This window comes from Enterococcus avium ATCC 14025 (genome assembly GCF_000406965.1).
Taxonomy (GTDB): Bacteria; Bacillota; Bacilli; order Lactobacillales; family Enterococcaceae; genus Enterococcus_A; species Enterococcus_A avium.
Genome location: NZ_KE136357.1, coordinates 691988 through 749658 on the forward strand (window position 1 = coordinate 691988; position 57671 = coordinate 749658).

Sequence of the window (57671 nt, forward strand, 5' to 3'; positions counted from 1 at the left end):
TAATTGCTAAATCTTTTTCTTTTGAGATAGCTAAAACTCCAACTCTTCTTCTACGTTTTCTTCCTCTAAAAGTCCCGTTATCCCTTTGCGACCTTGTTCAATCGCTAATTCTTCTAATGCTGTTAACGAACTATTTGATAAGCTCAGACCCAACTCAATCACCATTGGCAAGTTCATTCCTGCCACTACTCGTACGCGCTTGTCATTTGATAGGTAATACTTGTATGCCTCGTTATAAGGTGTTCCACCTTTGATATCGGTCAAAATCAACACTTCATCCGAGGCAAACTTCGCTAACTGGTCGGTGAGACGCTCTACAAAATCTTGAATTCCCGCATCAGTCAAACTGACCGCAACTATGTTTTTATTCTCGCCTGCAATCATTTGATAACTGTCTAAGATTCCATTACAAAATTCTCCGTGACTCACTATCAATAATTTCAATGATATTTCCTCCTTCGTTTTATGTAATTACAAAATATTTTATGTAATAACTATAATTCCATAAGTAAGCGTTGTCAACTATTTTTTTAACATTGACAATTCGTTGTTTATGTTTTAACATTTGATATGTAAATACATAAAAAGGAGAGAATACCATGAAAACTTATTCTATTGATCAACTTGCACGCTTTATCGATCATACAAATCTAAAACCAAATGCTACTAAAGAAGCAATTCGTACCTTATGTAAAGAAGCTGAAGACTTTCATTTTAAAATGGTCGCTATTAATCAGGTGCAAGCTAAACTATGCAGCGAACTATTAAAAAATACTGACATTAATATTGGAGCAGCTATCAGCTTTCCATTAGGACAGACAACGATTGAAGCCAAAGTAGCCGAAACAGCTGATGCTATCAACACTGGAGCAACTGAAATTGATTACGTTGTAAATATTACTGAAGTAAAAGAAAAAAATTGGGACTATTTAAAAACTGAAATGGAAAAAATCGTCACTGTTTGCAGACAAAATAGCGTAATCTCAAAGGTTATTTTCGAAAATGCTTATCTTGAAGAGGACGAAAAAATCGCTCTGTGTAAAATTGCCAAAGAAGTAAAACCAGATTTTATCAAAACTTCTACAGGTTTCGCTCCTAGTGGTGCAACTCTCGCAGATGTTAAGTTAATGAAAAAACATGTAGGATCAGAAGTAAAAGTCAAAGCGGCTGGTGGGATTCGAGATGCCGAAACATTTAAACAAATGATTGCTTCCGGTGCAGAACGCATTGGTACAAGTTCAGGAATTGCTATTATTAATGCATTAAAAAAAGAAGCCGTCAATGGAACTATTTCGATATAGGAGACACTATGAAAAAAATTGCTATTACAGGAGCTAACGGATACTTAGCATCATTAATCCAAGTTAGCAATGAACACAAGGTTGAATTTGTTCCTGTCACTCGTAGGGATGTGGATTTTTCGCAACCTGAAGCAGTCACTCGCTTTTTCGAGAATTTAGAATTTGATGCTGTATTTCATACGGCTGCCCTTTCTCAAACGGCAGACTGTGAAGCGCATCCATTAGTTGCCCATAAGATAAATACGGAGAGCGCCATCAATATCGCAAAAATCTGCCAACAAAAAAAGGCACAATTCATTTTTTTAAGTACCGAGCAGGTTTTCAACAATCGGTCTGACCAAGAACCTTACACAGAGAATACTCCTGTCAACAGTGCATCAGTCTACGGAAAGCAAAAAATAGAAGTTGAAACCTTTCTAATTGAAAATCAAATCAACGCGATAATTCTTCGGCTTTCTTGGATGATGGGACTTTCTTATCCCGGAATTAAAAGTAGCCCGAACCTTATTAAAAATGTAATGAACGCAATGTTGTATCAAAAACCAACAAAATTTACAGTCAATGAAATTCGTGGCATTACCTATGCCAAAAACTTAGCGGAGCAATTTGATAAAATTGTGAATTTGCCAAAAGGTGTTTATCACTTTTCAAGCAAAAATGTGTTCACAACCTATGAAGCAGCCAAACACATTGGTGCAGCATTAGGCTTTGAAAAGGCTGTGATCGAGCAATTTATTTTGCCTGATCATCAGCGTTACACAGATCGCTTCCGAAATTTACGTTTAGCAACTAATAAAATCCAAGCTCAAGGTATCGAAATTTCTACTTTCGAAGAAGATATCGACAACTGCTTAACTGATTTTGACTGGAAAAAATGAAAATCAGAAAAGATCTTTCGCGAATAGCGAGATATCTTTTCTGATTTTTAATCTTCCCAAAACAAAAAACCTCGAACAGAAAAGGATTTCTCCTTTTCCATTCAAGGAATTTCTCTAATAATTTAATCTCCTCCTGCAAATATCTCTTCGCGATTGTAAATCGGATTATGATCCTTTAAATCTTCAATCGTTCCTACCTGTTTGCCTTTTGAATAATAACCATCTAATAGACCTAACGATTGGAAAATCGTTTGTTTATAAGCGATTTCTGCGTTCCACTCAGTTGTATCTAGAATCTGCAGGGCTTTATGGATCGCTTCGATGCCCGTTTCTCCTGGCGCACTGATCAAAACACCGTGGCTGTTTAGCAGCAGCATATTAGGCAGCTCAAGCTTTTCTTTTTCCATGTAGTCAGAGACTAACCCAGCTAGTTCGGGAGAACAATTCGGTTCAAAATCTAATACTGGAACGTAACCGATTTTTTGGGTCGCTTCGGTTAAATTCGGCATATCTAATCCAGCTGTTGCCCAAAACATTGAATTTGGTGCATGAGCATGTAAAACTGCTTTAATTTCTGGGTTTGTATCATACACAGCTTCATGTAAATTGATTTCACGTGTCAGTTTCCCTACACCATCAATTATCTTTCGTGTATGTGGTTCAACGACTAGAATTTGCGCTGGTGATACCTCACCTAAATAAGCTTCCGACATCATTGTCGGAGTCATAATAATGTATTCTTTTCCTGTTTGATCCGTTGTTTTGAATGAAAAATTGCCGCCTGCGACATTCGTATTCTTTCGTTCAAAAATCAATTTCACGATCCGCGCTAAATCCTCGCGCTCTCTTTCAAAAATCATTCGTCCATCTGACATATTCGAGACCACCTTTTTCTATTTTTTGAAAATTCGTCTACTCGTAATAGCTGTTTGAGCTGCATCTCTAACCTGCAAAGCTTCTTCATATCTCTTTTTCCGACGTTCGTCATATTCCTTGAAAAGAATCGGATTGCCATATTTATAAACACAGATTGCTAAACCAATAGCGATAGCGTTAAAGATCAGCTTCTGGGTCATGAAGGCCAGGATAAAACTAACGATCGCCAGAAATAATATAAGCAGCCATTTCGTCTTTTCTTTATTCTCTCTTTTAATCATACCTACCCTCCATTCATAGTCATTACCCTGTGACTTTTACACCGTTGACTTTTTTATCTGTCAATTCTTCATATCTTTGGCTCGGAACTTTTGCTTTGGACATATATTTATACAACCAAACAAACATTGCGACAAAAATAATCGTACCAACGATACCTAAAATATTTCCTTTGAAGGCTTCCGCAAATAAAATTCGAAATTCCGGTCCTTCAATGGAAGACCAGGTAATCTGCTGGCCTTTCTTAATTCCTTCAACCGCGCCAGTTTTGTCCGCTAAACCAGTTAGAATCGGTGTCAAATACGTAGCCGCGTACAGATAAATCGGCATGGAGATTACACCCATAATTAGCATTCTGACTAGGTTTCCTCCAGTTAATAGCAAACCACCCACAGCGATTGAATAATTGATAATGCCGGCCAATGGCAGTACAGCATTCCCCGGCAAGATGATTGCATAGCCAATAAAGACTGGTACTAATAAAATTGCAGTAACCCAAATTTCAGAGCGACCTGCTAGGACCGGCCAATCTAAGCCAATGTATACTTCGCGATCCTTAAAGCGCTTTTTCATCATTTCTGACATAGCATCAGCTAATGGCGAAAGCGACTGCATAAACATTTTTGAGATCATTGGGAATAAAGCCATTGCTGTGGCAATTTGAATGGCTAAGTTCAGTGAACCAGATACGCCATAGGCGGCTGCCAGTCCAAGTCCTAAACCAATGATAAAGCCCATCACAGAATTCTCAGAGAAAACACCGATTTTTTTCTTCAATGCCTTCGTATCTGCTCGTTTATTAAAGAAAGGAATCTTATCCATGATCACATTGATCGGTAACAGCAATACCGCAGAGATGTTCATTAAATGCGTAACCGTCACTAATGGAATTCCTGTCAGGTCTTCAATATGTCGTTGGAACATATCTCCCATCTTCAATTCCAAAATCACTTGAGCAATCGCCGTCGCAAATCCCGCTAACAAGCTCCCGCTGATAAAGTAAACAAGGTAGGCGGTTAATGCCTTGCCCCAAACATTCCACATATCAACGTTTAATGTTTTCGTCCAATTCAAAAGCAACATGACGAAATTCACACCAAGTACCACAGCGAAGAAAACAAACGCATAGGACCAAGACCAAGTAATACTAGCAGCACCTGTCCAGCCTAAATCTAAAGCCGGTAAATTAATCCCGGTATTTTTCGCCAACGCTTCTGAAGCCGGGCTTACCGCATTCGACATAAAGCCGATAACCATTGACATCCCAGTAAAGGCAATCCCTAAAGTGATGGCTGACATAAACGCTTTTTTGAATTTCATTCCTGCGACCAACCCTAAAATCAAGATAATCAATGGAACAAAAATGGCTGAACCCAGTCCTAAGATATAATTAATAATGTCTTGAAATATTTTCACGTTTTCCACTTCTTTCCTTAATTAATTCTATTGCTACTCGACCAACGCTTTAATATCATCATAAATTTGATCTGCACCCATACCTGTCAAAAATGGAATACCAGGAAAAACCTTCACGCCTAATTCCTCAGCCTTTTCTAAAACCTCGTCATCCGGCTGCGCAACATAGACATAAATTCCGGTAGATGGCAGCTCATTTTGAATGGACTTATAATCTACCGCTTCAACCGGAAAATCAATCCCGTCATCTTCTAATAACCCCGCGATTTTACTAGCGATCGTTTGGCTGGTTGCCACTCCGCTTCCACATGCAACAATTAGTCTTCTTTTCATCATGAATTCCTCCAGCTTCTATAATTTAATGAATTGAAACCTTATCTAAATATTTTGGGTAAACAAATGATGGATTTTTTGTTTATCCTCTTCCTGTATAAATGCTCTGACAAACTCTTCGTTCATAAATAATTCCATAAACGCTTGCAGCAGTCCGACCTGTTCTTTGGGATCTTTAATACCAAGAAAGAACAAATTTTTCACCTTCATTAACTGACTATCACCCATTTGCTTGACCCTTACTTCATTTTTCAATCGCGCAATATAAACAAATGGTTTCTCCACATACTCTGGATCTGAATGCGGTAAGGCAATATTTAAATGCTGTGTAATCAATCCTGTTGGAAATTTTTTTTCTCTGCTCGTAATTCCCTTTAGATACCCTTCATTAACAAAACCCAGATTCTTTAAATGCTCTGCGACCTGTTCAAATACCTGTTCTTCGTTTTCACCATCAATCTCTAGACCGATCAGCTGCTTGTCGAACATCTTTTTATAGTCCACAAATTTTACGCTCCTTTCAAATACAAAAACTGAAATTATTTGTTAATCTTTGTTAACATATGTTTTACAATGTAAATATACAATGCTTCATTCTGTTTGTCAACGCTTACTTAACATTTTATTTCATTCTAAAACACGTTTACGCAAATTCAATTTCATATTTTTAACAAACTTTAACACAACTGAACATTTTTCTCTTGCATTTTCCTTCTTTAAATGCTATTAATTAATGTATAAACATAACCGTGTATTTCACGGTTTATTGTAAGAGCTTACTATTAGAGGTGATTTCATGTTAAAAAAAGAGCGTCAGGAAAAAATTTTGGATTTGTTAAATAGAAACGACTACTTATCCATTCCAGAAATACCTTCAAGTTTAGACGTCTCCGATATGACGATTCGAAGAGATATCAATGAGCTTGCCGACAAATCGTTGCTAGTAAAAATTTACGGTGGCGCACAAAAACTTGAAAAAATTGAACAAGAATTGTCCACTCAAGAAAAAATCGATACCAATGTACCAGAAAAGAAATTTATCGGAAAAGTTATGAACAGTATTATTTCTGATAATGACACGATCTATATTGGTGCTGGAACGACCATGCTCCATGCACTGCCAGAAATTAAAAAAGCAAACTTATTCGTGATTACAAATAGTCTGCTAGCATTTAATTATTTGATTTATAATACAGATTATCGTGTCCTATTAACAGGAGGCGAATTTTCAAGGACAACTGAAGAATTTTATGGAGAAATCGCTGAAAAGAGCTTTGATAATCTAAATATCGATATTGCTTTTGCTGCAACGAATGGTGTCTTTGACAATAATGTCACCACCGCAAATTCTATCGAGGGTTCAATCCAACGAGTGGCCTTTGCCCACTCTCGGAAAAAATGCGTGGTGGCTGACAGCTCCAAGTTTAATCGGTCGGATGTTTATACCTTCTACTCCTTATCGGAAGTCGATTATTTAGTCACCGACAATAAATTGCCGGACACACAGTTTGACTACTACAGCTCCTATACGAAAATCATTAAGGAGGAGCAAGAATGATCCTAACAATTACGCTCAACCCCTCAATGGATTACAACTACCTTGTTTCTTCATTGAATTTGGATCAAGTAAATCGGGTCGAAAATCCCCACACGTCGATTGGCGGAAAAGGTATCAATGCTGGCCGAGTCATCGCACAATCAGGTAAAGAAGTAATTTTGACTGGCATCCTAGGTGGTCCTGTCGGAAAAATGATTTTGGATACCTTAATTGCTGAGGAGCGTTACCATCTTGAATTTTTGACTGTTGAAGGGAATTCACGAAATGCAATCACGATCATGCATGACGGAAACACTCACACTGAGCTAGTAGAAAAAGGTCTCTATCTTTCCAAAGAAAATGAGCAGCTTTTTTTCAGACATATTAGTAATCTCTTAAAAACATACGCAATCGATGTAATTTGTATTTCTGGGTCAGTCAATTCGGACGATGCCAATTTCCACTACCATTTACTTCACTTTATCCGCTCAATCGTTGGAGAGTCTTTCCCGATCTTGATGGATATCTCTGGTGAACAGTTGGAAAATTGTTTAAAACAGAAAACAGTACGACCAAGCTTTATTAAACCCAACACCCATGAATTGGAGGAACTGATTGGCAGAAAGATTCAGTCAATCAAAGAACTAATTACAATCCTGCACGATCCTATTTTTGACAATGTCGAAACCATTATGATCTCTCAAGGTGAAGATGGAGCACTTGTTAAGCATGGGACTTCTATTTATGATATTCAAATTCCCAAGGTTGCTGTCGTGAACACAACAGGTTGTGGCGACTCTACAGTTGGAGGAATGGCTTATGCTATCAGTCAAGGTTATTCCATTGAAGATTCTCTCAGATATGCAATGGCCTGTGGTATTTCTAATTCCTTGTTCGAAACAAATGGAACAATTGACAAAAATCAGGTAGATAAATTTATTGATGAAATCCAATTAACGAAAATCAAGGAACTAAGTATCAATCGATAATAGCAGAAAAGGGCACACCGATGTATATTTATGGATCGGTGTGCCCTTTGATTCGTTCGATTACTTTTCCCTCACTGCAATCCAAATTTCACTATAGCAGTTCTCCAATCCTTCATCGAAATTGGTAAAAGAGATTTCTGGCGCCTGAACTAATTCACAGTCTGAAGAGGGCAACCACTCTGAATAGATTTGTCCCCAAGTCTCCTGAAGTACTTGAGGAAATGGCCCTTTGTTAGGAAAAATCGCCCATGTTTGACTGGCAATAGACAATTGCTTTAGGTCATCAAAAGGATTTTCTTGAGTCGAAGCGAAACCAATAAAATGTGTCAGTTCCCCCTTCTCCTCCATTCGCTCTTTAGCAAAATCATAAGATGCGTTGATCACCTGCTTAGGATAAAGGTCTCCTAACTCATGCATCTCTGCCCTTTGTTTTTCTGTAATTGACTGAGCTAATTCTTGGATTGCATTATTCACTCCTGCAAACTGCAGCGGTACCTGCTTTGAAACACCAACTAAATTAAAAGCGGGTTTTTCTTCGATTTTGAAATTCATTGAAGTTCCTCCTTTAACATCAATATAAAATGAGTACCGAGGAAAAGTTTTTTGCTGGTGACTTTTAATGACTTCTGAAGGCAGGTAGCCCGACCAGTCTCGAAACGCTCGAGAAAATCCTTCAACTGATTGATAACGATACTTAAGTGCAACATCCGTTACTGTTTCACCTCGAATCAAATCTTTATTCGCTAGTGCCAGTCGACGATTTTTAATATATTCCACTAAAGAAATACCTGCAATAAAAGAAAATGTCCGTTTCAAATGATATTCAGAAATCCCAATCGTCTTTGCGGCCTCTGCCAATGAAAGCTCGTCTGTTAGCCGCTCCTCAATATAATCCATCAATCGATTCAAATCTTGAATCATTCTTATCCCCTCACTCACACATTGATCATACCTAAAAAATCAGCTCAACACTTGATACACCTCAGACCAATAATATCGAATGAACATATCAAAATAAAATCCGATCACAAAATAATGATCGGATTTGCTATCGTAAAGCTGTTAATAGAGCGGTTCTAAATCTGGCTCGCCGTTTTCTAGAATAAGCTGAAACGGCCCTTCATGAACAAATGGTCTGCGTCCGCCGCGATAGCCCTCATCAGTGAAGGTCATAAAGCTTTTTACATAACTATTCGCCGTATCGACAGTATATGAGACACACAATCCGTCTTTCTCTACCCAATCAATCGAAAAAATCCCGCCTGGATACTCTTCAATATGAATTGTCTCGACATCTGTTGCTCCTGCATCTTCCTCTCGGATAGAGGTCCAGCGTAACTGATTATCCGCCAAAAAATCAATACGAAATTGCAGCCCGGAATCAAAGAATATTTTTGCTATTCTACCCTCTAGTGGATGTTTCTTCATCAATGCACCTTCCTCGTAATATATATTTTGAAGAAACTTTCATTCCTTCAATCGCCCTTAGGGGCTATTCCTAATATGTTTAAATAAAATAACGATTACTACTTGGATACTGTAGGATATTCCTGAATAATAAGTCTTGGAAAGGACTTACGGGAAGACGCTATCACCTTCTGCAGTTTTACTGCGACAGAAAGTCTGTGACCCGAACCGTTGGTATAACCTCCAACACACTAGCTGAGTCCATTGACCTCTACCAATCCTAGTAGAGATTGGGTGGCTTAGAGGTTTAATGAATGAAACTCTATTATGCGAGGCTGTCGTTAGACAACGTGATTCTGGGATATCCCACAGTACCCAAGCAATTTCCGAATAATCAATGAAAGGAGGTCCTTCCACATGAAACTATTTGTCGGTTTAGACGTTAGTTCTGAAAAATTAGATGCTTGCTTTATGACAGACGATTCAACTTGCTCTGTTTTAAAAGAAGCATCTTATGGAAATAGTCAACTTGGCGCAAGCCAGATCAAAGAATACATTCTCGAATTTTCTCAAAAATTTGAGATAGAGAGCTTAGTGATTGGAATGGAGGCCACATCTTTATATAGCTTTCATCCAGCTATGTTTTTTAAAGAAGATCTTGAGTTAAATCAATTGAACCTTATGGTTTCAGTTGAACAACCAAATAAAATTAAAAAGTATCGTGATATTTTTGAAGAAAACAAAAACGATCAAATTGATGCTTTTTATATCGCTGACTATTTTCGCATCCAAAGGCAAGTCAACTCCATCATTAAAGAGGAAGAATACCTTGCCCTCCAACACTTAACTAGAACGCGTTATCAGCTAATTAAACAGCTGGTTCGTACAAAGCAACACTTTATCGAAAACATTTATTATAAATGCAACACGCTTTCTAAAGAACTAAAAGCAGAAGGTGGATCCGTTTTAAGTGCCACATTAGTAACTCTAATGACGGAAGATTACACAATGGACCAACTTGCCGAACTGTCATTAGAAGAGTTTGCGAACCTAATTCAAAAACTAGGGAAGTATCGTTTTAAAAATCCCGAAGGAATTGCAAAGGCAATTTCTAAAGCCATACGTAGTTCCTACCGGTTAGGAAAAGTCCATCAGGACTCTGTAGATATTGTTTTGGGTGTTCTAGCCAAAGAAATTCGTAGTCTTGAAAAGTTAATTAAAGACTTAGACAAAGCCATTGACGATTTAGTCGTTGTGCTACCTGAATATCAATGTTTAACCAGTATTCCAGGAATCGGTCCTGTTTATGCTGCGGGTATACTCGCTGAAATTGGCCCTATCAATCGCTTTTCAGATGAAAGCAAATTGGCTAAATATGCCGGTTTATATTGGCGACAGAACCAATCAGGTAACTCTGAGTATGAAAATACTCCTATGGCCAAACGAGGCAATCGTTATCTCCGTTATTATCTAGTTGAAGCCACCAACTCCGTAAGGAGATACGAGCCTGAGTACCATGCGTATTATAAGAAAAAATACGCTGAAACACCCAAGCATAAACACAAACGAGCCATCGTACTAACCGCAAGAAAATTTACGCGTCTGGTGGATACGCTACTACGTAACCATCAACTCTATATGCCACCAAGGAGCGTGATAGATAAATAACAGTATGTTATTGACGCTAATCCTTGGAAGTACCCGAAAAAATTTTTAATTTTGGTCGGGTTTAGTTCAGTGCGCTTCAAAAATTAACTACCTTTAAAAATCTTTTGAAAAATTATCTTGACTTATTACCACTAGACTATCTAAACGTTATTTTCTACTATCTCTAACATACAGGTTTTAGGAACAAATTGCACTGTTTTGTTAGAAAACAGCTTTCATTTTTTTCCATTTTTGAGATAATACATGTAAATAGACAAGAAAGGCAGGAAAAGAGATGGACTCTGCTCTGGTATTACGAATGAAAGTGGATCAGAATAAAGAAATCTCTGATCCATTCGACTATCTTGATCACTCTGACATCATTAAAAACTACGCTAAAATGACTAAGTTGAAACCATTAGGAAAAATTTTTGCTCTAATTGGCTTAGCTGAAATCCCTTATGCAGAGAAATTACCGATTACTCAAGAATTGCTTGCTTTTGTGAACCAAAACCTGTCCACATCGGAGGGCTTTTCCTTTACTGGTAAATTAGAGGAAATCGTTCCCTGTTATAACGCTATGCTTTTCGAGGCTTACTGTCGGCTGGGATTAGGAAAATCTAGCGAAGCACAAAACGCGCTTCAATGGATCAAACAATACCAAGTATTTGACCGTCAGCAGAAAACTACTTGGCCCCACAAAGGTATCTGCAAATTTGGCGGTTGTATGATGAGGGTTCCCTGTTACATCGGTATTGGAAAAACCATGCGAGCGCTACTGACTTACCAAGAAAAAGTTGATCCCCACGACGAAAAAGTCAACGCTTTGATCGAGCAAGGTGTCGATTATATGCTACAGCACAATCTCTATCAGCGATTGTCTACTGGTCACCCCATCAGCCCGCATATCACGGAGAGTATGTTCCCTCAAAGCTATGTTCTTTCCTTAACAGATTTGATGTATATTATTGAAAAAAGCCAATATACGACTGATCCGCGTGCTCATGACCTATTACAGCTAATCCACCAGAAAAAGACCAAGACTGGTGGTTGGAAAATTGATTATATCTATAAGTACGCTGGTTATTTGCCTTTCGAAAACCGCCGTAAAGATTCTGAATGGATTACCTACCTCTATTCTCCAATCGAGTAGAGGGGAAAGCCAACTGACCTTCCGCCCCTCTCACACCACCGTACGTACGGACCCGTATACGGCGGTTCAATAAGTTGAGTGTACGAACTGGTACTTCAAGGAGATGTCCTCATATCCTTGGCGGGCCAGTTCTTTGTCTGTTAATGATCGATGAAGAATATGACTTTTGGAGATTGACCAAATACCTTTTCTTGTATTTGACCATTCATACGCTTTCGCTTTATCGATCCCTAAACGAATCAGATTTTTCCTTTTGGTTCTTGGATTCTTCCATTGTTTCCAAATATATTGTCTGATTCTTCGCTTCAACCAACCGTTTAACTCCCTCATGAATTCTTTCATCTCACCAATTCCATAGTAGTTGATCCAACCAGTCATTAGTTGCTTGATTTCTTTTAAAATAAGTTGGATACTTCTTCCACGGTTTCTTTTAGTGAGTTGTTTGAGCTTGCTTTTCACACGCTGTTTTGCTTTTGCGTGAGGGCGAATTTTAATACCTTTCTTTGTTGGCAGAATGCAGAATCCAAGAAACTTTCGTTTCAATGGGCTTCCTACCGCACTCTTTTCTCGATTTACCGTCAACTTTAGTTGTTCTTCGAGAAATTGAATGGATTTCTTCATCACACGCTGTCCTGCTCGTTTGCTTCTAACATAGATATTGCAGTAAGTAGCCCAAGGGAACCTCCCCCTTAGGCCCTCTCAGAACCGGACGTGAACCTCTCAGCTCATCCGGCTCCCATTATCCAGCCGATGGTAATATTCCAATTTTCCAATGCGCGAATAAATTTCTTTCTCGCTTGGCGATTTCCCCTAACCAATGTTCCGCTTTTCTTCGTGCTTGTCGCTTTTTATATTTACGACGAACCCACTTCACGAGACATTGGTTGATGTAGCGCAGTAGACTGTACATTTCTGATTTATAGAATTTCATGTAATAGTTCATCCATCCTTGAATTTTACTATTGAACATATTCGCTAAATCCTCTAGCTTTTTGTCCGCTTTTAATTGTAATCGCCAATTCCTTACCTCTTTGCGAATCGCCTTTTTCGCTTTATCTGATACAGCCGGAAGAAAATTTGTGAAGCATTTTCCATATTTATTCTTGGCGCCTCTAGGTCTAAACGTAAAGCCCAGGAAATCGAATGTCGTTATCGGATAGTTCCCCATCCTATCACTATCTCTGCAGTAAACAATCTTTGTCTTATCAGGATGTAACTCCAAACCAAAGATTCTAAACCGTTCTTCCAATCTTTTCTTCAGATATTTCGCTTGCTTTAGGGATACACAATGAGTAATACCATCATCGGCATATCTAGCCCACTGTATATTAGGAAATTCTTTTTCCATGAAGTCATCAAACGTATAATGAAGAAACAAGTTCGCTAGAACTGGACTGATTACACCACCTTGCGGTGTCCCGGCTTTTCTCGAAACAGTCGAACCATCTTCCCTCTGGAAAGGTGCTTTTAACCATCTTTCCACATATAGGATAATCCACTTCTCTTGAGTGTACCTTTTTACCATTTCAATTAGATAGTCATGTCTGATATTGTCAAATAGTCCTTTAATATCAAATTCCAGTACCCAATCTCTTTTCCAGCATCTAACTCTTGTTTTCTCTATTGCCTGGATTGCCGACTTATTCGGCCGATAGCCATAAGAATCCTCATAAAACAATCGTTCTACTACAGGTTCAAAATACATCTTCGCTACCATCTGTGCAATCCTATCTTCAACTGTTGGAATCCCAAGTACTCTCAGCCCACCACTCTTTTTAGGAATGGATACTGCCTTTACCGGTTTTGGGAAATAACTTCCCGATGATAATCGATTCCACAGTTTGTATAGATTATCTTTCAGCTTATATTCATAAGCCTCAATTGATTCTTCATCTACTCCAAAAGTTCCTTTATTGGCTTTTACTTTTAGAAATGCTTGGTAAACTGCTTGTTTTGAAATATTGTATGACTTTGTTTCTTGCATAAGTTCCTCCTCCTTAAAGTTGACTTATCCTTGAAACTGGATAACTCAGGTTCTTCGCTCCACTCTCGTTACAAGAGCTTCTTCACTACTACAACCCAATCTGCCCCCATGACTGCATCGGTACTCTTTTCTTGCGGGGCTTCCGCTTGAAATACTCCCTTGACATCAGCCCGTGGGTTCCCACGTTCCATATAGACGCCTATGTTATGTTCATGCCACCTTTATGCCGCCCGCCGCCTGATCAGTAAACAGGTTTCCTCCAAGCTCATCCTAGGTCAACGACTATACCCAGTTTTGACGGAATTTATACGCTTTCGACACTTCTGTGGGTGGTTCGTATGGTCACTCATCTCCATAACACACACCTGACAACTCTTGGTTGCCTTTTCCTTAACGCTCAATACCATAGCTTTTGACTACAGCACCTTAAGGTGGTTTGAAACCTCCACCTGTATGGCGGTTTCGGCAGGCCGTCTGCCATCATCTATACAGCATAGCTGCTTTGAATAGTTTATCTATTCACGCACACTTTCATGGCGCACAGTCATCGGCGTATCGAACAAATTTATGTCCTAGATTTTCTAGCACTTGATCAAATTCGTTCAGGTAGATGTTACTTAACAGGGGAGAGAGATTGCCTCCTTGGGGCGTTCCTTCTTCCGTTGTTGTGATGAGTCCATTTTCCATTACACCACTCATTAAGTATTGACGGATCAGTTTTAGGACTTGTTTGTCCTTTACTTTCCGCTCAATGAAATACATCAGCTTATCGTGATTTACGGTGTCAAAGTAGGCTTTCATATCAATGTCCACCACATATCGGTAACCTTGTTCATAATAAGATTTTGCTTTCTTCACTGCGTCATGTGCGCTGCGATTTGGGCGAAACCCATAACTATTATCTGAGAATTCTGGTTCAAATAGCGGTTGTAACACTTGATTGATTGCCTGTTGAAGCATACGATCAATAACCGTGGGAATTCCTAGTTTTCTTACACCGCCGTTTGGTTTCGGTATTTCTACTCGCAAAACAGGCTGAGGTTTATAGTTCCCTTGGCGTAAATTGGATAGTAATTCCTCGCGGTGCTCTTTCAAGTAAGGAAGCAGTTGATCGACGGTCATCCCATCTGCACCAGCCGCCCCTTTATTTCTGACTACTTGAAGGTACGCTTGATTGAGATTATTCCGCTCTAGAATTCTCCCAAACAGATTTTCTACACCATCTTGTTTCCTCTGTTCACCGCAAGAAGTGCTGCGCACTTCATCATACCCTTCGTGTTCCACACTAGCTCTTTGATGATAGCCAAGTTTTCTTGTTTTCTGCGGTCGTCGCATCTTCTCACACCTCCTAAATTATTCAAGATTCTTATTGTTCAGTCCTTCGTAACAGTCAGTGTCGTTACTACTATGACCTCGGCTGACTTCTCATGATTCACCATCATGTCGCCATGATCGTTGTGCTGGTTTGTTTTCATTCAACGCCCACAACACCCTCATGAGATCTCCCCCGGTAAGAGTGAAAACTTTCCTCCCATGTAACTGCTAGATTTACTGTATAGGTTTCGGGCAGTATTGGACTTTGTCTTGTGATGAAGACTTATCCGACCTAATTCAGCCTTGTATCTAGTTTCTGTTCGTCAGTTCAGGAGTTTGCGTCCGACTTCCTTCAGCCACAGCCTCACGATTGCCGCCTTGTCTTTCGCTAACAGTTCCTACTGCCAAGCCTGTAGTGGACTTTCACCACCAAGTTTTCACCCATGCAGGGCGCACATCGAAAAAAGCTTGAGAAGTGAATAAAATGCTTCTCAAGCTTTTAATCTGCTAATACTTACTTTCAAAATAGTTGTAGATTTCTTCCCAGCTATCCATTTTCAATTCATAAGACTCATCCGCATTGTGATGTGCTGCAAAAAGAATGCCTTGTCCTTTAAATGTCTTTAAGTGCCGCGAATGATCATCAATCAAATAATCTGCAGAAATGATAGATTTGTCACCGCAAAAAACGTAGTGGGTATCTGGAATGAATGGAAAATTCACTCTTAACCACCCATACTTTGCATTAAAGGAAGTCGGAAAATCCATCGCGGCTGTGGTAATGAACAGTTCATGCTTTTCTGATAATTTTTCCAACGCTTCTTTGGCGCCTTCAATCACAGGCAAATCAGAAAAATAGTCCGCATCCAGAATCATTTCTCGAATGTTCTCCGTATGCTCAGGACGTATATCCCGCAAATTTATCCCTGCCAAATCAGATTTAGTATAACTAGCTCCGTATTTTTCATTGTACAGTTGCAAAAGCTTCGCTGTAAAATCAGCAATAACCTCATCCATATCAATTGCGATTCGAACCATTTTATATCCTCCTAGAATTATCTTTTATCAGTATATTTTCTATGCGGATCAGCCCATAATATGACTTAATAAAAGAAAATACAAAAAAATGGGATAACCACCCTCTCAATCAATATCATCTATTTTTCTTTTAGATCACACACTTCGTTTTTTTAAAAGGGTATTTTGCATGAACCATGATAAAACAAAGAAAACTGACTTCAATCGAAAAAGAGTACCCGATTAGACAATAATTCAAAGTTCCTATAGCTTATCCAAAATATCTTTAATATACTGGGGCTCCACATCCGTTCGCTCCGCCGTTTCCTCAATGGTCAAGCCAGAATCAATGAAGCGTTTGACCACCATACTAATTTTCTCAGCGACCTCAATAATATGCTTATCCAAATCATAAAAACGCACTGCTCTTTGTCCCCAGCTATGCTCAATAACAGGATGAAGATAAACGATATCCTCTCTTTTTTCCAACAAATCAAGAAAAACATCAATGTCATCGCTTTCAAAATATAACTCACTAGCATTATTCTCAAGAATAATATCTGATTCCTTCTTATAAATAAAGTCTGCCCAACTACCTGTCGTCTGTAAGGATACCCCGCCGGTCAATTGAACATGGACACCAGCATCCACCATTACTTTCAAACCAAAAACAGAAAGATAAAAATCCTTTGCCTTTTCAATATCTTTCACTGCAATCAACGTTCCTTGATAGTCCATAATCTTCCTCCTAAACCTCTTTAATAAAAAACAGTTCCATCGGCTGTTGATAATCAGGAACTGAAAGCAATAGACCGCCCGCATCTTGATAACCTATTTGGCGATAAAAGTGCTGTGCATCCTCATCCACCTGCGTCGATGTCATCAATATTTTATAACCTAACTGCTGCATTTCGTTTTCCCAAAACTCCATTAAAACCTTTCCGAACCCTAGCCCCTGATACTTCTCAGCCACATGAAGCATCGTACAAAACGGATGCTCATCCCAAAATAGATTGTATCTCAATAGCCCCGCTGGCACACCATCAACTAATAAAACATACCCTTGTTTATCTCGAATCTTTTGTACGAATTGGTTTTCCGGCAGATGACGATCCAATGTGAGCCAAAAATCTCTGTCAATCTCTTGGACATGACGAATCTGCATGAACAGCCTCCCTCTCACTTTTCTTTCAGTATAACATTTTGCCTAGTTGAGACAATGGTGAAAGCTGACACAGGTTTGATAGTTTACAAGAATTCTTTTTTTAGCAAGATGAAATTTCAATGGACGTGGAACCTTAGCAGAATTCACTACCACTATTGATAAGCGGATAGAGTCCTAGCTAATAATATTAGAACGGCTTTTCAAAAAAATACGCTTCTTTTAACTATTCTTGGAACGCTGTTTTTCTTTACTTTAGAAGCATACAAAATTATTGTATCAACTGCTATGATGGTTTCAAAGAACAGATTGATTGAAATACAATCGAATTTTTTTGTTGACCTAAAGTTAACTCGAGGTAGTATGTTAGTTTCATACGAAAATATCTGACTCTCTTTGTCTAAATCCATCAGGAAAGAGGAATAAAATGACTAATTAAAATAAATTAACCATTATTAAAGAGAAATCTAGTAATAGTATCACCACCCAATTAGTTGCTCGCTTTAAAGAGCTTATGGAAAAAGAAACGATTTCCATCCAAATGGACGTCGTCGATTATGATGAAGAAGCGATCCAGCAGTTATCTGGAGATATTCTATTATTAAGCCTCCCGCTTATGCATGAGCTTCGTTACCTAAATCGGCTAAAGACCCGCTTTTACTTTGTTTCCTTCATTGATCCCTATGCATATGCACAAATAGACGCAAGAAGATTATTGAAGCAACTGCGAATGATTCAGCAGTTTGAGAGCGAAAAAATTAGTAAATTTCATCCAAAGAGCAGCTGGACTTATGCGGATTATTTCTTCGCCATGACACAAATGAAAAAAGAAGCAACCGCAATTAAATGCTGAGTCCATTCCCTTGATAGATTCATCAGCGTCTAGCCTTTAAGAGCACCAGCTATTTGACCTTTCTTCACTTGTGCTGTCGACATCATTGTTTCTCAGCATCACACAATCCAATTAGACATCGTGCTCTATCAAATCTAATCAAGCTTTTTTCGAATAGTTATTTTCAAGTTTGGCATATTTCTTGTTGACTTAGAGTGTACTCGAAGGCATAAGCTGAATATACAAAAAGAAAAGGGGTGTATATTGTGAAATCATCTTTATCTCAATCGCCAAAAAAAGAGGATTATCTAGGCAAGACTTTTATCATTGAGCAAAATAATACTGCGAAGGAGCGGTTCCTTTCTAATAACATTGAGTTTATTTTACACTTGGCCACCATTTATCTGGTTAAGGAGGAGCAAACTACGGTCACTGATAGATTGACAGAAGCGCTCATTCGAGATCTTATGTACACTACTTTGAAGGTAAGTATCGATCAAATCAATCAATTAGAGCCAACATCCATATTAAATACGATCAGCCACCCAGACTATTCGTGGAATGCAATGAGCCTACAAGACTACTCCTCTCTTCAAAAGATGTCTAGTGAACTTAGCTACTCTTTTAATATCTCAAAAACAGCGGCATTGAGCATTGTTTGGCCAAATTGGGCCCGTATGGTTTATTGTAAGCACGTAGAACGCTTTGTATTGTTCGCTAAAAATATCCTATCTGTTGACTCTCACAGAGGAGATAAAGAAGCTGCTTTGATGGGGATTCATGAAGTTGAAGCTTTTTTTCAAACTCTTCATTTACCGACGACTTTAGAAGACTTGGGTATTACCTCTACTGATACTGCATTTGACGACCTGGCTCAAAAAAATACTAACTCAGATATTTATACGCTCCTGAAATATTTATAGGTTTCCTCAGTCTGGTAAAATATAGGAAAGGGAGTGAAAAAGATGGGCTATAAAATCAGTGATATTTCAAAAAAAACTGGACTAAGTGCCTATACATTGCGCTTTTACGATCAAAAGGGACTATTGCCCTTCGTTGCTCGCGATAAACATGGAAGGCGTCATTTTAAGGATGAGGATTTAGCGTTTCTTTCAATTATCACTTGTTTGAAAAATACCGGAATGCAATTAAATGACATCAAAAAATTTGTCGAATGGTCAATGGATGGTGATCCAACCTATGAAAAACGGCTTGATTTTTTTACTAAGCATAAAAAAGAAGTCGAAAAACAGTTGGCTCAGACGCAAGCCTATTTGGACAAAATTGATCGTAAAATTGATAAATACACCCGACAGCATGAATCAGCATCCAAAAAAAATTTTTAATAATACAAACGAGATTTCTGCTCTTTCTTTTATAAGAAGCCGAAATCTCGTTTGTCATTTGTAGTACCTTCTTTTTAACTTGCTCTTGATTCTGTCAACAGATATTTAAAAACCAATAATAATTTTTCTATTTCTTGATAGCAGAGATTATCCGATCTTCTAAAACAAATGCACCCCTTGCTCATCAATTTTCACCTGAAAACCTCATAGTGTATCAACCAACCCAAAAATCCATGATATATCCCGTACTCTCTCCCTTACAACCAGCAAGCGAATTAATCATTTTGTCTTTTCATTTGATAATTAGTTTTAAATCAGATATAATTTCCAAATAAAAACTATTCGGGGTGATTATCATGTCTGATTTAGAAACTGCGTTGATCCAGCTACAATGTGAGCTAGTCGCTGAACGAAATCTAGTCAATCCCAACGGACTTTCATGGCTGCAATACGATATTTTAAATTTGCTGCGGCAAAAAGGCCCGGCCTCCCCTTCCCAATTGTCCGAACAGCTGCACATTCGCCCGTCAAAATTTTCCAAGGTCATTAAAGAATTAAAGCAAAAAGACTATATTACACAAGCAGTCAACCAAGAAGATGGACGGGGGTTATTAACCAGCCTGACTGAAACAGGTCTGGATTTTCTTCGAACAGTTGACGCTGGTCACACGTTTCTCTACAAAACTACCGCTCAGAATTTCTCTTCAGAAGAACAGCAGCTTTTTACCCAATTAGCGAATAAACTGATCCTTGCTCTTGAAGAAGAAAGGTCGCGAAAACAATGACGACAACAATCAATATTTTAGGCGCCAGAAGCAACAACCTACAAAATGTTTCTGTTACTATCCCAAAAGGAAAAATCACAGTAGTTACAGGACTTTCTGGTTCAGGAAAATCATCTTTAGTTTTTGACACTTTAGCAGCTGAATCACAGCGATTGCTGAATGAGACTTACTCAAGCTATGTTCAGCAAATGCTCCCCACTATGTACGCCCTATCGTAGATAAAATTGAAAATCTCCCGATCTCGATCGTAATAGATCAGAAAAAAATTGGCGGAAATATCCGCTCAACTGTGGGGACCACTACTGATATTTATACTTCCCTGCGTTTACTTTATTCACGAATCGCTCAGCCTTTTATTGGTTATTCTATGATCTATTCTTTTAATCATCCAGCTGGCATGTGTCAAAGCTGTCAGGGAACGGGTGAAAGTTTAACCTTTGATTTGAATAAACTGATTGATTTTGATCGTTCCCTCGCTGAAGGCGCCATCTGCTTTCCTACTTTCCAACCAGGCGGCTGGCGCTTGACTCGGTATACCGAATCCGGTTATTTCGACAATCATAAAAAAATAAAAGACTTCTCTTCTGCTGAGTTGGAAAAGTTGCTTTACGATAAAGGCAGTAAACCGGCGAATGCGACCGATAAATTCCCTAAAACGGGCCTTTATACCGGAGTAATTAATCGTATTCAAAAGACCGTAATTGAAAAAGGCGCGAAACAATACCAAAAGGATATCGATCGAGTGACCACATCCGTAGTGTGTCCTGAGTGTCAAGGTACACGGGTGAACGCGCTTGTTCGTTCGGCGACAATCAACGATTTATCCATCGCTGATTGTGTTAACATGCCGATTCAAGATCTACTAGCTTTTTTAGACACTGTTCATGATAAGCAGGTTGCTACCATTTTAATTGATTTGAAGAACCGTCTGAAAACGATGATATCTGTTGGCTTAGACTATTTAACTCTTGGAAGAACCACCAGTACTCTTTCCGGAGGAGAATCCCAAAGGCTAAAAATGACGAAACATCTAAATAGTTCACTCGCCGATGTGTTGTATATTTTCGATGAACCCAGTGTTGGTCTGCATCCTGAAGATATTATTGGAATTAGCAAGATTTTTTCACGTTTAAAAGAAAAAGGTAATACTGTCGTTTTGGTCGACCACGATCCAGATATTATCAAAATGGCTGATTTCATCATTGATTTAGGACCCGGTGCAGGTTCAAAGGGCGGCCAAATCACCTTTCAAGGAAGTTATACCAAATTTTTAAATACTGACACGTTAACCGCACAATCGTTAAATGAACCTCATCAGTTTAAACTGCACAAGAAAGACTATTCAGAGTTTTATAGTTTGGAAGATGTCAGTGCCTTCAACATCAAGAATCAATCAGTCCAGCTTCCTAAAGGAGCACTAACGGTGGTTTCTGGTTTAGCGGGTTCTGGAAAAAGTACGTTGATTCGAAAACTTTTTATGGAAAAATATCCAGAAGCAATTGCCTTCGATCAGACACCTATCCGTGGAAGCAATCGTTCGAATTTATTGACTTATCTTGGAATGTTTGATGTTATCCGCCAAGAATATGCGAAATTTTCGGGAAAACCAGCTTCTCTATTTACTTTCAACGGCGCTGGCGCTTGCCCTGAATGTAAGGGCAAAGGCTATATCAACTATGACTTAGCTTACATGGGGGATGTTCGGCAAGAATGCGAAAAATGTCACGGAACAAGATACAACGAGGAAGCATTGTCCTATAGTTGGAAAGGCTACAATATTGACGAATTTTTTCAACTAACAGTCGCCGAAGCTAATGAACTAATTGCTATTCCTGAAATCAGAAACACGCTAGAGGTTCTAGTTGAAGCTAATTTGGCCTATATTCCCTTGGGACAAAGTCTAGATACTTTATCAGGTGGAGAACGACAACGTTTAAAAATCGCAACGATGCTACTGCAAAAGGACTCGTTAGCTTCAACAATTTTTATCTTAGATGAACCTAGTACTGGACTGCATGAAAGTGATATTAAAAGTTTACTAAAGCTTTTAGACAAGTTAAAAGAATTTGGCAAAACCCTAATCGTTTTAGAACATAATTTATCGATGATTAGTCAGGCCGATTGGGTTATTGATATGGGTCCACGTGGTGGTATGAACGGTGGAGAAATTCTGTTTCAGGGCTATTTACCAGAGCTTTTAGAGTGTAAGAAATCTTATACCGCCAAACATTTGAAGAATTTTATTGATGAATAAAGGAAGCGATGATTGAGAGCACTCAACCATCGCTTCCTTTATTTTTCTAGTGAATAGTAGGTTATTGAAATATTCTTAGTACCTTTGACTACTAATTCCTTCTGATTCTCTTCTGGATAGTAGTTCGCAGTTAGAACCCTCTCCCCATGATTGATAAATATTTCGCAGGTTGACTGGTCTACAAAAATGGAGAGTCTCATCGCTTCACTTGGAGCTACTAAACTTTCTCGGATTTCACCGAACGCGAGATTCAACGGATAGTGAGTGTTTCTGCGATCCAATTGAAGCTTCCCCTCTTCAGTATCATAGCTCAAAATCAGAGCATACATATCTGTTTTATCTGAAAATAAATGAATCTCTCCATGACTATTTTTAGGAATTATTAGCTGTAACTCATAACAATTATTAGTCGTCTTTCGTAACTGCTCTGTCGGTTCTAAAATAAAGGTTTCCTTTGTTTTTCTTAGTTGCTTCGTTTCAGCTATAGGATATTGATAGAGCTTTCCCTTTTTTAGCGTTAGCTCTTTGATCAAACTCAAACTGTGTGCCCAGCCCTCGTTAAAGGTTGGATAGTCCATTTCTGGTAATCCGATCCAGCCAACACTCAAGCAACGTCCATCCGGCGCATTGAACGCTTGCGTCGCATATAAATCAAAACCTTCGTCTAGCAACTGTTGCTGGAGTGGATGTTCTAGTCGATTTTCTTCTATTATATAATCCTCAGCCAAAATATACGTATTTGGATAAACATTTTGATATTCTAATACACTCTTGTCCATGCCTTGTGGACAAAACAGCAGTGCCACCTTGCCATCAATAAAAAGCAGATTAGGACATTCTACCATAAAACCTAAATCTTGATTGAGCGCTAATGGGCCTCGGTATGTCCAATCAATTAAATTTTGACTACGGCAAATCAGAATGTTGCCTTTTTCGTCATTCGTTTGTCCACCAATCACCATCAGATACTCATCTTCGTATTGAATGATCTGAGGGTCGCGAAAATGCGCAGTGTAGCCAAGAGGAGGAGCTGAAATCAATGGCATTTCTAGCTTAGTGACCGTTCCATTGTTATTCATCCAAGCACCTAATTGGTAACTATGACGTTCCCAGGTCTCATCTCTAACATTTCCGGTATAGGCTAAAAAAAGTTTTTCTTCTACCGGAATGGCACTTCCTGAATAAACACCATGAGAATCGTACACCGAATCCGGCTCTAACGCCGGACCTTCTACTTCCCAATGAACCAAATCTTTTGAGGTGATATGAAACCAAGATTTTAACCCATGGATGGCACCGAAGGGAAACGATTGATAAAACAAATGCCATTTCCCATTAGAATAACTAAATCCATTAGGGTCATTTAATAATCCTGTCTCTGGCTGAACATGATAGTTCAATCGCCATTTTGAAGCAGTGATCTTCCTTTTTAAATCCTTGACATATTCCTCAGACCATTCTTGATATGGGCGATAACGTGCCGCTTGTGTCCATTTCATCGTATTCACCTATGATCCTAAAATTGGTAACACATAATCCTGATTGTATTCCAATCCTGAAATGGCTTCTTTTGAATCGGTGATAATCACCATCACAGTTGCATCTTTTCCTTTAACTTCGATCTGGTTTAGATCAATCGTTCCGATTACTTGTCCTTGTTGCAGTGTTTCTCCTTCTTTAATAGTCAATGTGAAGGGTTCGCCATTTAAATCAACCGTATCGATTCCTAAATGAAGCAGCAATTCCATCCCATCATCGGCAACTATTCCGATCGCATGTTTTGTTGGTGCAATCATTTTTACTATACCCGATATAGGTGCCTTGATTGTTCCATCACTTGGTAAGACCGCAAAGCCTTCCCCCATCATTTTACTGGCGAAAACCTGATCATCCACTTCAGAAATTGGAATAATTTCACCTTCGATGGGTGAATAAACTTTCCCATTCGTCTTTTTAGCTTGTGCGTTTGAAGCAACAGCGTCCTTCTCTTTTTTAATAACAAATAAATTCGTTAACGCAAAGGCCAGAATAAAGGTACCGATGCCTACTAACACATATGTGATCACTTGGTAAGGCTCATAGATATACATCAGTGGTGATAATAGAACCGCTAATCCATAGCTGTTGGCTTGAATTCCCAATAAAGATAACACCATGCCACCGACTGCGGAGCTTCCTAACATGACTAATATCGCTTTCATTCCTGTTCGCATCACCACACCGAACAGCGCAGGTTCACTAACACCCAGCATTTGAGTAACCGTGGCCGAAATCCCAGCCGTTTTCACAGAAGTATTACGCGTTCTTAAAGCAATTGCTAAACAAACCGCCGCATTGGCAAAACCATACATCGCACAAACCGTAATCAACGGATTGAAACCGGTTGTCGCTATTAAAGAGGTTTCTATCATGATAAACATATGGTGCATCCCCGTCATGACGGCAATTGGATATAAGAAACCAATGATCAAACCGCCGATTCCTAATGGCAGATGCAGGAACATTTCAATTACTTTTACCGCCTGTCCTTCAAAGGCATGAACGATTGGGCCTAGGACGAATAAAGCAACAAAGACAGAGATTAGGATTACTAGAAATGGCGTGAAAATCAAATCCATCGCATTGGGCATGTTTTTTCGTAATTTTTTCTCTAACGTGGCGCCAATCATTCCAGTGATCAAGGCAGTCAGGATCGAGCCTTGATAGCCAACTAACGGAATTACACCGAAAGCCATAATTGGTTCAGCGGTTCCACCTGCAACTGCATAAGCATTGGGTAAAGCCGGAGAAACCAGCATCAATCCGATCAAAAAGCCAATGATCGGTAATCCGCCTAATTTTTTAAACGCAGACCAGCAGATAAAAGCGGTTAAAAAGCCAAAAGCCGTATCGGTTAAAATCGTCACTGACGCACTCAACCATTCGGGAATACTATTCGGCGTCAGTCCCATTACACGAAGAACGGTTTCATTGAAGAGTACGCCCTTTAGTCCTAAGAAGAGACCTGTCGCTCCCAGAATTGGGATGATTGGAACAAAGATATCCGCAATATTCCGAACAGCTCGCTGCAACGGCGAAGCTTCGTCTTTTGCTATTTGATCTTTCGAAACTTCATTGAAAGAGTAAGTCTTTTGTAGCGCAGCATAAACCTTATTGACAATCCCTGTACCTAAAATAATTTGATATTGTCCCGCATTATAGAAAACACCTTTGACCTCTTCCACCTGCTCTACTTGACTGTCATCGATTGCTTTACGGTCTTTTACTTGCAGGCGCAAGCGGGTCGCGCAGTGTGTAGCAGAGACGATATTATCCTCTCCTACAACTGCGACAAGTTTTTCAGCTATTTCTTGATAATTTGTTTTAGTCATGATTGCCACCCTTTCTGATTACAACGGCTTGATAAGGTTTTAAAATTTTTGCATGATTCTGTTCTGTCAATTCTGGATAATTGTTTAATAAAACTTCACCAACGGCTTCAATTATTTGTTCTTGATTGCTTAGATTGACAAAAATTTGAAGCGTCTTTTCTCCTGATCGCTCGTAACCAATAACGGCATCGGCGGTTTCCAGTGGCGTAAATTGGCCATAGATCAATGCATTACGATAGACTGAACGGTTTCGCAATTGAATCATTTGTTGATAATAGGAGTAGATTGACTCTGGTCGTTGTACCTGGTCCGCTGCGTTCACTTCGATCTGATCCCCTGTCAGCTTCAACCAAGTTTTGTTCGATTTACTAAAACCAGCATTTTCTGAAGCGTCCCATTGAAACGGCGTACGCGTATTATCTCTAGAACGATGATTTACAAAATTCATGGCCTCCTCTTCGGAAAAGCCTTCCATAATCGAACGATGATAATTATCAATACTAGAGACATCATTGAAGTCTTCAATTGATTCTCGTTGAAAATTCTTCATCCCGATTTCCTGCCCCTGATAGATAAACGGGGTTCCTCGTAAAAAGAAGAAAAGAGTCCCTAATGCTTTCGCCCCAATCTCATTTTGATACGTTTCATCGGTAATGTATTTTGATAATGAACGGGGCTGGTCATGATTTTCTAAAAAGTTCGCGCCCCATCCGCTATTTTGAATCGCTGTTTGACTTTTGAACAATAATTCCTTCAAATCCTGCGGCTCCCAATTTGTGCGACGGAACCATTCGCTGCCATTTTCTACATCAATGTCGGCATAATGGAAATCAAAGATCATATTGAAGTAGCCATCTTCACCAATATATTGATCGTATTGGTCATAAGGCACACCGGGAGCTTCCCCAACACTGACGCATTCATACTTTTGGAAAGTCTCGCGGTTCAATTCCGCTAAGAACGTTTCAATTCCGGGACGATTTCGTGTTTTGTGCTTCACACTGCTTAAGCCATCGTTGCCGTCAATCGGCGCATTTCCGTAATCCTGATCCTTCTTAATGAACGTGATCGAATCAATTCGAAAACCGGCAATCCCCTTTTCCAACCACCAGTTGATCATTTCGTAGATTTCTTGTCTCAGCTCTGGATTTTCCCAGTTCAGATCCGGCTGCTTCTTATCAAAGGTGTGGAAATAGTACATATTCTCCTCGTTTTGCACAGGCTCCCAGACGCTGCCACCGAAGATCGAGCGCCAGTTGTTTGGCGGATTTCCCGCTTCACCTGATTTGAAAATATAGTAATCACGATAAGGACTGTTGGAATCCGTTAAAGCTGTCTGGAACCATGCATGTTCATCTGAAGAATGATTCACAACTAGATCAAGAATTAACTTGATGCCTTTTATTTTTGCGGCTTCGATTAATTCCGTTAGATCCTCCATCGTACCAAATTCTACCTGTATACCTTTATAATCAGCTATATCGTAGCCATTATCAACCATTGGCGAAGTAAAAATCGGACAAATCCACAGCATGGTCACCCCAAGGTTCGATAAATAGTCTAGCTTCTGCGTAATTCCTTTGATATCACCAATCCCATCGCCGTCACTATCGTAAAAACTTTTCGGGTAAATCTGATAGACCACTTCTTCTTTCCAAAAGCTTTGTTCTTCGGATAATATCTTTTCTTTGTTCAAAACGGTTTCCATCTTACGTTGCTCCTTTTGTGGTATCGATACCATATTTATTTTAAGAAAAACCTGCTTATGCAGATTTTCGTTCGATTAATTTTAATACTAATTCAGATGTATCCACTCGATAATCTTTTTCTTCCATTCGAGCAATCAACCAATTCGTTGCTTCACGCCCCAAAGCCTCAATCGGCTGTGCGATGGTTGTCAAAGGTACCGCCAGCATCCCAGTGAATGGTTGATTATCAAAACCCATGATTGCCAAATCCTCTGGTACCTGTTTTCCCTGTTCCAAATACCGCTGCAAAATACCGCTGGCTACTTCATCACTACTGGTGAATACCGCATTAGGACGGTTTTCCTCAGGCAAAGCCAACAGCTTATCCGCCACCTGCTTACCATCTTCAATCGTGTGCACTTGCTTAAAAATCCAGTCAATTTTCATCGGTAGTTGGTGCTCATTTAAAGCCCGTTCAAATCCTTCAGTCCGAGAATTCCCATGTCCCCCGCGGGTTAATGTACCTCCCGTACAATAAGCGATTTTTTTATAGCCTTTATTAATCAAATACTCAGTCGCTTCAAAACTCGCTGCTTCTTGGTTCGTGAATACCTGAGGCAAATCAGATCCTGGTATCTCCTCATTACATAAAACAATCGGACCATATTCGCGATACGCTTCAATATTTTTTGGATCGCCTTCGATCGAGCACATAATCAAACCAGCGATCACTTGCTGTTTCAGCATTTCCAGCATATTTGTTTCAGCTTTCTTATCATCATAGGTCTGCATAACCAGAACGTTATACCCGTGTGATCGCGCACTCTTTTCGATCGAATCAACCAAGTGTGAAAAGAACGGGTTAGCAATCCGTGACACAAGGATACCAATCATTGTCCCTTTTTTTGATCTCAGTTGAGTCGCTACTGAACTAGGAGTATAATCCAATTCCGCCATCGCTGCTTGAATTCGTTTGCGTTTGTCTTCAGAAATGTAGGGATGATGATTCAAGTATCGAGAAACTGTTGACACAGATAACCCTGCTTTTTTTGCGACATCCTTAATAGTTGCCAATAACTCACCGCCTTGTGGTATCGATTTCATAATTATCATACGATGAATATTTTTGATTGTCAATAGGATTTATTAAAGAAATAATTTTATCAACCTTAGAACGATCCGTTTAAAAAGAACCGTTGAATATTTAATCAACGGTTCTTCGCGATTCGCTCAGTTAGTTCTTTCAAAAATGGTTCATAGTCAACTTTTGAAAAATCAGTCACATCAAACTCGATCAAGCTGCCTAATTGAAAATTGTTATAGTCTCGGGTTTTAATGATTTCATAGAAAGCTTCTTTTGTAATCAAATTATCTGCCTTGCTTCGATCCGCCAACTGGTCACCAAAATGATAATGCGTCATAATGTGACTCAAATGACGATCAGGCTCAATATCACGAAGCTTTCTGCGTTCCCATAATACATCAAAATCAGCAACCAATCGGATAGTGATTGGTTCATAGTTGTATTGATTGGCTAAAGCACTCAGCTGATCCTTTTGCTTCTCGCTAAAGGGATATTCGGAAACAACGATCCGTTTCCCAGCACCCATATACAAGGCCAAAGCACTGTAATAAAATGCCCAAACCTTTTTTTCTAGTTCCTTCTTCTCATCCAGATTATCAAAACCGATTTGATCCGCGAAAATTTCTTTTCCTTCATCTGGTGTGATCAGAAAAAAATCTCCTAGTGCATGCCGCATTTCATTAATTAAATAAGATTTTCCAGTTGCTGGACTTCCTGCGATCAAAATCAAATACTTCTTCATGTTATTTTTGCATCGCCAAGGGACTATCAACGTTCATGAATAGTCCGATTTTATGCTTAACGATTTCTTTGACCGCTTGATTTGCAGGAATGACGTTATGGCGCAGTGATTTGTTTACTTCGGTTTCGCCAAAGGACTCTTTTGCGACTTTTGTCCAATTAACTAGCAATTCGGTTCCTACATTGAATTTTCGGATTCCGTTATTGATTAATTCTGGATAATCTTCCTCTTTTACACCTGTACCGCCATGAATCACCAACGGAATATCAACTACTGCATGGATCTCTTTTAACAATGGAATATTGACCTCTGTTTTAGATTTAAATTGTCCATGATTGGTACCGATAGCAATTGCAAGGGCGTCGATGTCTGTTTGCTTAACAAATTCCACCGCATCTGCTGGTTTCGTATAGACCTTGTCATTTTCAGCTACAGAGATTCCTTCCTCTGTTCCGCCGATGGTCCCTAACTCGCCTTCAACAGAAACGCCATTAGCATGAGCGTACTCCACAACTGCTTTTGTTTTGGCGATGTTTTCTTTAAATGGTAGATGTGAGCCATCGTACATGACACTTGAGTATCCTGCATCGATCGCTGCCTTGATCTCGTTGAAATCTCTGGCATGATCCAAGTGCAAAGCAACATCCACCATTTCAGTATTGGCAATTTCTTTTACTACTGCCACCATCACATCGTAACCAATATATTTTGCTGTATCAATGCTGGTTTGAATGATAATAGGTGAACCCATCTCCTTCGCTGCGCGGATCATTTCCGGCAGCATTTCCAAGTTATGGGTATTAAATGCCCCAATGGTCATATTTAAATCTTCTGCAATCTGTGTAACTTCTTTTAGTGTTTTGTACATTTATCGAATACCTTCTTTTCTTTTGATTGATTAGCCGCTAATCGTGACTTTTTTAGCAATTTGACGCATTTCATCCATCTTATTCATGTATTTATCGATGCCCGCATCATCCCCATTTCGCGCGGCTTCCGCCCGTTTTGCGTTATAAAGACTCATTAATTTTTTATACCCGTCACCAATGGACAGCTTATAGTCTAAACTTTTTTCTAAACTTTCGATGGCTGAATCCACCTCTTCTAATTTGGCATAATTCAAGCCAAGTTTTTCATATAGTTTAGCTAAATCATCTGTTTGTTTTGCTTCTGCGATTTTTGCCATTAATTGCTGGTTTTCCTCGGTTATACTGTCCATTTCTTGAAGTGAAAGCTCAATCTTTTGTTCCGTCTTTTCAAGTTTGTCTTTTTTCTTAAAGAAACTAAACATAAATCCACCTCCTATTTTTTATGCTTTATATTTCTGCCGCTACTGAGATAACGACTCGTTACTGGTAAACTAATTAAAACATTTTCAAAATCGGGCTAAGAATCCAAGCATAAAGTAATGCTGCCGCAACGGTATCTACGTCGGTTGCAGTCGCGTTGACAAAGCCCATTTGATTGAAGATTGTTACTAAAAGTGCTGGTAGTAAGGTAATGAAGAAGCCATGGGCGATCCCGCCAATAATCGCTCCTCGACGTCCACCAGCCGCATTTCCGAAAATCCCCGCCGTGCCTCCAGCAAAGAAGTTAGTCAGCATACCTGGTAAAATCATTGCCAAACCAAATGTCGGCAAAACAAACATGGCGATGATTGTTCCGATTGTTGTCGTGATGAATCCTAAAATTACTGCATTCGGTGAATACGGGAAAAATACTGGACAATCCAGAGCCGGGATCGCATTCGGTACCAATTTCATCGCAATTCCGCGGAAGGCTGGAACAATTTCTCCTAATAGCAAACGAACACCTGATAGCAAAACATAGACTCCGACAACAAATTGAATGGCTTGTAAGAAGGCAAACATTAAATAATGTTGTGCGCCATGATTACCAATGCCTGGTCCAGCAAAGGCTGCTGTGATGATGTATAGCGGAACCATCACGACCATCACTGACAAATACGTATCTTGTAAAAACTCAAAAGATTTTGGCAAATTGATATCTTCGATTGATTTTTTATTTTCACCACGTTCACCAAAGATATACGCCACACCTGCTTCAAACATGTAACCGATCGTACAGAAATGTCCTAATGCGATATCATTTGATCCCGTGATTTTACGAATAATTGGTTGAGCGATCGCTGGCATTGCTACTGCAAAGATTGCTCCGACGATACTACCAACAATGATCAGAACCAACCCTCTCAAACCGGCAAAGTACCCAAAAACTGTAGTCATCGTCGCCATCCATAAAATCGCTTGTCCAGTTAAGAAAATATATTTCCATTTTGTAAAGCGGGCAATCAAGATATTCACGATAAAAATACCTAGAAAGGTTAAGGCAATATCACGTCCCAAGCCTAACTCATTCATTGCTTGCCCGTTAATAGCTTCAATAGATGGAATAATTCCCTGCATGTGAAAGCCCGCAGTAAAAATTTCTCCAAAATAAGTCAAACTGCCAACAATAATACTGGAACCAGCACTCAATACTTGGAATCCAAGCAAAGTTTTTAGGGTTCCTGAAACCACTTGACCCGCAGATTTTTTCTGCAAACATAGCCCTAGCATCGCGATCAAAGCAATTGTGATCGATGCCTGTGTCAAGATATTCTCGATGATAAAATTAATAACTCCCATTTGTTTCGCTCCTTATTCATATTAATGTATTCATTTTTCAAAAACTGAAAAATGAGTTTGATCTTCATGCCGTATACCATTCCACTAGTTCCCTGAACTTGAATTGTGTGCTATTTTTTTGTTTGTTCCACTTTATTAACTGCCAAGAGTGGAACTGGCATCCTTATTCATATTAATGTATTCATTTTTCAAAGATCGAAAAATGAGTTTGATCTTCATGCCGTATACCATTCCACTAGTTCTCTGAACTTGAATTGTGTGTGCTATTTTTTTGTTTGTTCCACTTTATTAACTGCCAAGAGTGGAACTGACATCCTTATTCATATTAATGTATTCATTTTTCAAAAACCGAAAAATGAGTTTGATCTTCATGCCGTATACCATTCCACTAGTTCCCTGAACTTGAATTGTGTGCTATTTTTTTGTTTGTTCCACTTTATCAACTGCTAAGAGTGGAACTGGCATCCTTATTCATATTAATGTATTCATTTTTCAAAAACTGAAAAACTGTTTTATTAACTTACGGAAATAAGCAAACCGACATCCTTAAAATTTCTTTATAACGCTCCTTTTGCTTCTAAAATCGGCAGCAGTTTTTCTTCGATTTCTGGTTTTGATACAATATTTTTCAAATAAACAATGGCGGTCTTCTCTTCATCAATTGAAAATTTTTCAAACTGTGACTTAAAATTTTGAGCGGTAATAATAATGTCTGACTGTGATGAAGCTGCTGTTGAAATATCCACATGATCTAATTTTGCGTCAACACCATGAGCATTTAATACATCCTCTGCCGCCATTTGAGCAGCAAAACTACTCCCTAAACCTGCACCGCACACGAACAAAATTGATACTTGTTTTCCCATATTTTTCTCTCCATTCTTTCTCTATTTATCGAACTATGCATAATTCCTTAACTAAATAAAATCTCCTTGAATCGTTCAATATTTGTCTCGCGACTTAAACGATTCACCTTTTCCTCATCATTGATCAATTCAATCAGACTCTTCATAATATTTAAGTGCGAATAAGAATCAACTGCCGCTAAGCAAAAAATGATTTTTACCGGGTCATTCTCTTCATTGCCAAATTCAATCGGTTCTTTGATTGTTGCGACACTGATCCCTAACTGATTAACGCCATCCTCAGGCCGAGCATGAGCCAACGCAATGTATTTTCCAATCACGATATACGGACCGTATTCCTTCACCGAGTCGATCATAGCAGCCACATAACTTGGTTCAATCACCTGATCATGTATCAAAGGTTCAGAAACTCGACGAATCGATTCCTCCCAATTATTTACCTTCTGATTTAATAAAATATCGCTATCCTTCAACACATCTTCTAACATCGGCTGAATCTCCTTTTTATTTATCTCTAAATGATTTTGGTCAAAGAGCCTTTCCAATTCCTGATAGATGGCTCCAGACACTTCTCCCCCGCTTTTTTTAATAGTATCGATCAGGGAATAAAACAATTGCGTGGAATCTTGATTGTTAACTAAACGTTTCAATTTATGATTTTCATTTAAGAAGCTAGTAATTCTCTTTTTGCTCTCTTCCTTAATGATCGGCTCTAGCTCCAACACTGGTTTTTGTGAATATTGGATTGTTACTGTACTGAAAACCAAATCGACATCCAGCTTTTCGATCAATTCTAATTCCCGCGAGCTTAACACTGCTAACACTTCGATATTAAAGAGCTCCTTCAAATTTTCAGATAACAGCTTGCCGGTCGCGACCCCATGATTACAAATAACCACTGCCTTATAGACATAATGCAGCTCTTGATTGATCGCACTGACGGATGTTGAAAAATGAATGGTTAAAAAAGCGATTTCATCTTCACTTAATCGATTACCAGTTACCTGCTCGATCGAGGGGGTAAATTGACGAATGGCCGAATAAATAGTGCCATAATTCTTTTTTATGTTTTCCTTCAACGGATTTACGATTTGAATATCGTTTTTCACCCGATTTATCAGACCGACCAAATGCTTGTACAGTCCTTCTTGTAAAGACTCTTCTTTTCTGGAAAACGGAATTTTGGTTTTTTTCTCGACAAATTGCATCAGTTGAATCGAAAGCAACTGCGCCTGAACCCATTCGATCGAATTATTCATGTCTCTCGAATTGAAGGTATTCAGCATAAAAACAATGTATTTGATTTCGACTTCTGGCGGTGAGAGTTGAAAGGCTTCGCAAATCGCTGTGACAAAATCACGAATGTCGCTTTGAGGTGTATCGGCAGCTTCCCACACCGAGCTTGCAATGAGATCTTCTCGTAAATAGCGACTCAACCAGACCGCTGTGAACATCAACAATTGATTGCGATAAATTGTATCCTCCAGCGAGGTCATCGATCGAACATACAAATCATCTAATTTTTTCAACCAATGTGATGAGATATAACGATTCAGAATTGTTAAATTAACAGAAGCTTCCTGTTCCTCCTGAGGTGAAATCACTCCAACAGCATTGTTGATCACATCATAAACCATCGTTCGGATGGAGCGTTCAGCTCCTTGCAGCACAATTCCTTGCTTTGGCACACTCAACACCTCGATGCCGTATTCTGCCAAAATATTTCTGACGCGACGCATGTCTTCATCCAACGAACTTTTAGAAATTTGGTATTCCTCTTCTTTTTGATACAAAAATGTTGCTTTCTTTCCTAGTGCAAAAGAAAGAATCAGGTCAAAGATCCGGCTTTCACGATCCAGGTATTGCTCCACATCCGCTAAATCAAGCTGCTCAAGCAAGGAATCTTTTTGCTCCTGAGTTAAAATTAGTTGATACCCTTTTTTTCTAAGATTTTTGATTTCAGGAAGTGACCTCTCATTTAAAAATTGGTTGATTTCTCTTAATTCATTTCGGATCGTTCGGGCACTGGTATGAAATTCCTCTTCTAGATTTCCAAGTGTTACTGGATAGTCAGAAGTTATAAAAATCCGTAATATTTTTACTGTGCGATCTTTCATTCCAATCTTCCTTTCGTCTAAGGTGAGTATATAACCCTTTATTTTTCTTGATAAGTAGAGATTCTTGCAATCTTTTTTGGCAACAATGTAAGCGCAACCTAAAAAATGTTTATTTTAAAGCCTTTCATTCATTTGTAAATACCGTTATTTTATATCTCTTTTCAAAATCATTTCAGGTTCATCTTACATGCTTTTTTTAACGAGCTATAGTCAGTTCTTACTTGAAAAATAAAACTAGCTTTTGATCCTTCATCTTTATTTAATCCTCTTCAAAATGAAACAAATGGAAAGGCAAGGAGCCTTTATTTTTTTTGTCCTAAAATTCGAAACGAAGTAGATAAAAAGCTGTTCTAAGCTCGAGTTACGAGTTTGGAACAGCTTTTGTCTACAGTCTGAAAACTCCCACCAAAGTGGAAGTTTTTTCTATTTTTATTGCTCTGTTTATTATAACTTAATCTATTTGATCCAACGTAATTGATTTTACAATCTTTGCTGCGGAAAAATTAGGAGTAAAAAATCTGGCTATCTGTTAATCACCGATGGAAACATGTATACTAAAATTTAATAGAACAAAAAAGTCTAGTGGTAATAAGTCAAGATAATTTTTCAAAAGATTTTTAAAGGTAGTTAATTTTTGAAGCGCACTGAACTAAACCCGACCAAAATTAAAAATTTTTTCGGGTACTTCCAAGGATTAGCGTCAATAACATACTGTTATTTATCTATCACGCTCCTTGGTGGCATATAGAGTTGATGGTTACGTAGTAGCGTATCCACCAGACGCGTAAATTTTCTTGCGGTTAGTACGATGGCTCGTTTGTGTTTATGCTTGGGTGTTTCAGCGTATTTTTTCTTATAATACGCATGGTACTCAGGCTCGTATCTCCTTACGGAGTTGGTGGCTTCAACTAGATAATAACGGAGATAACGATTGCCTCGTTTGGCCATAGGAGTATTTTCATACTCAGAGTTACCTGATTGGTTCTGTCGCCAATATAAACCGGCATATTTAGCCAATTTGCTTTCATCTGAAAAGCGATTGATAGGGCCAATTTCAGCGAGTATACCCGCAGCATAAACAGGACCGATTCCTGGAATACTGGTTAAACATTGATATTCAGGTAGCACAACGACTAAATCGTCAATGGCTTTGTCTAAGTCTTTAATTAACTTTTCAAGACTACGAATTTCTTTGGCTAGAACACCCAAAACAATATCTACAGAGTCCTGATGGACTTTTCCTAACCGGTAGGAACTACGTATGGCTTTAGAAATTGCCTTTGCAATTCCTTCGGGATTTTTAAAACGATACTTCCCTAGTTTTTGAATTAGGTTCGCAAACTCTTCTAATGACAGTTCGGCAAGTTGGTCCATTGTGTAATCTTCCGTCATTAGAGTTACTAATGTGGCACTTAAAACGGATCCACCTTCTGCTTTTAGTTCTTTAGAAAGCGTGTTGCATTTATAATAAATGTTTTCGATAAAGTGTTGCTTTGTACGAACCAGCTGTTTAATTAGCTGATAACGCGTTCTAGTTAAGTGTTGGAGGGCAAGGTATTCTTCCTCTTTAATGATGGAGTTGACTTGCCTTTGGATGCGAAAATAGTCAGCGATATAAAAAGCATCAATTTGATCGTTTTTGTTTTCTTCAAAAATATCACGATACTTTTTAATTTTATTTGGTTGTTCAACTGAAACCATAAGGTTCAATTGATTTAACTCAAGATCTTCTTTAAAAAACATAGCTGGATGAAAGCTATATAAAGATGTGGCCTCCATTCCAATCACTAAGCTCTCTATCTCAAATTTTTGAGAAAATTCGAGAATGTATTCTTTGATCTGGCTTGCGCCAAGTTGACTATTTCCATAAGATGCTTCTTTTAAAACAGAGCAAGTTGAATCGTCTGTCATAAAGCAAGCATCTAATTTTTCAGAACTAACGTCTAAACCGACAAATAGTTTCATGTGGAAGGACCTCCTTTCATTGATTATTCGGAAATTGCTTGGGTACTGTGGGATATCCCAGAATCACGTTGTCTAACGACAGCCTCGCATAATAGAGTTTCATTCATTAAACCTCTAAGCCACCCAATCTCTACTAGGATTGGTAGAGGTCAATGGACTCAGCTAGTGTGTTGGAGGTTATACCAACGGTTCGGGTCACAGACTTTCTGTCGCAGTAAAACTGCAGAAGGTGATAGCGTCTTCCCGTAAGTCCTTTCCAAGACTTATTATTCAGGAATATCCTACAGTATCCAAGTAGTAATCGTTATTTTATTTAAACATATTAGGAATAGCCCCTAAGGGCGATTGAAGGAATGAAAGTTTCTTCAAAATATATATTACGAGAAGGTGTGTAAATGGAAAAGGAAGAAGGAGGATCATTAGCAGTAGGAATTGCCATGGGATTGATGTTTGGCTTGCTGTTCGATAACCTTGCTTTAGGTTTAGCAATTGGGGTTGCTTTGGGAGCGTCTGGGGCGTTCGCTGTTAAAAATAAAAAAGGATAATCAGTACTACGATCACTATTAAACGAAAAGCTTTTCCTGTCTAAATCCTTTCAATCGTTCGTTTTCCCAACTGTTCTCGGTTGCATTCAGAAGAAAATCAATATTTAATGCGTATTTTTATACATGATTTTTCTTTGCTACAAGCATTCTTTAGGAGGATTTTATGAAATCTACAATTGGATTAGGCAATATTCTTGCGTTTATTCTCTCTTATCAAAGATGGCACAGTGTTCTTTTGGCATTATTTCATGGTTTGTTTGGATGGTTATATGTTTTCTATTATGGCTTTTTCTACTGGGGCAGCTGAGCTCTTTACTTTGTGAGCTACAAAAACTATCGGTACATAAAAACAACTATCCTACTCACTGAACAGGATAGTTGTTTTGTTTTTTAATCAAAAATTTCCTTTGCCATCGTAAAAGCACTCCAAGCTTTAGGCCAGCCGGCATAAAATGCTAAATGAGTAATCAATGCGCTAATTTCTTCTTTTGTCACGCCGTTTTCTTTGGCGATTTTTAGATGAGCTTCCAATTGCGGTGCTCCCATGGCTAAAAGTGCAGAGCACGTAATCATACTGCGATCACGAGCCGAAAGCTCTTCCTCTTTTGCCCAAACTTCACCAAATAGCACATCGTCATTTAATGCTGCAAACTGTGGGGCAAATTCTCCTAATTGTTCTCTTCCAGCTGTTTGTTTTTTCATGATATTCTCCCCTTATTTTTCCAATTTGTCGTACCATTCATCACTAACCGGCTCCAACCATTCCGGTGTCCCGGCAGTGATGACGATGTGTTCGAACCAACTATCTTTGGCTGCGCCATGCCAATGTTTGACTCCATCATGGGTGACGATCACATCTCCAGCTTGTAAAAATTGCGGAGCCTTAGCTTCTTCCTGATACCAGCCTTCTCCACCTGTCACCAATAATAGTTGATAACCGTCATGATGAATGTGCCAGTTGTTACGGCAGCCAGGCTCAAAAGTTACATTCGCGACTCCTACATTGATTGCTGCATCAGCAACCAACGATTGAAGGTAGCTTTGTCCAATAAAATATTGTGCATAAGCTTCATTCTTTTCTCCAATTGGAAAAATCACGCCGTTTTTCACTTCTTGATGTTTTGTCATTATAAATTTCCTCCAGTTAATTAGTTTGAATAAGACAGCAACCAATTTTTTACTGCTGTTTCTGAGCGATCAACTTTTGAACCACGTACAGCTAAACCTGTTTTGATCTCAGCGCCAGAGCATGCCGCCTGCAAATCTTGAATACTTGAACCAAAAGCACTGCCTTCATGAGTACAGAAAGGATAGATCACCTTATTCTTCCACTCTTGATCCGCTAAAAAAGTCGCAATGATTTGCGGATAAGTGCCCCACCAATTAGGAAAACCTAGAAAAATACTATCTACTTGAGTGAAATCAATTGGCAACTTCTCATAATCAATCCGTGCAGAAGCTTGTTTTTCTTTTTCTGCTTGTTGAACCGCCTCATCATAGCTTTCTGAATAAGCAATCTTTGACAACAATTCATAACTCTCGATCGCCAACGCGTGACTGATTTTTTCTGCTAGAACGGCTGTATTTCCTTTAGTAATCCTTTGTTTTGTCCCATTAAGGTAGTTCTCACCAGCTCTTGAAAAATAGATAACTATAGCAGTCATAAGTTCCCTCCTCGTTCACTTTTTTATTCGCATACGAATCTGGCAAGCTACTCGTTCAATATTCTCTCCAAAAATCAAGAATAAATCTCGTGTCTCTGTAAAACTGTAAAAGCGTAACTCGCAAAAAAAAACGTACCCTGAACAGCTTCAGAATACGACGGATTTATCACTATGTCTAATACCCATAAAATCATAGTACTATAGCTTAAAAGCATGTTTGAATTGCTTGATCAACTCTTGCGCAGCTGGCGTCTGCACTCGTTTTTTCCATACTAAGACACAATTTGTTTTTATACTGGGTTCTAAAGGAATAAAAACCGCATTTTCCAATTTCCGATCAGAAATCGCCCCTTCGATCGCCAATGCCACCCCAACTTTGTGATCAACTAACGGCAAAATATTGAAAATCAAATTGTAGTTGCCAACAATGTTTAATTGATTGTATGGTATTTTTGCCCATTCTGCTAATAGCTTTTGAACCTCTGATCGTCCAGAACACAAGATTGGCAAACCTTTGATATCTTCCGGACGCAGAACGTTTTTATTGGCAATAAATAATTCCTTCGACGCCAAGAAACCCCAATTTTCCGCTCTAGGCAGCCTCAGCATCTCAACCTCATTTAAAACAATCGGTTCAATCAAAATAGCCATATCCAATATGCCCTTTTCCAAACGATCCGAGATATCATCACTCGTACCTGTGACCAAATTAAATCGAATCTGAGGATAATCACTAATTAACTCTTCCAACATCATCGCCAAAGTATCCGAGTTATCAGCCTCAACGCAGCCAATCGTTATCATCCCGCTGAGTTGTTTGTTGCGTTGGGCCGAAAAAGCCTGCTCCAGCTTTTCATCCAACGTTAAAATTTCCTCTGCTCGTTCTTTCAAAAAAAGGCCATCCTGAGTCAAACGCAACCGATTTTTCTCACGATGAAAAAGTGGCGTCCCAACTGTTTCTTCCAATTCTTTGATTTGACGGCTCAAGGTTGGCTGAGTAATATTCAAAATACGCGCTGCCCGTGAAATATTTCCTTCCTGTGCGACTGCCCAGAAGTAACGTAAAAGTCTGATTTCCATAATTCGCCTCTGTTTTTTATTTTTCTTTTACTATAACAGAAATTTATTTCTACGTTTACAAAGCTTTCACACAAAACACCGACGAAAGTTCCGTCGGTGTCGCAATTATTCTTTGTTTTTCGCTTCCACAATCTCATTCACCAGTTCATCGATTACCGGATCTTGCAGGTAATTTTTTAGAGTAACGATCTTCATTTGTGGATGAGCTTTTCGTGTACGCTCTTCCAAGTCTTGATGAACAACCACCATATCACTATCCTTTGGCACATCCTCAATCCGATAATTCTTTACTTCAATATCCGTGATGCCGGCTTTTTGCAGTTTCTTCTTGAAGGTCGTGGCGCCCATCGCACTGCTGCCCATTCCAGCGTCACAGGCAAAGGAAACTTTACTGATGTTTGCTAAGTGCGTACTTTCTGTTTTAGCATTTTCGCCATTCAATAATTCTTTTCCTTCTGATTTCATAGATTTAGATTTTTGTACAGACTCTTCGAAGCTTTCATCATCATCTGGAGTTTTATCTGCTTTCAAGATTACAGAGGTTACTAAGAAGGAGACGGCTGTTGCAATAACGACTCCAGCGATTACTCCAAAAAAGTTCCCTTTAGGAGTTAAGGCTAGGTAAGAAAAGATCGAACCAGGACTCGGACCAGCAACTAATCCTACGTTAAGTAATTGGAATGTCAGTGTCCCAGCCATTCCTCCAGCAATCATCGCTAAAATAGTAACCGGTTTCATCAATACGTATGGAAAATACATCTCATGAATCCCGCCTAAGAAGTGAATAATGATCGCTCCCGGAGCGGTCCGTTTTGCCACTTTTTTTCCAAAGAAGGAATACGCAAGCAATAAGCCCAATCCAGGTCCAGGATTTGATGCCACCATGAAGTAGATGGATTTTCCGGCTTCTAATGTTTGCTGCATCCCTAATGGATAATACACCCCTTGGTCAATCACATTATTTAAGAAAAGAACTTTTGCAGGTTCATTGATCAAAGACAGCAACGGCAAGAATCCCGTTGAAACTAAGGCCTCGATCGCATTCGTTACGAATTGATTCGCTGATTGGATCGTTGGGCCAACTACTACATAAGACAAGCACATCAATACAAAACCGATAATTCCGATCGAAAAATTGTTAACGACCATTTCAAACCCAGCTGGGATTTTGCCATCTAAAAATTTATCGGTCTTTTTCATTACCCAACCACCAAATGGTCCCATGATCATAGCCCCCATAAACATAGGGATATCTGCACCAATGATCAAACCAATAGTTCCAATTGTTCCTAATACAGCACCGCGCTGTCCGCCAATCATGCGACCGCCGGTATATGCTAACAATAATGGCAATAAGTAACTGACTGTTGGGCCGACCAGCTCATTTAACGATTCATTTGGAAACCACCCTGTTGGAATAAATAAGGCCGTCGCGATCCCCCAAGCGATGAACGCGCCAATGTTTGGCAACACCATATTCGTCAAGAATCCGCCGAACGCCTGAACTCTGGCACGCATTGATACTTGTTTTCCTTCATTCGTTACATCCATTTCCTTCACTCCTTTTTCATATTAAGGAATTGATTTTTCCCATGAAAAATCAGTTCTATTTTCAAGCCGTATACCATTTCTCTACACCCGCTAAAGCGTGAAGAGAAACTGGCATCCTTTTTCATATTAAGGAATTGATTTTTCATAGGAAAAATCAATTCTCTTTTCAAGTCGTATACCATTTCTCTAATTACGCTGAAGTACCGAGAGAAATTGGTATCCTTTACTCTTTGACTAAATCCAACAGCTCTTCTTCCGTTTTAACATCAAATAATTTTTGGTACCGATCCTCATCACTCAACAGCTCACCAAGATTCGCAATTAGATCCAAATGACCATCTGGCGAATCCGAAGAAAGCGTAAAAAATATCTTGACTGGTTCTTCGCCTGGAAACATAACGGGTTCCTTCACACGCAGAAACGTCAGTCCGACACCCTTGCTTCCATATTCTGGACGAGCATGGGGCATCGCAACCTGTGGCAAAAGAATAATATAATTGCCATTTTCCAACACGTTTTGAATGATCGCCTCAACATAAGCTTTTTCCACGATACCATTGTTCACAAGAGGCTCCGCACCCATTCGAATCGCCTCCTGCCAAGATTCGATGGTGTCGATAAACATCGTATTCCCTGTTAATTGTTCTTTTAACATATGACCCTCCTATCCCATTGAATCGTAGGCAACAACTACTTCCTCTAGCAATTTCCCATCTAAATGAGAAATTGTTTTAATCGTTGCTTCTAAACCTTTTTCTTCAATCAATGCATGTATTTTCTCCGCCTCGGGATCATCTGAATGGCGATAATGATACCCTGCTGCAATCACTTTCACTCCTGTTTCATAGGGCAAACCCAGTGCCTCAAGCTTTACGACAGGAGCGACTAAACGATCATTCGGTCCTAATTTTCTGATAGGCGACCCTCCTACACGAGCAATTTCGTCAGACAGTTTTTGATTTTTCTGACGCTTAAGTGTCTTTTCAATGAAGCATTGCAAATCTGCTGAATCAAATTGATACTTTTGGACAAAATAGGCACTATTCTCTGATAAAAATTGATTCACTATTTTCACTATCTCCACGTTTCGGATCGCCTCTTGAATCGTTTGATATCCATGTAAGTCTCCTAAATAGGCAATGGCTGCATGAGCAGCGTTGACAATGTACAACTTACGTTCAATATAAGGCTGCATCTCGTCAATCAAAACCACGTGTTGCAATTTAAACGGTGTTGCAGGGTCTAGCTGCTTGCGATTAATCACCCATTCATAATAGGGTTCAACAACTGCCACAGCTTTGCCCTCAACAACTTTACCAAGTGATTGCCGATCAATCGCTGTATTGACAAAATAAGCATAGTGATCAAAAACGGTCGCATCTTGTTGAGAAAGAGTCTCATAGACCGCTTCTTTTAAGATATTACTGGCATTGATAGCATTCTCGTTCGCTAAAATATTGATACTGCGTTTTTGTTTGAAGCGTTCACTCAAACCCTTGGCAATCGTCGGTGCGATTTTTGCTAAGTTATTCGCACCAACAGAGGTGGTCAAGATGTCTGCATCTTTAATCGCCGCGATGACTTTTTCTGTCTCGGTAAGACTATTCAAAGCGCTGATTCGGTCAACAAAAACAGTAGTCCCCTGCTCGTCCATGATATCAATTCTATAACCGCCATCCTGATTTAATTGCTGGATCAATTCTGCATTTGTATCAACGAAACAAATCTCAAAACCATTTTGATGTAAGAGCTGCCCAATAAATCCGCGTCCAATATTGCCCGCGCCAAAATGTACTGCTTTCATTTCTTTCACCTACTCCAGATTGGCATGATACTGCCATAGACTATGCATATCAATATTCTTTTCCTCTACCATCATCAAAGCGATACTATCACCTAATAATAGTAGAGATTGTTCAAAGAGACTCGTCATCGGCTGAACCGATGGAACTTCTCCTGACAAAGCCAACTTCGTTTGAACAGGAATTCTTACAAAAATATCCGTATACTCCTTCATTGAACTATTTGCATTTGATCCGATGTGAGCCACTGCTGCGCCAAAACTCTTGGCCTTTTTGGCGATTGCTAATGGAAACGAGCTTTCTCCACTACCAGATCCTACAATCAATAAATCCCTTTCTGTGATGGCAGGTTCAGTAATTTGTCCGACTACTACTGTTTGAACACCTAAGTGAGCTAAACGTTTGGCAATTCCTTCTAATGAGAGAAGTACACGACCGACGCCTACAAAGAATACTCGCTCCGCTGTTTCAATTGCCTCTAAAAGTTGCTCTACCTCCTCTGGGGCAATATTGTCTAAAGTCGCAGAGATTTCCTTTGTAATCTTTTGTTCTACACTTTTAAATCCCACTAGTTTTCCCTCCTACTTCACCAACACCGCTTTATTTATCGCATCTGTCAATAATTCCCGATTTTTCGTTAGTGTATTTTCTGCAATGAATAGGCTTGTACTTCCTAGCACTAAGTTTGTCGCACCTGCGGTCAATAAATCTGGGATTGTCGCTAAGGAGACACGGCCGTCCACTTGAATATCAATCGTTAATCCTTGTTCGTCAACTAGCTTACGCAGGTCAGTAATTTTTTTCAGTGCGTAAGGAATCTGCTTCTCGGCTTTGTTGGTGGCAAATCCTGGATTGATCAGCATCAAGCATACCCGATCAATTTCTGGCAAGACATACTCTAAAACATTCAAGGGTGTCGCCGGATTCAGCGCAATCCCGACTGTTGTTCCGGCATGCTTAATTAATTGAATATACCGATCAACATGCAAGCTAGTCTCGTGATGAAAGGTAATTCCTTCAACACCGATCTTCAGCATCTCGCCAATAAAAAATTCATTGTCATTCGACATGATATGCACATCGAAATTCATCGAAGTGATTTCCCGCATCCGTTTAATCGTTTCAATTCCTAATGGCATGCTTGGACTGAACGTTCCGTCAATAACATCGATATGCAACGTATCCATTCCGATTTCTTCTAATTCATTGATACTCTTTTCCAAATTCACCAAATCTCCGCACATGATTGACGGCGACAAAATAATCCTGCTTTCCATAAGCTTCCTCCTGCTGTTAATACATCGATTTCTCCGGAAAAATCAATGTGATTCGAATGCCGTACATCCTTCGTTTACACCCTCATTGTAATCGCTTAACAAATACAAGTCAATACAAACATGCACATTTTTTCTTTTTATTTGCGTGTTTATGCCTGTATGTTCGATTAAACTCATCTGTAATTGACACAAAAACGCATTCATGGCATCATTAACTGGAAAAAACAAGAAGGAGTGCGCACTATGTTGAAGGAAGAACGTCATCAAAAAATCGTTGATCTGCTAAATATTGAACAAAAAGTCATCGCTAGCGACTTAAGTCATCGTTTTAATGTATCTGAAGATACGATTCGTCGAGATTTAAAGGAGTTGGATGGTCAAGGACTCTTGAAGCGAGTTCACAGCGGGGCTCTTCGAGTAGGACCGCCGATTACAGATTTTTCTTATCGAGAAAATGAGCACAATGAACGAAAAAAGGCTCTCGCTCGCAAGGCCTTGCCTTTTATCAAAGAAGATTCAGTGATTATTATCGATGGAAGCACCACAAATTTAGCACTTGTAAAGGAAATTCCAGTTGATTTTCGTGCAACGATTATTACAAATAGTCCAGCAATTTCTGTTGAACTCGCGCAACGAGCGAACATTGAGGTGATTAACATTGGAGGAATCTTTTATAAGCAATCCATGATTAACCTTGGTGTGGAGACCTACAAATCGTTGCAAAAGGTTCGAGCTGATCTTTATGTCATGGGAATTTACAATATTGATATTGAGACAGGCACCAGTGTACCAACTGTACAGGAAGCGGAAATAAAAGCACAAATGACACAAGTTTCTACAGAAGTTTTGGGTATGATCACAAATGATAAGTTCGGTACAATCAGTAACGCGATCGTTGGCCCCGTCGATGATTTGAGTTTCCTGATTTCAGAGGATATTCCTGATAAAGTACGGAAGGAATATAGTAAGAAGAAGTTGCTTTTGATTGACTAGCTTGTAAATAAAAACCATTGAATCAGAAAGCTACGTGTAGCTTCTGATTCAATGGTTTTTTTACTAATAACATTTAAGTTTTTGCGCTAACTAACCTTTTGCCGACACAGTGTCATTTGAATGGGAAAATATTTCTTGCTCACATTTCTGGATCATCTGATCGTAATTGTCCAGCTTTGTTTCTAAGCGGGCGACGGTAGCATTGATCAGCTGCTGTTTTTCTAGTAGTTTCTGGCATTCCTCGATTAAAATTTTCTTGCGTTCAACTAACGTGGCATCTCCCAGCTGATATAATTCGGAGTATTTTGCTAAGGAATCAATTGAAAGCCCAGAATCTCGCATGCATTTGATAAATTCGACCCAGTTTAGGTCCTCTTCTTGAAAATCACGAATTCCAGAGTCATTTCTGGTAATCGGAGGAATTAATCCCTCTTTTTCATAATAGCGGATTGTTGCTGGAGTCATTTTAAATTTTGCTGCAGCCTCTGATATGTTCATTTTCTCCACTCCTTTAGTTTGCCAACACATTTAAATCTTAACAGGCTTTGCTCCTATTTTAAACCAGAAACTTCAAATGGTTACCATCGATTTACGGAGCCAACCATTCTTTCACAAGACTCGCCGTTTGACTTCTATCCGAAGAGGTAATGCCTAATCCTTCACTAAGCGTTGATTGATCCAGTAATTCTCTGTAACGTTCCATAGATTCATTAATAGAACTGCTGCCACTGGTAAAGAAAGGATAAACTCTCTTTCCCGCTAACTTATTTTCACTGATCCATTTTTCTACTGGTAAGGCCGGTTCACCAAACCAGATCGGTGTTCCGAGAAAAATACTGTCATAATCAGATAAATCAACGTCTTGTTTTACAATGGTTGGTAATTCTCCTTCTTCCCTTTGAGCTTCCACCACATCTAAAACCTCATCATAAACCTCTGGATATGGTTCAACCGTTTCAATTCGCATTAGTTCGCCATTCACTTGTTTTTGAATTTCCTCAGCTACAGCTTTTGTGTTTTCAGTCAATGAATAATACACGATCAGTGATTTCCCTATATCTTCGGTTTCCTGATTTTGGTTGGATTCGAGGCTCTCAGATGACTGAACAGCGGACTCACTGGTGTTCTCCTCATTAGTATTCGTCGCGTTCGAGCCGCATGCACCAAGAAACAAGACAACTGGTAATAACAAAAACAACTTTTTCATAACGCTTACCTCCGTTTGCTTTAGTTCTAGCATACCGGCTAAAGTGCACTTTAAGTCAAGAGACTTTTAAAAAAACTGCATCGAAAAACGACACAGTTTCGCGCGATCTCTTAAGATTTAATCATGACCAACCACTTTATGCGGAACATACGGCTCTTCTAGATACAAAACATCTTCTGCTGTCAATTTGAAATCAACTGCTCCTACTGCCGTTTCAATATGGTTCATTTTTGTTGCACCTACGACAGGTGCAGCAACAGAATTTTTTTGCAGTAGCCAACCTAATGCGATATTTACACGATTTGTTTCATATCGTTGGGCTAATTCCGCCACACGATCAATAATCAGCTGATCCTTATCTGCCGTTTCATCATATTTGGCTTTTTGTGCCACATCGGTACTACTTCGCTTGGTTGCTTCAGAGCGATTACGGATCAACCGTCCAGATGCCATTGGGCTATAAGGCGTCAAGGCAATATTTTCAGATTGACAATAGGGAATCATCTCTCGTTCTTCTTCGCGATAAATCAGATTCAAATGATTTTGCATCGAGACAAATTTTGTCCAACCATTTTTTTCAGCGATCGTATTGGCTTTTTGAAATTGATAAGCATACATCGCTGAAGCACCAATGTAACGGGCTTTGCCTGATTTCACCACATCATGCAGCGCCTCCATTGTTTCTTCAATCGGTGTATCATAATCCCAACGATGAATGATATAAAGGTCCACATAATCGGTCCGCAAGCGTTTCAGGCTTTGATCGATCTGCGACATAATTGCTTTTCGCGACAACCCTTGGCCGTTCGGTCCGTCAAACATTTTCTGATGAACCTTCGTTGCCAAAACGATCTCATCTCTATTTGCATAATCCTTCAGCGCTTTTCCTAAAATTTCTTCACTGCGGCCCAAGGAATAGACATTGGCTGTGTCAAAGAAATTGATCCCCAGTTCGAGCGCCTTTTTGATCAAGGGGCGACTGTCTTCTTCCTCCAAGACCCAGTTATGAATCCAATTTCTAGGATCACCAAAACTCATAGAGCCTAGACAAATTCTTGAGACATCTAATCCTGTGTTTCCCAATTTTTTATATTCCATCTTTTTCACACCTTTCTTCTACTTTATTAGTTTACTTGTTAAAGTGCACTTTAAGGCAAGCTTTTTTCCTGATCATACAAAGATCTTTCAGACATTAAGAAAAAACAGCCCAGACTTTTCGTTTACAAAGTCCGCGCCGTTTTCACTTTATTCTAACTAACTATCCCAAAACAATTCCTGCATCATTAATCGCTGCTTCAACGATCTCCATAACGATCTTGCTATGATCCAGCTGCTTTTTAACAAATGTCATATCCTTATCTTCAATTACCTGATTGAATAGCTTGAATTCATCAAACATCCGATGGGGATGATCCTTGTGATCGAAGGTTTCGATGTCACCAGCCAATGGTTGTGTGCTGTAGCTATCCAAGGTGTTGGTTGGACCATTGACGATCACTGATCCTTCTGTCCCTTGAATCGTCGAACGAATTGTGGCTTCAGAATCTTTGGCGCCGATACAAACAACCTTTACATTCCCATAATCCAGCAGCAGCATACCTGACGTGTCGATATCCCGTTCAATGTTGGCATAGTACTGTACTCGTTCTGGTTTTCCTAATAAACCAACAACTAAATGAATATTGTAGATATTGATATCCATTAACGCCCCGCCGCCCATTTTCGGATTAAAAGCGGGCAAAATTGTTCCTTCTTTAAACGCATCATAGCGGGAAGAGTATTGTGAGTAGTTGCACTCAATGATTTTCAAGGTGCCAATCTTTTTAACAGCTTCTTTAATCCCTTGGAAATTTTTCAAATATTGATTCGTAATAGCTTCCACTAATACCAGATCTTTTTCCAGTGCTAGCTGTTCTAAATCCAATAATTCAGCTGCCTTCAACGTAAATGGCTTCTCGCAAATCACGTGCTTTCCAGCTTCTAGTGCCTTTTTTGCAAAGCTGTAGTGCAGGTGATTCGGTACTGCTACGTAAACCGTATCAAAGGCATCACTTTTTAAACACTCATCAATATCCGTGTAGGAGGCTTCGATTTTGTATTCTGCTTGAATTTTCTCCGTTTTTTCCTGACTTCGTTTTGTGCCCATGATAGCTTTCAATTGAATCTCCGGTAAATCCTTCGTGATTGCTAAAAACTCTTGAACAATTTTGCCAGAACCAAAAATGGCTAATTTCATTGCTACTCCCTCTTTCTCTGCTATTTTGAGACTTGTTGGATGCCCTTTTCTAACATTTCGATTTGCAGCAGCGTTTCTTCATCTTTGACGGCTTTAGGTTTGCTGTTAATCAACGTTTCATAGATATCTTCGTAGACACGGCTATAATCGCCGATTTCTGAAACGACCTTCTCTTCATGAAACACGCCTTCGTCATCCATATAAGTCAGCGTACCATAATGCTCAGGCAAATCAATCCCGAAATCTTCGTTTTCAGGCATATAAAACATTTTCAGGTGCTCTTCTTGACGGTCTTTTGTTTCCTTAACAAAAACACCTTTTTTCCCGTAAACCACAAAGCTCGGACGTTCCTTCAAACGGAAATAGCTGGATTTCACCGAGACCTTCATCCGACCATAAAACAGATCCAGATCAAAGTAATCATTCATTCGATCATCGCCTAAAAGCTGGCGTACTTCATAATGCACATCATCTGGGCGGCCAAAATAAGAGATCACTTGGTCCAATGTGTGGCAAGCATGACCATATAGATAACTTGTTCCGATTGAAAAATGCTCCACGCTCTCTGGCACTTCTGGACGGAAATAATCATAGTGCATCTCAACTTCCAATAAATCTCCCAGCACACCACTTTCGATTACTTTTTGTACGGTTAAAAAGTCTGAATCGTAGCGACGGTTTTGGTAGCACTGAATGAATAGGCCTTTTTCATCTGCTAAACGGAATAATTCCTTGGCTTCCTCAGAGGTTTCAGTAAAAGGCTTTTCGATCAGAACATTTTTCCCGTGCTCCAAGACTTCTTTGCCTAATTTGAAATGCAACGGACTTGGTGTCGTTACGACAACTAATTGAATTTCTGGATCATTATAAATATCGTTGATGTCTGATGTATAATTGGTGCCAGGATTTTTCTCCCAGGTAATGCGGCCGCTAGGTGAATAGATGGTTTTGACCTTGATTTTGTCGGTTAATTTAGTTGAAAATGGTAAGTGATAGCGATTAGTGCTTTTGCCGTTTCCGATATATGCGATAGTTAACATGAATAGATTCCTCCAGATTTCTTTTGATAATTTTATTATATAAGAACGACTCCTCCTGAAAAGAAGATTCAGTAAAACAGGTCGTTTTATCCAAGCTTTCGTATGCATACGCATAAATTCTGAACATTTTATCCAAAAAAAGCTTCAAAATGAGGCCGTTTCTTCTGAAATCGGTTAAATTGCGTTATGATAGAATGGATGGTAGTTACCCTCAATGAAAAGGTGATGGAATGTTATTAATCGATAAATTACGAATGCAAAAGGATCTGACCAATACGGAAAAACGGATCGCTGATTATATCTTACAGAATTTAACCACAATTCCAGCAATCAACGTCGCAGATCTCGCAAAAAATACCTATACCTCCCATTCATCAGTGATTCGCTTAGCTCAAAAAATGGGATTTGACGGCTTTCGCGATTTTCGAGTGGCGGTTTCTGAGATTGCCCACAGTGATATTTATCGATCGAATCCTGTCGATGCCAATTTCCCATTTTTACCACAAGACTCAACCAAAGAAATCGCTAAAAAAATTGCCGATTTGACCATCAACACGGTCCAACGCACCTATGCCCAATTAGATGATCAAGTTCTTGATGACGCAGCCGAGCTGTTGGCTAAGGCCGAACGAATCTTTCTATTTGCCCAAGGAGATTCCCAGATTCGGGCCCGCAGCTTTCAAAACAAGCTGGTGAAGATCAATAAATTCTTGATCATTGCAGATGAATACGCAGACGAGGATTGGAATGCCGCCAGCCTAACCAGTAGAGATTGTGCGATTTTCATTACCTATCGGGCACGCGTGCCGCAATACGAACGAATGATGAAGCACTTTATAAACGAAAATATTCCTGCAATCCTACTGACAGGCAACAGACAATCGAATTTGATTCCTCTGGCATCCCAGTCAATTGTCTTCACCCAAGAAGAAATGGATTATGTAAAAGTCAGTACCTTTTCTTCTCAGGTAGCTTTTGAGTATATTTTAGATACACTTTTCTCGCTATTATATGCGAAGGATTTCCAGCAAAATCTTACCGACTTCAAACGAAAAAATGGTTGGATCGAAAATGGGATATTGTCAGATCATTCGAAAACTACCTAAAAAGCGATACTACTTTACAAGTGTAAAGTAGTATCGCTTTTTACTATTTTATCTCAATGTTAAATTTCTTTAGTAAACTCAACGTTGCTTCATTTAATTGATTTCCAGCAACTAGCTCTGAATTAATATAAAAATCTGCTTCAGGAAGAGCTCCCTGCAAAGCCAAAGCATTCGCTAATACACATAAGCTAAGCTCCACACCAACAACTTCGATGTAATTTTTTTCTTGTTCATGTTTTTCCGTCAACTCTCGAACCTCGATCAGTGCTTCCGGCGGCAACGCATAGTAATTCTTTTTAATCACGTATTCTTCCGGCAAAGGAGTTAGTTTATTAATTATTTGTAGTCCGTCCAACTCTTCTGATTCATTCTTATGCTCGATGGGAATGTCTCTAGTAAAAAGAACCATTTCCCCAGATTCACGGGCCTTTTCTAAACGATGCAGTATTTTAGGAACAATCGTATTTGCACCCTGAACATAATTTTCATCATTTGGATCCAAAATTCGATTCTGCATATCTACAATTACTAACATCGCGTTCCTCCTATTGCTTTGAGCGGCCTAAGAAAAATGAAACAATCAAAACTAAGATGACTGCACCAATAATAGATGGTACTAAAGCCATCCCCGCTAATGATGGACCCCAAGAGCCTAGCAACGCTTGTCCTAGAGCGGACCCGACTAAACCGGCAACGATATTGGCTATCCAGCCCATGCTATTGCCTTTACCTGTGATTGCACCAGCGATTGCACCGATAACAGCTCCTATAATTAATGACCATAATAAACCCATAATAACTTCCTCCTACTATCTAACTATTTTACTTGTGTATCTTGGTTGTCTGCCATTTTTTCTTGTGCTTTTTCTGCACCTTCGTTAACTGCAGCTTTAGCTTTATCTGTTTGTTTTGAAGCAAATTCACCAGTCGTTTTCGCTGCACTTGTTACTTTGTCTTGGACCGTTTCACTATCTTGATCAAATTCTTCCTTGGTTTTGATATCTACTACATGAATATTTACTTCAATAACATCTAAATGCGTCATTTTTTCAACTTCATCGTGCGTAACTTGTCTAATTTGATCAACAACTTCTGTAATGTCCTTGCCGTACTCGACCACAACATCCATATCAACAGCTACTTGTTCTTTGCCAACTTCTGTTTCAATTCCTGCCGTAACATTCTCTGTGTTAACCAATTTCTCCGCAGCATTCGAGAAGAAACCACCATTAACTGTTAGTAAGCCATCAATTTTATCAATAGCACTGCCAATAATTTTTTGGATCACTTTATCGTCATAGACTGTTTCACCTTTAACTTGTGCATCCTTGTTAGTGCTAAATTGATTCGTGTGTGTTTGTTCAGGTGTTTCTTTGCCATTAAAGTTTTTGTTTTCGTAATTTTCTACCATCTTAAATTCCTCCTGTTAATTGATATTCCTTTTACCAGATGACTCATTTAATCATCTTGACCTGTTCAGTAAGAGAATAGCTTTTCAAACTATTCATACAAATGATAAAATAACCATTTATATTTTATCAGAAAATCACGCTGTCATTTTCCTCTTCTTACTTTCACTTAATAGCTTAACGCAAATAATTTTGTATGAACAATAATCTGCTTACAAAGTCACAATATATAAAAAAATAAATCATATTTTTGATTGAAAAAACTGATTTCAGATAGCTGTCAATAAAACGGTTATATTATAGATTTATTGTCATTTTTCTTCAGTTCATCTTCAATAGAATAAAATAACAATAAATAAATAGACGGTTCTTTATTTTAACTGAAAAAAATCTTTCTACTCATCTGACTAAGTTCATTTTTTCTTCCAAAAAATAGGTTTACAACTAGGCTATTTAGCACAGTCATAAACCTATTCTGCTACCCGCGCTAAAACAGCGGTATCTTTTTAAAGTTTATTCTTCCGAAGCCTTTTTTGCAGGCGGCGCTCCTTTTCTTTCTGGGCTCTTCCAGGTACCGGAGCCTAATCCCATGATAGTTTTTATTGCAGGAATAAATGTTACCACGATTGTTACTGCATTCATTATCCAATAAAAAAGCATGTATAGCGGCGCAAATAATAAATATTTTATTTTCCTGCCACGATCATCCACAATCAGTGAAGCCACTAATTGAAGAATTCCTGAGATCATTTCAAAGCAGACAAAGAGAAAAGCCATCGTAAACATATGATAGATTCGTTCCGTATTTCCATCTAGTGCAAAGCGAGCCAAGCTCCATACAAACATAAATGAAGAGATCCAAAAGAAGAAGGACCAGATTATACTAAAGGTTTGATCAATAAACATCACTGTACGACCAAGATTATTGAAAGGATGCAGCAGCACTTTCCTAAAATTGGTTAGCCAAACTTCTGTTCCACCTTTAGCCCAACGTTTTCTTTGACGGTAAAGCATCTTCAAGGATTCTGGAACCTCCATGAAAAACATGATCCGCGGCGCAAAAAGCGATAACCAGCCATCCATTTGATGATCCCACGCAATACTGATATCTTCAGTAGCTCTGTCTTGTCTGAATAAGCCGACATCGATCAATGCATCTTTTCTATACATCGTATTTGCTCCGCTGTAGGCGTAGATACTTCCTAAAACGCCAATTTGAGTCCGTTTGATAATGCCTACGATACTGGAGAATTCTACCGTTTGCGATTTTGCGATAAGTCTGGTTCTATTTTGCACGTCCATATTCGCTGTAATCGCAGAAATATTCGTTGAATCTGATCTAAGAAAGTAATTCACATACATATTCAAAGAATCAGGTTCTGGAACCGTATCCGCATCATTGCTCAAAAGCAGTTTCCCACGAGCAAACGCAAAGCCAATATTAAAAGCATGAGCCTTGCCTTTATTCTTTTCAATTCGGATGACTCGCAGTTTTGGGTACTTTTTTTGTAACCTAGCTAATATTTCAGGCGTACTGTCTGTAGAGCCATCATCAGTCACTAATACCTCATAATGCTCATAATTTATTTTTGTCATTAAATATTCTATCGTATTTTCAATAACAATTTCTTCGTTGTGGGCTGGAACCATGATGGTAATAAAAGGTTCAATTTCTGAGGGAATCTCGTGCCAATCCTTTTGACGATACTTGAACAAAAAAGTATAGCAAAAAACACCAATAAACCAAGAAAAGCCGCCAATAATCGGATAAGTAATCAGTACCAAGAACATCAACGTAAAAATGACATCAACAATATAATTGCCAGTATGGAAAAAAGTAATCATAACTTCACACCACCTTTTTTATACAGGTTTCGTACAAAGTCCGTATCCAGATTCTGCTCTTCCTTTACCGAATAGTAGCAAACCTCTCTGCGAAACTCTTCTGGGCCAAAGCGTTTGTCATACTCGTCTTTTAGTAACTGCCGACGAGCATCTAAGCGTTCTTCGTCATACTGGACTGATTTTTGTAAAAGATTTTTAAAACGATAATTATTCCAAATCGTCAGTAAAATGAAAATCACCGCAATGACCACAAACATGATACATAAGAATATGAACAGAAATTTTAACGTTTGCATTTCTTCCTTAATAAACTAGAATATGATTCTCTCGTGCATTCTCCGGAGATATGAATGGCAGTAATATCCATATAAAAGGAGCAACTACACAAAGCCAACTAAAAATGGCAACCACAGTTTGTAGGATTTTCAACAGGTAGTGTCTTTTCTCAAAATATGAATCAGAAACAAGCATTTTTTTTACTTCGTCCCGACTAATTTTTGGCTTCACAAGGTCGCCCTCCTCGTACTCAAATTATTTTTTTACATTTATCTTAGTTTGCCGTTTTCATGCAAAATTTTCAAATAATTTAGCTTTTCTGATGAGTAAATTTTTATCAGATTAGTTTCCCATTGTCTAAACGTAAAAATAAAATGAAGAGAAACATAGATTACAAAAAATTAGTCCATAAAATGCAAGCAAAAATAAAGGAACACATTTATGAGCTGAATCAACAGATCATAAGTGTGTTCCTTATTTATACTTATACAATTACGAATAGATTACCTTTATTAGGCTCAGAAATAGCGGCTTGTTCCCCTCAAATAATCTGACATTCCGTGTTGCTTTCGGTAGAATAATCAGAGTACTTTTTATCAGGTCGCCTGCAAAGATCATAAAATTCATTTTTCGAGAGTGTAATATAAACCGTGTAAGTAACCATTAATCCTAGGCAGGTGGTTGCTTCGCGGTTTTTCTTTTTCTACAATAAGATCAAGAGGTGAGTACACGATGGCTAGAAAGAAAAGAAATCCTGATGCCGAAAAGTTAGCTGAATCCATTCTGAATGCCTATCAACCTGAATCTGTCGATGACATGCAAGATGCTTTGAAAGATGTGTTTGGTCCCCTTTTTGAAAAGATGCTTCAAGGAGAATTGAATAATCATTTAGGTTATGATGCCCATTCTAAAGAGCCTAAGGAACACGATAACCGTCGAAATGGCTATGGAAATAAAACACTTAAAACCAGTTTTGGTGAAGTAGCTATTGATGTTCCTAGAGACCGGGAGGCTTCCTTCGAACCAGAGTTAATTCCTAAGCGAAAACGAGATGTTTCCGACATCGAAGGGAAGGTTCTTTCCATGTATGCACGAGGAATGAGTCAACGAGATATCGCCGCAACCGTCGAAGACATTTATGGCTTTGATATTTCCCATGAAATGATTTCAGACATCACTGACGCTGTTCTTCCTGAATTGGAAGAATGGCAAGCCCGTCCATTGGCCAAGTGCTATGCTTTTCTATTCGTTGATTGTATGTATGTTACTTTAAGAGAAAATTATGAAGCCAAAGAATATGCTGTATACACCATTCTTGGCTATGATCTCAAAGGAAATAAGGAGATTTTAGGATTATGGTTAAATCAAACAGAATCTAAAAATCGCTGGATGCAAGTGTTCGATGAATTGAAAGCACGTGGTGTCGAAGATGTTTTTTTCATTTCTATGGATGGGGTTTCTGGTCTTGAAGAAGGCGCAAAAGCGATCTTTCCATCGGTAATTGTTCAGCGCTGTATTGTTCATCTTGTTCGAAATGCATTGCGCTATATTCCAAGTAAGGATTATAAGGAAGTCTGCCGAGATATGAAAAAATTCTACGGTGCTTCGTCTCTAAACGCTGCACATGCTACTTTTGACAGTTTTCAAAATCGGTGGTCTCATTATTCTGGTGCTGTAGATGTCTGGAAACGGAACTTTGCACATGTTGAACAACTATTTGATTATGGTAGTGCCATTCGAAAAATTATGTACACTACCAATGCGGTTGAAAGTGTTCACTCCAGCTTCAGAAAAGTCACAAAAAAAGGAGCGTTCTCTAATGAGAATGCACTCCTAAAACTACTTTATTTACGCACGAAAGAATTACACGCGAAGTGGTCAGGTGGTCGAATTCAAAACTGGGCTATGGTGCTTAATCAGTTAATGATCAACGAGACCTTCTCCTCTAGAATTGAAAAGTATGCGATTTACCTTCCATAACAACGGTAGGTTTATTCAACTATGTGTCCAATTAAAATTTATCTGATTTTAAAAATAGCCAAGAGAATTTGGGTTGTTAAAAACTCTTAACTATTTAACTTCCACAGTTTAGTTGACAACCCCCATTTTTCAAGTAATACCCCTTGCCCCATACTGTTTCCAAAACATCTTCGGAAAAGCCTTCGTTGATCAATTTGCGGCGAAGATCTTTTGATAAAACTGACAGTTGGGCCAAGTTTGAATTCGATGGCTCTTTATTCCATATATATTTGCATAACTCTTCTCTAGACACAATCGAAGCATGTGCATCGTACAATTTCTGGAAAAATTTTTGTTGATTTTTCGTGAAATCTAAAAATATTCGATCGTAATCATAATTATCGGCATGCTTCTTTTCAGATTCTTTCCTTGCAATACCGGCACAATCACTTATCAGTTCACGTAAAAGATCCATCCCGATATCTTTTGGTATCCATTTATCAATTGCTAAGTCTTTTATACTGTTTTTTTCATTGTCAATTGGCTCATTTAAATATTCTCTGAAAACAAAAACTCGTTTTTCCTTTAATTGAGGAACAATCATTTCTACTTCTTTGTTAGATAAAGATTCACTCAATATGACAAGTTGAAAAAAACGAATACTCCCTTGAACACTCATACGTAATATGT

The 57671-nt window shown here is 38.9% G+C and carries 63 protein-coding genes and 1 pseudogene (1 of these 64 cut by a window edge); 17 read left to right on the forward strand and 47 right to left on the reverse strand.

Annotated elements, in window-relative coordinates; all coding sequences use genetic code 11:
- Positions 1–30 precede the first annotated feature (30 nt).
- Positions 31–444 (reverse strand): PTS sugar transporter subunit IIA, encoded by a 414-nt coding sequence (locus OMU_RS03270; protein ID WP_016178535.1) that lies wholly within the window; start codon positions 442–444, stop codon positions 31–33.
- Between the two features lie 155 nt (positions 445–599).
- Between OMU_RS03270 and deoC the strand changes: the two genes are divergently transcribed.
- The gene (gene deoC / locus OMU_RS03275) at positions 600–1301 is read left to right on the forward strand and encodes a deoxyribose-phosphate aldolase (protein WP_016178536.1); all 702 of its coding nucleotides are present in this window, start codon (positions 600–602) and stop codon (positions 1299–1301) included.
- 8 nt (positions 1302–1309) lie between these two features.
- Positions 1310–2179, forward strand: a complete 870-nt coding sequence (locus OMU_RS03280) for an SDR family oxidoreductase (protein ID WP_016178537.1) — start codon at positions 1310–1312, stop codon at positions 2177–2179.
- A gap of 122 nt (positions 2180–2301) precedes the next feature.
- Here the strand turns inward: OMU_RS03280 and OMU_RS03285 are convergent, their stop codons facing one another.
- The 5 genes from OMU_RS03285 to OMU_RS03305 are packed head-to-tail and all read right to left on the reverse strand — an operon-like array spanning position 2302 to position 5587.
- A complete protein-coding gene (locus OMU_RS03285) occupies positions 2302–3054 on the reverse strand; it encodes a class II aldolase/adducin family protein (protein WP_016178538.1) in 753 nt (250 codons plus the stop codon).
- An 18-nt stretch (positions 3055–3072) separates the two neighbouring features.
- A complete protein-coding gene (locus tag OMU_RS03290) occupies positions 3073–3336 on the reverse strand; it encodes a hypothetical protein (RefSeq protein WP_016178539.1) in 264 nt (87 codons plus the stop codon).
- 22 nt (positions 3337–3358) lie between these two features.
- Positions 3359–4750: a PTS galactitol transporter subunit IIC gene (locus OMU_RS03295; RefSeq protein ID WP_034875825.1), complete on the reverse strand. Its 1392-nt coding sequence runs from the start codon at positions 4748–4750 to the stop codon at positions 3359–3361.
- 33 nt (positions 4751–4783) lie between these two features.
- A complete protein-coding gene (locus OMU_RS03300; protein ID WP_034875821.1) occupies positions 4784–5083 on the reverse strand; it encodes a PTS sugar transporter subunit IIB in 300 nt (99 codons plus the stop codon).
- Positions 5084–5128: 45 nt separating this feature from the next.
- A complete protein-coding gene (locus OMU_RS03305) occupies positions 5129–5587 on the reverse strand; it encodes a PTS sugar transporter subunit IIA (protein ID WP_016178542.1) in 459 nt (152 codons plus the stop codon).
- Positions 5588–5879: 292 nt separating this feature from the next.
- Here OMU_RS03305 and OMU_RS03310 point away from each other — a divergent pair, with 292 nt between their 5' ends.
- Both OMU_RS03310 and OMU_RS03315 read left to right on the forward strand, forming a co-directional pair.
- The gene (locus OMU_RS03310; RefSeq protein ID WP_016178543.1) at positions 5880–6641 is read left to right on the forward strand and encodes a DeoR/GlpR family DNA-binding transcription regulator; all 762 of its coding nucleotides are present in this window, start codon (positions 5880–5882) and stop codon (positions 6639–6641) included.
- Positions 6638–7609 (forward strand): 1-phosphofructokinase family hexose kinase, encoded by a 972-nt coding sequence (locus tag OMU_RS03315; protein ID WP_016178544.1) that lies wholly within the window; start codon positions 6638–6640, stop codon positions 7607–7609. Before OMU_RS03310 ends, OMU_RS03315 begins: the two co-directional genes overlap by 4 nt.
- 60 nt (positions 7610–7669) lie before the next feature.
- Here OMU_RS03315 and OMU_RS03320 read toward each other — a convergent pair whose 3' ends face one another.
- On the reverse strand, positions 7670–8530 hold the full coding sequence (locus tag OMU_RS03320; protein ID WP_016178545.1) for an AraC family transcriptional regulator: 861 nt from the start codon (positions 8528–8530) through the stop codon (positions 7670–7672).
- 141 nt (positions 8531–8671) lie between these two features.
- On the reverse strand, positions 8672–9037 hold the full coding sequence (locus tag OMU_RS03325) for a MoaF-related domain-containing protein (protein ID WP_016178546.1): 366 nt from the start codon (positions 9035–9037) through the stop codon (positions 8672–8674).
- A 396-nt stretch (positions 9038–9433) separates the two neighbouring features.
- Between OMU_RS03325 and OMU_RS03330 the strand changes: the two genes are divergently transcribed.
- Both OMU_RS03330 and OMU_RS03335 read left to right on the forward strand, forming a co-directional pair.
- Positions 9434–10684 carry an IS110 family RNA-guided transposase gene (locus OMU_RS03330; RefSeq protein ID WP_002346915.1) on the forward strand — a complete coding sequence of 417 codons (1251 nt, stop codon included), beginning with the start codon at positions 9434–9436 and terminating at the stop codon, positions 10682–10684.
- 274 nt (positions 10685–10958) lie between these two features.
- Positions 10959–11816 carry a hypothetical protein gene (locus OMU_RS03335; RefSeq protein WP_016178547.1) on the forward strand — a complete coding sequence of 286 codons (858 nt, stop codon included), beginning with the start codon at positions 10959–10961 and terminating at the stop codon, positions 11814–11816.
- A gap of 66 nt (positions 11817–11882) precedes the next feature.
- On the opposite strand, the gene OMU_RS03340 is transcribed toward OMU_RS03335, so the two are convergent.
- From OMU_RS03340 to OMU_RS03365, 7 genes and pseudogenes are all read right to left on the reverse strand, one after another.
- Positions 11883–12437, reverse strand: coding sequence for a group II intron maturase-specific domain-containing protein (locus OMU_RS03340; RefSeq protein WP_016178548.1), 555 nt, complete (start codon positions 12435–12437; stop codon positions 11883–11885).
- Positions 12438–12555: 118 nt separating this feature from the next.
- On the reverse strand, positions 12556–13800 hold the full coding sequence (ltrA, locus tag OMU_RS03345; RefSeq protein ID WP_016178253.1) for a group II intron reverse transcriptase/maturase: 1245 nt from the start codon (positions 13798–13800) through the stop codon (positions 12556–12558).
- A gap of 68 nt (positions 13801–13868) precedes the next feature.
- Entirely contained in the window at positions 13869–13991 is a 123-nt protein-coding gene (locus tag OMU_RS23845; protein WP_016178252.1) for a hypothetical protein, read from the reverse strand.
- A 349-nt stretch (positions 13992–14340) separates the two neighbouring features.
- Positions 14341–15135: pseudogene (gene ltrA / locus OMU_RS03350) on the reverse strand (group II intron reverse transcriptase/maturase); the annotation flags it as partial.
- A 486-nt stretch (positions 15136–15621) separates the two neighbouring features.
- On the reverse strand, positions 15622–16152 hold the full coding sequence (locus tag OMU_RS03355; RefSeq protein ID WP_016178550.1) for a 5' nucleotidase, NT5C type: 531 nt from the start codon (positions 16150–16152) through the stop codon (positions 15622–15624).
- 243 nt (positions 16153–16395) lie between these two features.
- Positions 16396–16869, reverse strand: coding sequence for a VOC family protein (locus OMU_RS03360; protein ID WP_016178551.1), 474 nt, complete (start codon positions 16867–16869; stop codon positions 16396–16398).
- Positions 16870–16879: 10 nt separating this feature from the next.
- Positions 16880–17296 carry a GNAT family N-acetyltransferase gene (locus tag OMU_RS03365; protein WP_016178552.1) on the reverse strand — a complete coding sequence of 139 codons (417 nt, stop codon included), beginning with the start codon at positions 17294–17296 and terminating at the stop codon, positions 16880–16882.
- A 511-nt stretch (positions 17297–17807) separates the two neighbouring features.
- Here OMU_RS03365 and OMU_RS03370 point away from each other — a divergent pair.
- The 6 genes from OMU_RS03370 (at position 17808) to OMU_RS03395 (ending at position 22510) form a co-directional block, all read left to right on the forward strand.
- Positions 17808–18146 (forward strand): hypothetical protein, encoded by a 339-nt coding sequence (locus tag OMU_RS03370; RefSeq protein ID WP_227132431.1) that lies wholly within the window; start codon positions 17808–17810, stop codon positions 18144–18146.
- 245 nt (positions 18147–18391) lie between these two features.
- Complete coding sequence (locus tag OMU_RS03375; RefSeq protein ID WP_016178554.1) at positions 18392–19048, forward strand: dehydroquinate synthase/iron-containing alcohol dehydrogenase family protein; 657 nt, start codon at positions 18392–18394, stop codon at positions 19046–19048.
- A 42-nt stretch (positions 19049–19090) separates the two neighbouring features.
- On the forward strand, positions 19091–19471 hold the full coding sequence (locus OMU_RS03380) for a MerR family transcriptional regulator (RefSeq protein WP_016178555.1): 381 nt from the start codon (positions 19091–19093) through the stop codon (positions 19469–19471).
- 356 nt (positions 19472–19827) lie between these two features.
- Positions 19828–20256 (forward strand): MarR family winged helix-turn-helix transcriptional regulator, encoded by a 429-nt coding sequence (locus OMU_RS03385; protein WP_016178556.1) that lies wholly within the window; start codon positions 19828–19830, stop codon positions 20254–20256.
- The gene (locus OMU_RS23990; protein WP_016178557.1) at positions 20253–20474 is read left to right on the forward strand and encodes an ATP-binding cassette domain-containing protein; all 222 of its coding nucleotides are present in this window, start codon (positions 20253–20255) and stop codon (positions 20472–20474) included. Before OMU_RS03385 ends, OMU_RS23990 begins: the two co-directional genes overlap by 4 nt.
- A 149-nt stretch (positions 20475–20623) precedes the next feature.
- Entirely contained in the window at positions 20624–22510 is a 1887-nt protein-coding gene (locus OMU_RS03395; RefSeq protein WP_147287689.1) for an ATP-binding cassette domain-containing protein, read from the forward strand.
- A 38-nt stretch (positions 22511–22548) separates the two neighbouring features.
- Here OMU_RS03395 and OMU_RS03400 read toward each other — a convergent pair whose 3' ends face one another.
- The 11 genes from OMU_RS03400 to OMU_RS03450 form a co-directional block, all read right to left on the reverse strand.
- Entirely contained in the window at positions 22549–24009 is a 1461-nt protein-coding gene (locus tag OMU_RS03400) for a sucrose-6-phosphate hydrolase (RefSeq protein ID WP_016178559.1), read from the reverse strand.
- Between the two features lie 9 nt (positions 24010–24018).
- Entirely contained in the window at positions 24019–25881 is a 1863-nt protein-coding gene (locus OMU_RS03405; protein WP_016178560.1) for a PTS sucrose transporter subunit IIABC, read from the reverse strand.
- Positions 25874–27589, reverse strand: coding sequence for an alpha-glucosidase (locus OMU_RS03410; protein ID WP_016178561.1), 1716 nt, complete (start codon positions 27587–27589; stop codon positions 25874–25876). Before OMU_RS03410 ends, OMU_RS03405 begins: the two co-directional genes overlap by 8 nt.
- Positions 27590–27644: 55 nt before the next feature.
- Entirely contained in the window at positions 27645–28643 is a 999-nt protein-coding gene (locus OMU_RS03415; protein WP_016178562.1) for a LacI family DNA-binding transcriptional regulator, read from the reverse strand.
- A gap of 134 nt (positions 28644–28777) precedes the next feature.
- Positions 28778–29395, reverse strand: a complete 618-nt coding sequence (locus OMU_RS03420; protein ID WP_016178563.1) for a P-loop nucleotide/nucleoside kinase family protein — start codon at positions 29393–29395, stop codon at positions 28778–28780.
- Between the two features lies 1 nt (position 29396).
- On the reverse strand, positions 29397–30263 hold the full coding sequence (locus tag OMU_RS03425) for a class II fructose-bisphosphate aldolase (RefSeq protein WP_016178564.1): 867 nt from the start codon (positions 30261–30263) through the stop codon (positions 29397–29399).
- Between the two features lie 30 nt (positions 30264–30293).
- A complete protein-coding gene (locus tag OMU_RS03430; protein WP_016178565.1) occupies positions 30294–30686 on the reverse strand; it encodes a hypothetical protein in 393 nt (130 codons plus the stop codon).
- Between the two features lie 73 nt (positions 30687–30759).
- On the reverse strand, positions 30760–32043 hold the full coding sequence (locus tag OMU_RS03435) for a PTS sugar transporter subunit IIC (RefSeq protein ID WP_016178566.1): 1284 nt from the start codon (positions 32041–32043) through the stop codon (positions 30760–30762).
- A 557-nt stretch (positions 32044–32600) separates the two neighbouring features.
- Positions 32601–32909 (reverse strand): PTS sugar transporter subunit IIB, encoded by a 309-nt coding sequence (locus OMU_RS03440; protein WP_016178567.1) that lies wholly within the window; start codon positions 32907–32909, stop codon positions 32601–32603.
- A gap of 47 nt (positions 32910–32956) precedes the next feature.
- Positions 32957–35026 (reverse strand): BglG family transcription antiterminator, encoded by a 2070-nt coding sequence (locus OMU_RS03445; RefSeq protein ID WP_016178568.1) that lies wholly within the window; start codon positions 35024–35026, stop codon positions 32957–32959.
- A gap of 714 nt (positions 35027–35740) precedes the next feature.
- Positions 35741–36991, reverse strand: coding sequence for an IS110 family RNA-guided transposase (locus tag OMU_RS03450; protein WP_002346915.1), 1251 nt, complete (start codon positions 36989–36991; stop codon positions 35741–35743).
- A 395-nt stretch (positions 36992–37386) separates the two neighbouring features.
- Here OMU_RS03450 and OMU_RS23315 point away from each other — a divergent pair, with 395 nt between their 5' ends.
- Positions 37387–37536 carry a glycine zipper domain-containing protein gene (locus OMU_RS23315; RefSeq protein ID WP_016178569.1) on the forward strand — a complete coding sequence of 50 codons (150 nt, stop codon included), beginning with the start codon at positions 37387–37389 and terminating at the stop codon, positions 37534–37536.
- A 163-nt stretch (positions 37537–37699) separates the two neighbouring features.
- Positions 37700–37843: a hypothetical protein gene (locus tag OMU_RS23320; protein WP_016178570.1), complete on the forward strand. Its 144-nt coding sequence runs from the start codon at positions 37700–37702 to the stop codon at positions 37841–37843.
- Positions 37844–37926: 83 nt separating this feature from the next.
- On the opposite strand, the gene OMU_RS03455 is transcribed toward OMU_RS23320, so the two are convergent.
- The 9 genes from OMU_RS03455 to OMU_RS03495 all read right to left on the reverse strand — a co-directional run bounded on the left by OMU_RS03455 (position 37927) and on the right by OMU_RS03495 (position 44910).
- Positions 37927–38238, reverse strand: a complete 312-nt coding sequence (locus OMU_RS03455) for a carboxymuconolactone decarboxylase family protein (protein WP_016178571.1) — start codon at positions 38236–38238, stop codon at positions 37927–37929.
- Positions 38239–38250: 12 nt separating this feature from the next.
- A complete protein-coding gene (locus OMU_RS03460) occupies positions 38251–38664 on the reverse strand; it encodes a cupin domain-containing protein (protein WP_016178572.1) in 414 nt (137 codons plus the stop codon).
- Between the two features lie 20 nt (positions 38665–38684).
- Entirely contained in the window at positions 38685–39200 is a 516-nt protein-coding gene (locus OMU_RS03465; RefSeq protein ID WP_016178573.1) for a flavodoxin, read from the reverse strand.
- 198 nt (positions 39201–39398) lie between these two features.
- Positions 39399–40280 (reverse strand): LysR family transcriptional regulator, encoded by an 882-nt coding sequence (locus tag OMU_RS03470; protein WP_016178574.1) that lies wholly within the window; start codon positions 40278–40280, stop codon positions 39399–39401.
- A 105-nt stretch (positions 40281–40385) separates the two neighbouring features.
- Positions 40386–41831 carry a PTS mannitol transporter subunit IIBC gene (locus tag OMU_RS03475; RefSeq protein WP_016178575.1) on the reverse strand — a complete coding sequence of 482 codons (1446 nt, stop codon included), beginning with the start codon at positions 41829–41831 and terminating at the stop codon, positions 40386–40388.
- Between the two features lie 223 nt (positions 41832–42054).
- The gene (locus OMU_RS03480; protein ID WP_016178576.1) at positions 42055–42486 is read right to left on the reverse strand and encodes a PTS sugar transporter subunit IIA; all 432 of its coding nucleotides are present in this window, start codon (positions 42484–42486) and stop codon (positions 42055–42057) included.
- 9 nt (positions 42487–42495) lie between these two features.
- Positions 42496–43635 carry a mannitol-1-phosphate 5-dehydrogenase gene (locus OMU_RS03485; protein ID WP_016178577.1) on the reverse strand — a complete coding sequence of 380 codons (1140 nt, stop codon included), beginning with the start codon at positions 43633–43635 and terminating at the stop codon, positions 42496–42498.
- Positions 43636–43644: 9 nt separating this feature from the next.
- Positions 43645–44202 (reverse strand): 6-phospho-3-hexuloisomerase, encoded by a 558-nt coding sequence (gene hxlB / locus OMU_RS03490; RefSeq protein ID WP_016178578.1) that lies wholly within the window; start codon positions 44200–44202, stop codon positions 43645–43647.
- 12 nt (positions 44203–44214) lie between these two features.
- The gene (locus OMU_RS03495) at positions 44215–44910 is read right to left on the reverse strand and encodes a ribulose-phosphate 3-epimerase (protein ID WP_016178579.1); all 696 of its coding nucleotides are present in this window, start codon (positions 44908–44910) and stop codon (positions 44215–44217) included.
- Positions 44911–45153: 243 nt separating this feature from the next.
- Between OMU_RS03495 and OMU_RS03500 the strand changes: the two genes are divergently transcribed.
- Complete coding sequence (locus OMU_RS03500; protein ID WP_016178580.1) at positions 45154–45903, forward strand: DeoR/GlpR family DNA-binding transcription regulator; 750 nt, start codon at positions 45154–45156, stop codon at positions 45901–45903.
- A gap of 90 nt (positions 45904–45993) precedes the next feature.
- Here OMU_RS03500 and OMU_RS03505 read toward each other — a convergent pair whose 3' ends face one another.
- The 5 genes from OMU_RS03505 to OMU_RS03525 form a co-directional block, all read right to left on the reverse strand.
- Entirely contained in the window at positions 45994–46401 is a 408-nt protein-coding gene (locus tag OMU_RS03505) for a MerR family transcriptional regulator (protein WP_016178581.1), read from the reverse strand.
- Between the two features lie 91 nt (positions 46402–46492).
- Positions 46493–47110: a flavodoxin gene (locus tag OMU_RS03510; RefSeq protein ID WP_016178582.1), complete on the reverse strand. Its 618-nt coding sequence runs from the start codon at positions 47108–47110 to the stop codon at positions 46493–46495.
- Positions 47111–47227: 117 nt separating this feature from the next.
- Positions 47228–48208: an aldo/keto reductase gene (locus tag OMU_RS03515; RefSeq protein ID WP_016178583.1), complete on the reverse strand. Its 981-nt coding sequence runs from the start codon at positions 48206–48208 to the stop codon at positions 47228–47230.
- Between the two features lie 160 nt (positions 48209–48368).
- Complete coding sequence (locus OMU_RS03520; RefSeq protein WP_016178584.1) at positions 48369–49346, reverse strand: Gfo/Idh/MocA family protein; 978 nt, start codon at positions 49344–49346, stop codon at positions 48369–48371.
- A 20-nt stretch (positions 49347–49366) separates the two neighbouring features.
- The gene (locus OMU_RS03525; RefSeq protein WP_016178585.1) at positions 49367–50386 is read right to left on the reverse strand and encodes a Gfo/Idh/MocA family oxidoreductase; all 1020 of its coding nucleotides are present in this window, start codon (positions 50384–50386) and stop codon (positions 49367–49369) included.
- A 230-nt stretch (positions 50387–50616) separates the two neighbouring features.
- Here OMU_RS03525 and OMU_RS03530 point away from each other — a divergent pair, with 230 nt between their 5' ends.
- Entirely contained in the window at positions 50617–51492 is an 876-nt protein-coding gene (locus tag OMU_RS03530) for a MurR/RpiR family transcriptional regulator (protein ID WP_016178586.1), read from the forward strand.
- Positions 51493–51535: 43 nt separating this feature from the next.
- Here OMU_RS03530 and OMU_RS03535 read toward each other — a convergent pair whose 3' ends face one another.
- From OMU_RS03535 to OMU_RS03560, 6 genes are all read right to left on the reverse strand, one after another.
- Positions 51536–52027: an isochorismatase family protein gene (locus OMU_RS03535; protein WP_016178587.1), complete on the reverse strand. Its 492-nt coding sequence runs from the start codon at positions 52025–52027 to the stop codon at positions 51536–51538.
- A gap of 10 nt (positions 52028–52037) precedes the next feature.
- Positions 52038–52286, reverse strand: coding sequence for a GlsB/YeaQ/YmgE family stress response membrane protein (locus tag OMU_RS03540; protein WP_016178588.1), 249 nt, complete (start codon positions 52284–52286; stop codon positions 52038–52040).
- A gap of 23 nt (positions 52287–52309) precedes the next feature.
- A complete protein-coding gene (locus OMU_RS03545) occupies positions 52310–52903 on the reverse strand; it encodes an Asp23/Gls24 family envelope stress response protein (RefSeq protein WP_016178589.1) in 594 nt (197 codons plus the stop codon).
- A 511-nt stretch (positions 52904–53414) separates the two neighbouring features.
- Positions 53415–54746: a glycosyltransferase family 2 protein gene (locus OMU_RS03550; RefSeq protein ID WP_016178590.1), complete on the reverse strand. Its 1332-nt coding sequence runs from the start codon at positions 54744–54746 to the stop codon at positions 53415–53417.
- A complete protein-coding gene (locus OMU_RS03555) occupies positions 54743–55042 on the reverse strand; it encodes a hypothetical protein (RefSeq protein WP_016178591.1) in 300 nt (99 codons plus the stop codon). Before OMU_RS03555 ends, OMU_RS03550 begins: the two co-directional genes overlap by 4 nt.
- 7 nt (positions 55043–55049) lie before the next feature.
- Entirely contained in the window at positions 55050–55253 is a 204-nt protein-coding gene (locus OMU_RS03560) for a hypothetical protein (RefSeq protein WP_016178592.1), read from the reverse strand.
- Positions 55254–55754: 501 nt separating this feature from the next.
- Between OMU_RS03560 and OMU_RS03565 the strand changes: the two genes are divergently transcribed.
- Positions 55755–57002 (forward strand): IS256 family transposase, encoded by a 1248-nt coding sequence (locus OMU_RS03565; RefSeq protein WP_016178593.1) that lies wholly within the window; start codon positions 55755–55757, stop codon positions 57000–57002.
- 94 nt (positions 57003–57096) lie between these two features.
- Here the strand turns inward: OMU_RS03565 and OMU_RS03570 are convergent, their stop codons facing one another.
- A protein-coding gene (locus OMU_RS03570; RefSeq protein WP_016178594.1) for a winged helix-turn-helix domain-containing protein crosses the window boundary here: on the reverse strand, positions 57097–57671 show its 3' portion. The gene runs 61 nt beyond the window's last position; the window shows 575 of its 636 coding nt (coding positions 62–636); its start codon lies beyond the right edge, outside the window; the stop codon is at positions 57097–57099.

What these genes read in the sequence shown, in the direction of transcription:
- deoC (WP_016178536.1), top strand. Translation starts at nt 600, where the DNA reads ATGAAAACTTATTCTATTGATCAACTTGCACGCTTTATCGATCATACA.
- OMU_RS03280 (WP_016178537.1), top strand. Translation starts at nt 1,310, where the DNA reads ATGAAAAAAATTGCTATTACAGGAGCTAACGGATACTTAGCATCATTA.
- OMU_RS03285 (WP_016178538.1), bottom strand. Translation starts at nt 3,054, where the DNA reads ATGTCAGATGGACGAATGATTTTTGAAAGAGAGCGCGAGGATTTAGCG.
- OMU_RS03290 (WP_016178539.1), bottom strand. Translation starts at nt 3,336, where the DNA reads ATGATTAAAAGAGAGAATAAAGAAAAGACGAAATGGCTGCTTATATTA.
- OMU_RS03300 (WP_034875821.1), bottom strand. Translation starts at nt 5,083, where the DNA reads ATGAAAAGAAGACTAATTGTTGCATGTGGAAGCGGAGTGGCAACCAGC.
- OMU_RS03310 (WP_016178543.1), top strand. Translation starts at nt 5,880, where the DNA reads ATGTTAAAAAAAGAGCGTCAGGAAAAAATTTTGGATTTGTTAAATAGA.
- OMU_RS03315 (WP_016178544.1), top strand. Translation starts at nt 6,638, where the DNA reads ATGATCCTAACAATTACGCTCAACCCCTCAATGGATTACAACTACCTT.
- OMU_RS03320 (WP_016178545.1), bottom strand. Translation starts at nt 8,530, where the DNA reads ATGATTCAAGATTTGAATCGATTGATGGATTATATTGAGGAGCGGCTA.
- OMU_RS03325 (WP_016178546.1), bottom strand. Translation starts at nt 9,037, where the DNA reads ATGAAGAAACATCCACTAGAGGGTAGAATAGCAAAAATATTCTTTGAT.
- OMU_RS03330 (WP_002346915.1), top strand. Translation starts at nt 9,434, where the DNA reads ATGAAACTATTTGTCGGTTTAGACGTTAGTTCTGAAAAATTAGATGCT.
- OMU_RS03335 (WP_016178547.1), top strand. Translation starts at nt 10,959, where the DNA reads ATGGACTCTGCTCTGGTATTACGAATGAAAGTGGATCAGAATAAAGAA.
- OMU_RS03340 (WP_016178548.1), bottom strand. Translation starts at nt 12,437, where the DNA reads ATGAAGAAATCCATTCAATTTCTCGAAGAACAACTAAAGTTGACGGTA.
- ltrA (WP_016178253.1), bottom strand. Translation starts at nt 13,800, where the DNA reads ATGCAAGAAACAAAGTCATACAATATTTCAAAACAAGCAGTTTACCAA.
- OMU_RS23845 (WP_016178252.1), bottom strand. Translation starts at nt 13,991, where the DNA reads ATGGAACGTGGGAACCCACGGGCTGATGTCAAGGGAGTATTTCAAGCG.
- OMU_RS03355 (WP_016178550.1), bottom strand. Translation starts at nt 16,152, where the DNA reads ATGGTTCGAATCGCAATTGATATGGATGAGGTTATTGCTGATTTTACA.
- OMU_RS03360 (WP_016178551.1), bottom strand. Translation starts at nt 16,869, where the DNA reads ATGGACTATCAAGGAACGTTGATTGCAGTGAAAGATATTGAAAAGGCA.
- OMU_RS03365 (WP_016178552.1), bottom strand. Translation starts at nt 17,296, where the DNA reads ATGCAGATTCGTCATGTCCAAGAGATTGACAGAGATTTTTGGCTCACA.
- OMU_RS03370 (WP_227132431.1), top strand. Translation starts at nt 17,808, where the DNA reads ATGGAAAAAGAAACGATTTCCATCCAAATGGACGTCGTCGATTATGAT.
- OMU_RS03380 (WP_016178555.1), top strand. Translation starts at nt 19,091, where the DNA reads ATGGGCTATAAAATCAGTGATATTTCAAAAAAAACTGGACTAAGTGCC.
- OMU_RS03385 (WP_016178556.1), top strand. Translation starts at nt 19,828, where the DNA reads ATGTCTGATTTAGAAACTGCGTTGATCCAGCTACAATGTGAGCTAGTC.
- OMU_RS23990 (WP_016178557.1), top strand. Translation starts at nt 20,253, where the DNA reads ATGACGACAACAATCAATATTTTAGGCGCCAGAAGCAACAACCTACAA.
- OMU_RS03395 (WP_147287689.1), top strand. Translation starts at nt 20,624, where the DNA reads ATGATCTATTCTTTTAATCATCCAGCTGGCATGTGTCAAAGCTGTCAG.
- OMU_RS03400 (WP_016178559.1), bottom strand. Translation starts at nt 24,009, where the DNA reads ATGAAATGGACACAAGCGGCACGTTATCGCCCATATCAAGAATGGTCT.
- OMU_RS03405 (WP_016178560.1), bottom strand. Translation starts at nt 25,881, where the DNA reads ATGACTAAAACAAATTATCAAGAAATAGCTGAAAAACTTGTCGCAGTT.
- OMU_RS03410 (WP_016178561.1), bottom strand. Translation starts at nt 27,589, where the DNA reads ATGGAAACCGTTTTGAACAAAGAAAAGATATTATCCGAAGAACAAAGC.
- OMU_RS03420 (WP_016178563.1), bottom strand. Translation starts at nt 29,395, where the DNA reads ATGAAGAAGTATTTGATTTTGATCGCAGGAAGTCCAGCAACTGGAAAA.
- OMU_RS03425 (WP_016178564.1), bottom strand. Translation starts at nt 30,263, where the DNA reads ATGTACAAAACACTAAAAGAAGTTACACAGATTGCAGAAGATTTAAAT.
- OMU_RS03430 (WP_016178565.1), bottom strand. Translation starts at nt 30,686, where the DNA reads ATGTTTAGTTTCTTTAAGAAAAAAGACAAACTTGAAAAGACGGAACAA.
- OMU_RS03435 (WP_016178566.1), bottom strand. Translation starts at nt 32,043, where the DNA reads ATGGGAGTTATTAATTTTATCATCGAGAATATCTTGACACAGGCATCG.
- OMU_RS03440 (WP_016178567.1), bottom strand. Translation starts at nt 32,909, where the DNA reads ATGGGAAAACAAGTATCAATTTTGTTCGTGTGCGGTGCAGGTTTAGGG.
- OMU_RS03445 (WP_016178568.1), bottom strand. Translation starts at nt 35,026, where the DNA reads ATGAAAGATCGCACAGTAAAAATATTACGGATTTTTATAACTTCTGAC.
- OMU_RS03450 (WP_002346915.1), bottom strand. Translation starts at nt 36,991, where the DNA reads ATGAAACTATTTGTCGGTTTAGACGTTAGTTCTGAAAAATTAGATGCT.
- OMU_RS23315 (WP_016178569.1), top strand. Translation starts at nt 37,387, where the DNA reads ATGGAAAAGGAAGAAGGAGGATCATTAGCAGTAGGAATTGCCATGGGA.
- OMU_RS23320 (WP_016178570.1), top strand. Translation starts at nt 37,700, where the DNA reads ATGAAATCTACAATTGGATTAGGCAATATTCTTGCGTTTATTCTCTCT.
- OMU_RS03455 (WP_016178571.1), bottom strand. Translation starts at nt 38,238, where the DNA reads ATGAAAAAACAAACAGCTGGAAGAGAACAATTAGGAGAATTTGCCCCA.
- OMU_RS03460 (WP_016178572.1), bottom strand. Translation starts at nt 38,664, where the DNA reads ATGACAAAACATCAAGAAGTGAAAAACGGCGTGATTTTTCCAATTGGA.
- OMU_RS03465 (WP_016178573.1), bottom strand. Translation starts at nt 39,200, where the DNA reads ATGACTGCTATAGTTATCTATTTTTCAAGAGCTGGTGAGAACTACCTT.
- OMU_RS03470 (WP_016178574.1), bottom strand. Translation starts at nt 40,280, where the DNA reads ATGGAAATCAGACTTTTACGTTACTTCTGGGCAGTCGCACAGGAAGGA.
- OMU_RS03475 (WP_016178575.1), bottom strand. Translation starts at nt 41,831, where the DNA reads ATGGATGTAACGAATGAAGGAAAACAAGTATCAATGCGTGCCAGAGTT.
- OMU_RS03480 (WP_016178576.1), bottom strand. Translation starts at nt 42,486, where the DNA reads ATGTTAAAAGAACAATTAACAGGGAATACGATGTTTATCGACACCATC.
- OMU_RS03485 (WP_016178577.1), bottom strand. Translation starts at nt 43,635, where the DNA reads ATGAAAGCAGTACATTTTGGCGCGGGCAATATTGGACGCGGATTTATT.
- OMU_RS03495 (WP_016178579.1), bottom strand. Translation starts at nt 44,910, where the DNA reads ATGGAAAGCAGGATTATTTTGTCGCCGTCAATCATGTGCGGAGATTTG.
- OMU_RS03500 (WP_016178580.1), top strand. Translation starts at nt 45,154, where the DNA reads ATGTTGAAGGAAGAACGTCATCAAAAAATCGTTGATCTGCTAAATATT.
- OMU_RS03505 (WP_016178581.1), bottom strand. Translation starts at nt 46,401, where the DNA reads ATGAACATATCAGAGGCTGCAGCAAAATTTAAAATGACTCCAGCAACA.
- OMU_RS03510 (WP_016178582.1), bottom strand. Translation starts at nt 47,110, where the DNA reads ATGAAAAAGTTGTTTTTGTTATTACCAGTTGTCTTGTTTCTTGGTGCA.
- OMU_RS03515 (WP_016178583.1), bottom strand. Translation starts at nt 48,208, where the DNA reads ATGGAATATAAAAAATTGGGAAACACAGGATTAGATGTCTCAAGAATT.
- OMU_RS03520 (WP_016178584.1), bottom strand. Translation starts at nt 49,346, where the DNA reads ATGAAATTAGCCATTTTTGGTTCTGGCAAAATTGTTCAAGAGTTTTTA.
- OMU_RS03525 (WP_016178585.1), bottom strand. Translation starts at nt 50,386, where the DNA reads ATGTTAACTATCGCATATATCGGAAACGGCAAAAGCACTAATCGCTAT.
- OMU_RS03530 (WP_016178586.1), top strand. Translation starts at nt 50,617, where the DNA reads ATGTTATTAATCGATAAATTACGAATGCAAAAGGATCTGACCAATACG.
- OMU_RS03535 (WP_016178587.1), bottom strand. Translation starts at nt 52,027, where the DNA reads ATGTTAGTAATTGTAGATATGCAGAATCGAATTTTGGATCCAAATGAT.
- OMU_RS03540 (WP_016178588.1), bottom strand. Translation starts at nt 52,286, where the DNA reads ATGGGTTTATTATGGTCATTAATTATAGGAGCTGTTATCGGTGCAATC.
- OMU_RS03545 (WP_016178589.1), bottom strand. Translation starts at nt 52,903, where the DNA reads ATGGTAGAAAATTACGAAAACAAAAACTTTAATGGCAAAGAAACACCT.
- OMU_RS03550 (WP_016178590.1), bottom strand. Translation starts at nt 54,746, where the DNA reads ATGATTACTTTTTTCCATACTGGCAATTATATTGTTGATGTCATTTTT.
- OMU_RS03555 (WP_016178591.1), bottom strand. Translation starts at nt 55,042, where the DNA reads ATGCAAACGTTAAAATTTCTGTTCATATTCTTATGTATCATGTTTGTG.
- OMU_RS03565 (WP_016178593.1), top strand. Translation starts at nt 55,755, where the DNA reads ATGGCTAGAAAGAAAAGAAATCCTGATGCCGAAAAGTTAGCTGAATCC.